Consider the following 42,351-nt stretch of genomic DNA (forward strand, 5'->3'; position numbering starts at 1 on the left):
GCTGATCAATCCCGGTCCCCATGTCGACGGTGTCGACACCATGCGGGCGGCCGCGGCGGAGTGGCCGCCGGAGCGGGTCAGTGCCGTCACGGGCATCGGTGAGGACCGCATCCGCCGGCTGGCCCGCGAGCTCGCGGGTACGGAGAGATCGGTGGTCTACGGCCGAATCGGCCTGTGCAACCAGGAGTTCGGCAGCCTCGCCAGCTGGCTGGTCGACGTCATCAACATCCTCACCGGCCATTTCGACACCCCGGGCGGGGCGATGTTCCCCGCTCCGGCGGCCTGGTCCATCACCACCGCGCCGCTGCCCGGATTGGAAGACGGCGCACCGGAATTCGGTCGCTGGCACACCCGGGTGCGCGGCGCCAAGGAGGTGCTCGGTCAGGCACCGGTGTCGTGCATGGCCGAGGAGATCGCCACACCGGGCGATGGGCAACTCAAGGCGCTGATCACGGTGGCGGGCAATCCGGTGTTGTCCACCCCCGCCGGCGACAAGTTCGACGAAGTGCTGCCGATGCTGGAAGCGATGATCTCCGTTGATCTTTGGCTGAACGAGACGACGCGGCACGCCGACGTGCTCCTGCCCGGGCTGTCCCCGCTCCAGCAGCCGCACCACGACGATCTGATCCTGCTCTTCGCCATCCACAGCATCGCGAATTATTCGGCCCCGGTGTTCGATCCGGGCGATCGCCCGCACGAGTGGGAGATTTTGATCCGGCTGACCGGCCTGTGCACCGGCACCCCGGCCGAGGACGTGGACGTCGCGGCGATCGACGACGGCTTCTTCGACTACCTGGCCTTCACCCGCGGGCTCGACGGGGCGCAGATCCGCAAGCTCTACGAGCACGGGGGACCCGAGCGAATGCTGGACCTCACCCTGCGAACGGGGCCGTTCGGCGACCAGTACGGCAAGAATCCGGGCGGACTCACGCTGGACATGCTCAAGGCCAACCCGAACGGAATCGACTTCGGACCCATGGTGCCGCAGCTGCCCGACCTGCTCGCCACCTCCGACAAGAAGATCCGTCTCGCCCCGCGATACCTGCTCGACGACCTGCCGCGGCTGGCGGCCCGCATGCAGCGGCCCGCCGAACCGCTCGTCCTGGTGAGTCGCCGCCACCTGCGATCGAACAACACCTGGCTACACAACGTGCCGGCGCTGATGAAGGGAAAAGACCGGTGCACGTTGCTGATCCATCCCGACGACGCGGCCCGGTGCGGCATCGCCGACAGCGACATCGTGACGGTGAAATCGGAGGCCGGTGAGATCACGGTGCCCGTCGAGGTCACGGACTCCATCAAGCCCGGTGTCGTCTCGATGCCGCATGGCTGGGGGCACGGCAAGCCGGGCACCCGGATGTCGGTGGCCAACAACTCACCTGGCGCGAACACCAATGTGCTCTCCCCGCCGACGTTCATCGACGAGCCCTCCGGCAACGGTGTGCTCAACGGCATCCCGGTCACGATCATCGACGGTCAAGCGCGATTCCGGCCCGCGCCAACCTGACCGTCTCCTGGTTAACGGGCGATGTCGCGCTGTGGTTCACCTCACCCCGGCACCGATCCGGTGAACCATATGCGGGGTGGGCGTCGTCCGCATAGGCATGACTACAACAACGTATTCCACTTCCGCGCATCGGGACGCGGGCCGAGGGTGCGGCGCTCCCCGGATCGCCGGTACCGCGGTGGCTTTCACGCCGCACCGCTACAACCAAGACGAGGTGGCGCGCGAACTCACCGAGTTCACCGATCCGGCATTCGTGCGCTTCGCCCAGACCGCCGGCGTCGACCAGCGCAGCCTCGCGCTGCCGCTGGCGCGGTATCCGCGCCTAAGCGGATTCACCGAGGCCAACAACGCCTACCTCGAAGTCGCCGTCAATCTCGGTGAGCGGGCGGTCAATTCGGCGCTCGAGGACGCCGGCGTGGCTGCTCACGAGGTCGACTGCATCGTGGTGGTCTCCAGCACCGGAATCGCCGTGCCCACCATCGACGCGCGACTGATGACGCGAATCGGGCTGCGGCCCGACGTCAAGCGCGTCCCGCTGTTCGGGCTCGGCTGCGTGGCCGGCGCCGCCGGCATGGCGCGTGTGCACGACTACTTGCACGGTTACCCCGGCCATGTGGCGGTGCTGCTGTCGGTCGAATTATGCTCGCTCACTTTGCAGCGCGACGACACCTCGATTCCCGCCCTCATCGGCGTCTCGCTGTTCGGCGACGGCGCCGCCGCTGTCGTCGTGGCTGGGGGAGACCGAATTCCGTTGGGGGACAGCGCTACCGGTCCGCACATTCTGGCGACCCGCAGCCGGGTCATCCCGGATTCCGTTGACGTGATGGGCTGGAACGTCGGTTCGAGCGGGTTTCAGCTGGTGATGTCGCGCGAGGTCCCGAAAATGGCCGACGACTACCTGCGCGACGAGGTCGACGCGTTCCTGGCCGGCCACGGGCTGACGGTCGCCGACATCTCGGCGTGGGTCTGTCATCCCGGGGGTCCAAAGGTCCTCGAATCGATCGAGAACGCGCTCGGCCTGCCGGCCGACGCGCTGGATCATAGCCGAAACTCCATGCGGGAGAACGGGAACGTATCGTCGGTCTCTGTGCTGGACGTGCTGCGCCGCACGGTCGCGCAGCCGCCGCGCGACGGCGCCTTCGGCGTGATGCTGGCGATGGGCCCGGGCTTCTGCTTCGAGCTGCTGCTGCTGCAGTGGTGACGGGGGGCAACGCGATGTACTACTACCTTTTCATCCTCGCAATAGCCGCCGAACGTCTGGGGGAGCTGGCGGTCGCCCGGCGAAACGCCAGGTGGTCAATGTCGCACGGCGGCAAGGAGTTCGGGCGCGATCACTACCCGGCGATGGTCAGCATGCATGCCCTGCTGCTGATTTCGTGCGTCGTCGAAACCTGGAGCCTGAGCCGGCCGTTCATCTGGTGGCTGGGCTGGCCGATGCTGGCCGTCGTCGCGTTCAGCACGGCCGTCCGCTGGCGCTGCGTCAGCGTGCTCGGCAAGCGCTGGAATCCGAGGTTGATCGTCATCGGTGATGCGCCGTTGGTTACCGTCGGGCCGTACCGCTGGATGCGTCACCCCAACTACGCCGCGGTCGCCGCCGAGGTGGCCGCGCTGCCGCTGGTGCATTCGGCGTGGCTGACCGCGATCGTGTTCAGCGCGGCCAACGCCGCGGTGCTGCGCGTGCGCATCCGCGCGGAGAACGCCGCGCTGGGCTATGCCTGATCATGGTCCTGATCATGGTCCTGATCATGGTCCTGATCATGGTCCTGATCATGGCGCGATGGGCCGATTGGTCCACTGGCGGTCGGGGCGGCGCGCCGAGCGGAACCATCCGCCGGCCGCGCCGGTGCCGCCGTCGGTGGGGATGGTGTGGCCGGTGACGAACGCCGAGAGGTCCGAGGCCAGGAACAGGATCGCCCGGGCCTGATCCTCGGGCTGGCCCATCCGCCCGACCGGCACCCAGTGTGGCCACTGCGCCTGCTCCTCGGCCGTAAGCCATTGCGAATACGGCACTTGTAGGGACTCGGTGACGTCGGGGGCGATCGCGTTAACCCGCACCCCGTCGTTGCCGACCTGGACGGCCAGGCTGCGGGTGAATGCGATGACGGCGGCCTTGAAAGCGGCATAAACCGGATCCTCGGGATAGCCACGCAGCCCCTCGACCGACGAGACGTTCACGATCGCACCCGTGTGCCGCTCAACCATGGCCGGCAGGAACGCACGGCTGACCAGGAACACGTGGTGCAGGTTGATTCGGTAGAGGTCATCCCACAGCTGCGGGTCGGTGCCGGCGAAGCTGCCGGGGTGCCGCAGCCAGTGCCCCACGTTGTTGACCAGCACATCGACCCGGCCGAACCGATCGTGGACCGCCCGGGCCAAGCGAGTTACCTGATCGGGATCACGAACGTCGGTGCCGACCGCCAGGGCCGAGCCGCCGGATTCGCTGATCGAGGCGGCCGTCGCGCCGGCCAGGTCGGCGTCGATGTCGGCGATGATCACCTGCGCACCGTTTGCGGCGAACAGTCGCGAGGTCGCCGCGCCGATACCTCCCGCGCCGCCCGTAACGACCGCGACCCGGTCGGCCAGCAACGGCTCGGGGAGCTTCGCGTGTGTCATCGGTCATATCTTCGGCCATGCGATGGGCCGGGCAACAGCCGGTCCGGCCGGATCGAGCCCGCGCGAGAACCGCGCAAGAGTTAGCGCAGTGGTACCCATCTCCTGGCACAGCAAACGTGACGTACCCGACAATTGTCGTCTGTTCTTCTGCAATTAATCTGGCGCGGCGGCGGGTACCCGCCCTCCACTTAGGAGGTTGAAACCCAATGGTGAGTACAACCGAGCCGGCCCACATACTGCCGAGCGTGGCGATCACGCGGCGCGTGCATCACCGCCACAGCCCGCAGTCGGTCGCAGTAGGGCTCGCCAGCCGCCTGATCATCAAGAACACCGTTCGCGCGTGGGCCATGACGCCCAACCTGCGCTGGCCGTTCGAGTACGTCGACGGCGTCGCGGGGCTGGTCCCGCGCATCGGGTCCGGCGCAAAGATCGACTCGGTTCGGCTGGACAACTGCGCCGCCGAATGGGTTCGCGCGCCCGGCGTATCGGGGGAGCGGGCGATCCTGTATTTGCACGGGGGCGCCTTCCTCACCTGCGGCCTCAACACGCATCGCTCGATGGTGGCCCGCCTGTCGAAGGCGGCCGATGCCGCCGTGTTGACCGTCGCCTACCGGAAGCTGCCCACCCACCAGATCACCGATGCCATCGACGACGGGATCAGCGGCCTGCGCTGGCTGCAGGATCGCGGCTTCGATGGCGACCAGATCGTGGTGGCCGGCGACTCGGCCGGCGGCTACCTGGCGTTCATGACCACCCTGCTGGCGATCAGTGACGACATCATGGAGCCGGCCGGCGTGGCGACCATCTCGCCGTTCACCGACGCGGACCCGGTGCGCAAGCTCAAGCACCGTAACGCGCGCAAGTGCTCGATGTTCACCCGCCGGGCGTTCTCGATGTTCGCTCAATACCTCAGCAAGGCACAGGTTTTGGAAGGCCGGGGTGACAACGCCGTCGCGTCGCCGGTGGACGCCGACCTGTCCTCGATGCCGCCGGTCACCATTCACGCCAGCTCGGACGAGTTGTTGCTCGCCGACGCCGAATTGATGGCGAAACGCCTGGAAGCCAGCGGAATCCACTGCGATCTGCACCTGTGGGATGGACAGATTCACGACTTCCCGATAGCGGCCGACGTCTTGCCCGAGGGCCGGCGGGCTCTCAAGTACATCGGCGATTTCGTCAAGGACGTCACCGCCGCCCGCACCAAGATTCCCAGCGTGCGCAGCCTGCGCAACGCCGCGGTAGCGGGTTGAAGGCTACGAAAGTAATTGCGCCGCAAGCGGGTTGGTCCGTCGTCTGCGATCTCTCGCTGCGGTGGGTCCGCAGGGTCGCGCTCGCCGGGAGCGGGTGCGAAACGGTGCCCGCCGGTGAACCCGGCGGATAAGCCCCGCCGCTGCCATTACAGTTGGTCTCGATGAGCCCACCAGCACCGCCCGCGCTGACCGTGCGGTACGAGGGAGCCGAGCGCACCTTCGCGCCGGGTAACGACGTCGTGATCGGGCGTGACCTGCGCGCGGACGTCCGCGTCGCCCACCCCCTGATCTCCCGCAACCACCTGATCGTGCGATACGAGCAGGGCCGCTGGATCGCCATCGACAACGGCAGCCTCAACGGCCTTTATGTGCACAACAGCCGCGTCCCGGTCGTCGACATCCAGGACGGCCTGCGGGTCAACGTCGGCAACCCGGACGGCCCGGCGCTGACCTTCGAGGTCGGCCGTCATCAGGGTTCGGCCGGGCGGCCGCCCCTGACCACGTCGATACCGATCGTCGGCAACCCCAGCGAACCGCTGGCGCGTGCTGCGCAGAGCCAGCAGCCGGCATCGGCCTCGTTCCGCCACCCCGTTCATCCGCCCACCGCCGCGCAGCCGCGATACCCGACCGGTGGCCTCCCGAGCGCGCCGCCCAGCGGATCCCAGCCCGCGCCGCAGATCTACCGGTCACCGTCGGCGCACGCGGCGCCGCCGACCACGGCGCAGTCGGCGGCGCCCGCAACGGGCCGCATCGGCGGCGACTCGTCGATCCTCGCGACGTCGATGATGAAAATCCTGCGGCCGGGCAGGGCCGGGCCGGACGTGCCGGGCGCGGTCAAGATCGGACGCGCGAACGACAACGACATCGTCATCCCCGAGGTCCTGGCCTCGCGCCACCACGCCACCCTGATCCCGACGCCTTCCGGCACCGAGATCCAGGACAACCGCAGCATCAACGGCACCTTCGTCAACGGCGTCCGGGTCGATTCGGCCGTGCTGCACGACGGCGACGTGGTCACGATCGGCAACATCGACCTGGTCTTTCACGGCGGCAACCTGGCCCGCCGCGACCAGGCCGCCACCGCGACGCGCGGCGGCGGCCTCGACGTGCGCGGCGTGACCTGGACGATCGAGAACAACAAGACGCTGCTCGACAACATCTCGCTGACCGCCCTTCCCGGCACGCTGACGGCGATCATCGGACCCTCCGGCGCCGGCAAGTCCACCTTCGCCCGCTTGGTCGCCGGATACACGCACCCGACGACCGGAACCGTGTCGTTCGAGGGCCACAACATCCACGCGGAGTACGCCTCGTTGCGCAGCAGGATCGGGATGGTGCCCCAGGACGACGTGGTGCACGGGCAGCTGACCGTGCAGCAGGCGCTGATGTACGCCGCCGAACTGCGGCTGCCGCCGGACACCACCAAGGACGACCGCGCCCAGGTGGTGGCCCGCGTGCTCGAAGAACTCGAGATGACCCAGCACCTGCACACCCGGGTGGACAGGCTGTCCGGAGGACAGCGCAAGCGCGCGTCGGTGGCGCTGGAGTTGCTCACCGGGCCCTCGCTGCTGATCCTCGACGAGCCGACCTCCGGCCTGGACCCGGCGCTGGACCGGCAGGTGATGACCATGCTGCGGCAGCTGGCCGACGCCGGGCGCGTCGTGCTGGTGGTCACCCACTCCCTGACCTACCTGGACGTCTGCGATCAGGTGCTGCTGCTGGCCCCCGGCGGCAAGACGGCGTTCTGCGGGCCGCCCAGCCAGATCGGTGCCGCCATGGGCACCACCAACTGGGCCGACATCTTCAGCACCGTCGCCAGCGACCCCGACGGCTCCCGCGCCCGTTATCTGGCCCGCACGGGCCCGCCACCGGCCCCACCGCCCGCGGAGAAACCGGCCGAACTGGGCGATCCCGCGCACACCAGCCTGGTCCGGCAGTTCTCCACCATCGCCCGGCGCCAGATGCGGCTGATCGTCTCCGACCGCGGGTATTTCGTCTTCCTCGCGCTGCTGCCGTTCATCATGGGGTCGTTGTCCATGTCGGTGCCCGGCGACGTCGGGTTCGGCATCCCGAACCCGATGGGCGCCGCCCCCAACGAGCCCGGCCAGATCCTGGTCCTGCTCAACGTCGGCGCGGTGTTCATGGGGACCGCCCTGACCATCCGCGACCTCATCGGTGAACGCGCCATCTTCCTGCGCGAACAGGCGGTCGGGCTGTCCACGTCGGCGTACCTGTTGGCCAAGGTCTGCGTGTACACCGTCTTCGCGATCGTCCAGTCGGCGATCGTCAGCGTCATCGCGGTGCTCGGCAAGGGCGCCCCGACGCAGGGCGCCGTGGCGCTGGGCAAGCCGGGCCTCGAGTTGTTCGCCGACGTCGCGCTGACGTGCGTCGCGTCGGCGATGCTCGGGCTGGCCCTGTCGGCCGTGGCCAAGTCCAACGAGCAGATCATGCCGCTGCTGGTGGTGGCGGTCATGTCGCAGCTGGTGTTCTCCGGCGGGATGATTCCGGTGACCGCACGCATCGGGCTGGATCAGATGTCGTGGGCGACGCCGGCGCGGTGGGGCTTCGCGGCGTCGGCGTCGACCGCCGACCTGACCAAACTGGTGCCCGGCCCGCTGACCCCGAAGGATTCGCATTGGCGGCACACCCCGGCGACGTGGTGGTTCGACGTCGGCATGCTGTTCGCGATCAGCGCCGTGTACCTGGGGTTCGTGCGCTGGAAGATCCGCCTCCGCGGCGGCTGAGCGCGCCTGTTCAGGCGCCCTTGCGGACCATCTGGTCGGCCGCGGCTCGCATGCGGTCGGACAGTTGCAGCAGACCGTGCTCGCCCACGCCCATTGGCAGCGTGTACGCGAGCTGCCGCAATTCGACGGCGTAGTTGCGCAGGTCTTCGCGGAGGCGCATCTCAACAGTGGGCATGACTTCTCCCTCAGGCCGGAACTGGGCGGCGTCCCTGGTCCGCGTCGACCAGCCGATCCGAGAATCTTCGCAGCCCGCCCGCGTATCCGCGAGAGCGCCGATGTGTTTTAACGGGAGTTTGACAGCGCGTTTACAGCGGGGCCGTCGACCGGCGGGGGGCCGCCCAGCGTAACGCTACGGCGAAATCCCGGGCGCATTCTCGCCGTGGCGTTACGCTGGCGCTGCTTGGTGTAAGGCTGGCAGAAGGGCACAGGCGCCGGAATGGATTTCGAACTCGACGCGGGGCAGCGCGCCTGGCTCACCGAGATTCGCGAATTCCTGCGCGAGAACGTGACCCCGCAATTGCGGGCCGAGCTCGCCGAGCACGACCTGGAATATCCCCGGGGCGAGGTCGCCCGGTTCCGGCGCAAGATCGGCGAGCGGGGCTGGTTCGGGCTGAACTGGCCGCGTGAGTACGGCGGTCTGGGGCTGGGCGCGATGCACCTGCACCTGCTGATGAGCGAATTCGAATATTGGGGAGTGCCCGGCCCGGACCTGACGGTGACGTCTGTAGCGCCGATGATCATGCGGCACGGTACGGAGCGCAACAAGACCGAGTGGCTGCCCCCGATCGCCCGCGGCGAAATGATCTGCGCCGTCGGCTATTCCGAGCCCGAGGCGGGGACCGACCTGGCGGCCCTGCGGACCAGCGCCACCCGTGACGGCGACGAATGGGTGATCAACGGCACCAAGATCTGGAACAGCGGCGCCCAGCGCGCGACACACGAATGGCTCTGTGTCCGCACCGATCCCGGCGCCGCCCGGCATCGGGGCATCTCGGTCATCATCGTGCCGATCGACAGCCCGGGCGTCGAAATCCGCCCGCTCTACGCCTGGTCGGGATACCGCACCAACGAGGTGGGGTTCCGTGACGTGCGAGTGCCGGCCACCAATCTGATCGGCGAGGTCAATCACGGCTGGACCTACATCACCGGCGCGCTCGATCTCGAACGCGGCGCGCTGACCAACGCCGGCGACTTGCGTCGCGCCGTCGAGGAGTTGCGCGAGCTGGCGGGCAGCCCGCGCCGCGACGGCACCGTGCCCGCCGACGATCCGTCGCTGCGCCGCCGCCTGGCGCAGGCGGCGGCCGACGTCGCGGTGGCCACCCTGATGGGCTACGAGGCGGCGTCCATCCTCGACAGCGGCGTCATCCCCACCGTCGAAGTGAGCGTCGAGAAGGTGTTCACCAGCGAGCTGCGCCAGCGCATCGCCGACCTGGCGCTCGACCTCCTCGGCCCGGACGGCCTGTTGGCGCATCGCAGCCAACAGGCCCCGCTGGCCGGCAAATTCGAGCGGCTTTACCGGGCCGCCCCGCTGATGCGCTTCGGCGGCGGTACCAACGAGGTGCTGCGCGACATCATCGCGCAGCGCGGGCACGCGATGCCGTCCTACGGACGCTGACTTTGGGCCTCGCGCAGCACCGATGAAGACGATCCCCACCGCCGAGCAGCGCGCGTTCGCCGCGGCGCTGCGCGCGCTGCTGGCCGCCGAAAACCCGATCACGCTGGTGCGCGCGCTCGGCGAACCCGGCGCCGAGCGCAGCACCCCGGCGCTGTGGAAGGCGCTGGCCGACGCGGGCGTCTTCGGCCTCGCCATCGGCGAGGAGTACGGCGGGGCCGGCGGCTCCCTCGACGATCTGGCCGTCTTCTCCACCGAGGCCGGCCGCGCCCTGTGCCCGACGACGGTGCACAGCAGCGTGCTCGCCGCGCTGGCCGTCGACCAACTCGGCTGCCCGGAACTCAAGGCGCGCTGGCTGCCGCCGCTGGCGTCCGGGAGCGTGCGGGGCACCACCGCGCTGCACAACGCCCGCGACGCCGCCGTCGTCACCCCGGTGCTGCGCGCCGATCCCGACGCGCACCGCTGGCGGCTCACCGGAACCGCGGACTACGTCCTCGATGCCGACGTCGCCGATGTCCTAGTGGTGTCCGCCGCGGCCGCCGCGCGCACGCTGGTCTTCGTCGTCGACGTCCGGACCGGTGGTGTCGGCGTCGAACCGCTCGACATGGCCGGCGGCGTCCGCGCATTCACCGTGCGCTTCGACGACGTGCGGGCCGACGCGGCGCTCGACGGGATCACCGCGGCATCGCTGCGCCGGCTGGCCAACACCGCCGTGGCGCTGGGATCACTCGACCTGGTGGGCGTCGGACAGGCCGTGCTGGAGCGCACCGTCGACTACACCAAGCTGCGCCACCAATTCGGCCGGCCCATCGCGTCGTTTCAGGCCGCCCAGCATCTCGTCGCCGACATGCACATCGCCCTGGCGGCCGCGCGACTGGCCGCGCACGCGGCGGTGTTCTGGCTGGGGCGCGGACGCGTCGCGAGCCGTGAGACGGCCATCGCGCGCATGCACGCGGCCACCGCGGCGCGGCTGATCACGCTGGACGCCCACCAATTGCACGGCGGCATGGGCTACGTCACCGAGACCGACCTGCATCTGTTCAGCGAGCGGGCCAGGCTGGGTTCGACATTCGGCGGCGGGGCCGACGTCGCCGCGGGCTGGCTGCAGCGCAGCATGGACGACGAAGGGGAGTGCGGTTGAGCGAGGACAGTTTGATCGATGCGGAATCGGCGGCGCGGGTGGGCACCGTCGCGGCGTCGGCGACCGGTGAGGTGAACCGGCGCGACTGGCAGCGTTGGGCGGCGGCGGTCGGCGACCACAACCCGCTGTATTTCGACCCGGATTACGCCCGGGCCAACGGATACCGCGACATCATCTGCCCTCCGTTGTTCCTGCAGTACGCCATCCTCGGCGTCTCGCCGCTGCAGTCGCTGCGTCCCGACGGGTCGTCCGGCGCGGTCTCCGGCAGCCTGGCGTTCCCGCGCGCCCCCAAGCGGATGGCCGGCGGCGAGAGCTTCACGTTCCACCTGCCCGCCTATCACCGCGACGAGATCGAAATGGTGCGCACCATCTCCTCGATCGTCGAAAAACAGGGCCGCTCCGGCAGATTCGTCCTCGTCACCTGGCACACGGTGTACCGCAACCAGGATCGCGACCTGCTGGCCGAAGCGTCGACCTCGATGATCGCCCGCCCGTAGAAAGGCCCCGGTGCGCCATGACCGATCAGCAACCGTTTTTCGACGACATCGCCGTGGGCGAACACATTCCCGCGCTGACCGTCACCGTCGACGAAACGCAGATGTTCTTCTTTTCCGCCGCCACCTACAACGGCCACCGCATTCACTACGACAAACAGTGGGCGCGCGACACCGAGGGCTACGACAACGTCCTGGTGCACGGCCCGCTGCAGGCGGCGCTGCTGGCCCGCGCCCTCGGCGACTGGATCGGCGGACGCGGCCGGCTGGTGTCCTTTTCGGTGCAGAACCGGGCGATCGCGTATCCCGGCGAATCGCTGAGCTTCGGCGGCGAGGTCACCGGTAAACGGCTGAGCGACATTGGGACTGGGCTGGTCGATCTCGTCATCGCCGGGCGCCGCGACGACACGATCCTGATGCCCGGCATGGCCACGGTCGAGTTGCCGATCCGGAGAACCGAGCCGTGACCGGGCTGCGCGGTGAGGCCGCCATCGTCGGCATCGCGGAGTTGCCGGCGCAGCGCCGCCCCACCCGGGCGCCGCTGTTCACCCTGGACCAGTACGCGGTGCTGGCCAAGCTGGCGATCGAGGACGCCGGGGTGGATCCCGGCCGTGTCAACGGCCTGCTGACCCACGGCATCGCCGAATCGGCCATGTTCGCGCCGGCCACGCTGTGCGAATACCTAGGCCTCGCACTAGATTTCGGCGAGCGAGTCGATCTGGGCGGGGCGACGTCCGCCGGGATGATCTGGCGCGCCGCGGCGGCCGTCGAACTCGGCATCTGCGAGGCGGTGCTGGCCGTGGTGCCCGGGTCGGCGGCGGTGCCGCGGTCCGAGCGGCGACCCGCGCCCGACCCGAATTGGTATGGGGCGTCGTCGAACAACTACGGCTCGCCGCAGGCCGAGTTCGAGATCCCCTACGGCAACGTGGGCCAGAACGCGCCGTACGCACAGATCGCTCAGCGCTACGCGGCCGAATTCGGCTACGACCCCGCCGCGGTCGCCAAGATCGCCGTCGACCAGCGCACCAACGCGGGCGCGCACCCCGGCGCGGTTTTTCACGGCACCCCCATCACGGTCGGCGACGTGCTGGACAGCCCGATGATCGCCGACCCCATTCACATGCTGGAGACGGTGATGCGGGTGCACGGGGGAGTGGGCGTGCTGATCGCCAACGCCGACCTCGCCCGCCGCGGCCGCCACCGCCCGGTGTGGATCAAGGGCTTCGGCGAACACATCGCCTTCAAGACCCCGACCTACGCCGAGGACCTGCTGTCCACCCCGATTGCGCGCGCCGCCGACCGGGCCTTTGCGATGGCCGGGCTCGACCGATCCGACGTCGACATCGCGTCGATCTACGACTGCTACACCATCACGGTGCTGATGAGCCTCGAGGACGCCGGATTCTGCGCGAAAGGCCAAGGCATGTCGTGGGTCAACGAGCACGACCTGACCTACCGCGGCGACTTCCCGCTCAACACCGCCGGCGGCCAGCTGTCCTTCGGGCAGGCCGGCATGGCCGGCGGCATGCACCACGTGGTCGACGGCGCGCGCCAGATCATGGGCCGGGCCGGCGACGTGCAGGTACCCGACTGCCACACCGCGTTCGTCACCGGCAACGGCGGCATCATGAGCGAACAGGTCGCGCTGCTCCTGCGGGGGGACTGAAGATGAGCCGGCCCATCCCCGAGCCCACACCCGTCTCGCAGCCCTTCTGGGACGGCCTGGCCCAGCACCGGATCCTGGTGCAGTACTCGCCGTCGGCACGGCGCTACGTGTTCTATCCGCGCACCCTGGCCCCCGGAACCCTGGCCGACGACCTGGAATGGCGCGAAATCGACGGTGCCGCAACGCTATACACGTTCACGATCGCCCGCCGGCCCACCGGCCCACCATGGGCCGACGCGCTCCCGCAGCTGCTCGCGGTGGTGCAATGGGATGCCGGACCGAAGTTCAGCACCGAGTTGGTCGACGTCGACCCGGGCGACATCCGCATCGGGATGCGGGTCCAGCCGGTGTTCTACGATCTGCCTGAAGGGGGCATCACCCTGCTGAAGTATCGGCCCGCATGACCTCGACGGTGAGGTCGGAGGTGCACATGGACGACGTCATCGTCATCGGCGCCGGGTTCGCCGGGCTCTACGCCGTGCACCGGGTCGCCTCCTCGGGCCTGTCGGTCACCGCCCTCGAGGCCGCCCCCGACGTGGGCGGCACCTGGTACTGGAACCGCTATCCGGGTGCGCGCTGCGACGTCGAAAGCGTGGACTACTCCTACTCATTCGACGAAGAACTGCAGCGGAGCTGGCAGTGGAGCGAACGCTTCGCCGCCCAGCCGGAGATCCTGGCCTACCTGCGCCACGTCGCCGACCGCTTCGATCTGCGCCGCCACTACCGATTCGGGGTCGACGTCATCGGTGCCACCTTCGACGGGGGCCGCTGGCACGTCGACACCGCGACCGGCGACAGTTACGCCGCACAGTTCCTGGTATGCGCGACCGGCTGCCTGTCGGCGCTGAATCGTCCCGATATCCCCGGCGCCGAGGACTTTTCGGGACAGGTTTACTTCACGGCCGCGTGGCCGCGCGAAGACCCGGAGCTGCGTGGCAAGCGGGTGGGCCTGATCGGCACCGGATCGTCCGGCATCCAGGTGGCCCCGATCATCGCCGCCAGCGCCGAAAACCTGGTGGTATTCCAGCGATCCGCGAATTACACCATCCCGATGCCGAACCGGCCGTGGTCGGCCGAGGAGCAGCGAGAAATCCAGGAGCGGTATCCCGAGCGCCGCCGGGCCTCGGCCTACGCGGCGGCGGGCACCCCGCACGGCACCTACCACAAGAACGCCCTCGACACCGAACCGCACGAGCGCAACGAAGCGCTGTGGCAGCGTTGGCGCGAAGGGGGCGTGCTGTTCGCCAAGACCTTCCCCGACCAGACCAGCGACCTGGCCGCCAACGACATCGCGAGGACGTTCGCCGAGCAGCGGATCCGCGAGATCGTCCACGATCCCACCGTCGCAACCGATCTCATCCCGGTCGATCACCCGATCGGAACGAAACGCATCTGCACCGACGACGGCTACTACGCCACCTTCAACCGCGACAACGTTCGGCTGGTGAACCTGCGCCGCGAGCCCATCGAGGCGATCACCGCCGAGGGCGTGCGCACCAGCGCGACGACCTACCCGTGCGACGTGCTGATCTTCGCGACCGGCTTCGACGCCATGACCGGCGCGCTGACCCGAATCGATCCGAAAGGCCCCCGGGGACAACGACTGCGCGACATCTGGGCCGACGGCCCGGTCACCTTCCTCGGCCTGATGGTGCCCGGTTTGCCCAACCTGTTCACCATCAGCGGGCCGGGCAGCCCGTCGGTGCTGGCCAACATGGTGCTGCACGCCGAGGTCCAGGTCGACTGGGTGGTCGACCTGGTGCGGGCCGCGCGGCGCCTCGGTGTGGCCGAGGTCGTGCCACGCCACGACGCGGCGATCGCCTGGACCGAACACGTGGCCCAAGCGGCCGAGCGCACGCTGTTCCCCAGGGCGGCATCGTCGTGGTACCTGGGCGCCAACATCGAGGGCAAGAAGCGGGTCTTCATGCCCTACATCGGCGGTTTCGGCACCTATCGGCGGCACTGCGACGAAGTGGCCCAAAACAACTACGCGGGGCTGGTGTTCACCAGCCGATGACGACGTCGAAGAGGAAGTGAACCCGTGGTCGAGACGGTCCAACAGCTACTGCGGCAACGTCGCCACGACGACACCCCGGCGCTGGTTCACGGCGAGCGGACCTGGACCTGGCGCGAGCACCTCGCCGAAGCCGAGGCGGAGGCCGCCGCGCTGATCGCGCTCGCCGACACCGCACGGCCGCTGCATGTCGGCGCCGTACTGGGCAATTCCCCGGCCATGTTGCGCGCGATGGCCGCGGCCGCGCTGGGCGGCTACGTGTTGTGCGGGATCAACACCACGCGGCGCGGGTCGGGATTGCTGGCCGACATCCGGCGCTCCGACTGCCAGCTACTGCTCGCCGACCCGGAGCACCTGGAACTCCTGAACGGGTTGGACCTCAACGGCATTCAGGTGATCGATGTGGCCGGCGGCCGCTACGCCGACGCCGTCGCTTCCGCGCCACCGCTGGTTGCGCATCGCGAGGTGACCGCCGCCGACACCCTGATGATGATCTTCACCTCGGGCACCAGCGGTGACCCCAAGGTGGTGCGGTTCGCCCACGGCATGGCGATCATGTGCGGTGCCAGCCTGATCTTCCAGTACGACGTCACCGCCGACGACGTCTGCTACCTGTCGATGCCGCTGTTTCACTCCAACGGCGTCGCCGCCGGCTGGGCGGTCGCCATCGGCAGCGGGGCCACCATGGTGCCGGCGCGGTTTTCGCCGTCCCGCTTCCTCGACGACGTCCGTCGCTATCGCGTCACCTACCTGAACTACGTCGGCAAGCCGCTGGCGCTGATCCTGTCCACGCCCGAGCGCCCCGACGACGCCGACAACACCCTGCGGGTGGCCTTCGGCAACGAGGCCACCGACCGCGACATCGCCGAATTCGCAAGGCGTTTCGGGTGCCGGGTCGTCGACAGCTTCGGTTCGAGTGAATTCGCGGTGATCGTGGTGCGCGAAGACGGCACCCCACCCGGCTCCATCGGCAAGCCGTACCCGGGGGTAAGCATCTACAACTCGACGACACTGCGGGAATGCGAGCCCGCGAAGTTCGACGCGCACGGGGCGCTGACCAATTTCGACGAGGCCGTCGGTGAACTCGTCAACACCCAGGGGGCGGGGCCCTTCGCCGGCTACTACAACGATCCGGGCGCCACCGCGGAGCGGATGCGGCACGGGATGTACTGGTCGGGCGACCTGGCCTATCGCGACGACGACGGCTGGATTTACCTGGCCGGGCGCACCGCCGACTGGATGCGGGTGGACGGGGAGAACCTGGCCGCCGGGCCGGTCGAGCGAATTCTGGCGCGGCTGCCCGAGGTCAGCCAGGTCGCCGTCTACGCCGTTCCCGACGACCGGGTCGGCGACCAGGTGATGGCCGCCCTGGTGCTGCGGCCCGGTGCCCAGCTCAGCCCCGACGCCTTCGCGAAATTCCTTGCCGCGCAGCCGGATCTGTCACCGAAGGCGTGGCCGCGCTACGTGCGGATCAACGATCAGCTGCCCGCGACCGCGACCAACAAGATCCTCAAGCGGGCGCTGATCGCCGCGGGCGTCACCGCACAGGACGGGTTGTTGTGGACGCGCCCCGCACGCGGCACCAGTTATGCGCCGGTGAGCGAAAACGCCGTCGGTCGTGCGGCCCCCAGCGTCTCAGGCGCATGAACCGGGCCTTAGCCCGCTTCCTCGACGGGCTCGGGCTGGGGTGCCTCCCCGAACCGCGCCAGCACCAGCGTTGCGGACACGGCGACGGCGAACCCCGCGATCACCAGCCAGCCCAACCCGGCGCGCGCGGTGTCGCCCAACCACACCACCCCGACGAACGCCGGTGCCAGCGTTTCGCCGACCACCATGCCGGCGACGGCCGTGGTCACCGATCCGCGGTGCAACGCGGAGGTGAGCAACAGGAAACCCGCGGCCCCGCCGGCGGCCGCCGCGTACAGCGCCGGGTTGGTGTAGAAAGCCCGTTTGGTGGGATCGATCGCCTCGATCAGCCGCACACCCACCTCGACGACGCCGAAGCCGCTTCCGGCGGCCAACCCCAGCGCGAGGGCTCGCGCGCGGTCGGGCAATCGCCCGGCCGCGGCGCCGCCGAGGAAGATCGCGGCCACCACCCCCAGCAGCGCCCAGCCGAGCCCGGCCGGGGCGTGCCGAAAGTGGCCCGGCCCGGCGGCCAGGGCGAGGGCGACCAGGCTGAGGCAGACCACCCCGACGGCCGTCCATTCCGCCGGCGACAGCCGCGCCGACAACACCCAGGCGGCCACCACGCCGGTGACCGCGATCGAGGCGGCCAGCGCCGCCGCGACGACATAGATGGGCACCAAACGCAGCGCGGCGACTTGGAGCGCAAACCCGGCGACGTCGAGCCCGACCCCGGCCAGATAGCGCCATTGCCGCACGGCGCGCAACAGCAGGACGGCGTCGACACCCGAGCCGCTGCCGGCTTCCACGGAGCGGGTTCCGGCCGCCTGCAGCACGGTCGCCGTCCCGTAACCGAGCGAGCAGCCCAGCGCGAGGAGGAAGCCGATCAGCACACCCACCGACATTAGGCGCCGCTGCACAGCCGAACAAACGTTTGGGCATGGCGCACCCGGGGCACCTCAGAGGTGTCTGACGCAACAGCCCTAACGCGAGTACACCGCAGCCAGTGAACGGCTATGTCTGGCCTATGCGCGCGTTGGGCACATGTTTAACCATGTGCAGCAACAGAATTCAATTCGATGTTTGGCGTCGGTGTACAACTGTGTACTCTAGGGGACATGGCTGAACGCGGCGCCGAGCCCAACGTCCCGTGGGGGCGGCGGTTGTTCCTGCGCGCGGTGCGACGGTTGTTCAGCCCGTTGCAGCCCGACGACTACCTCGAGATGATCAACCCGCTGTGGACCACCAAGGAGCTGCGCGGGAAGGTCGAAGGCATCGAGGCGCAGGGCTCGGAAGCGGCCAGCGTCCTGATCCGCCCCGGATACGAATGGCCCGGCCACAAGCCCGGTCAGTACGTGCGGCTCGGGGTGGTGATCGACGGCGTCTACCATTGGCGCGCCTACTCGCTGACCTCGGATCCCAGGCCGGAAGACGGCCTGATCAGCGTGACGCCGAAGAGGGTCGACGGCGGCGCCGTGTCGCCGTATCTCGTGCACAAGATTCAACCGGGCGACCTGGTGCGGCTGGGCGAAATCGAAGGCGTGTTCACGCTGCCCGAGCCCCTGCCGGACAAGATGCTGTTCATCAGCGCGGGCAGCGGCATCACGCCGATCATCAGCATGCTGCGCGACCTCGATCATCGCGACGAAATGCGCGACGTGCTGGTCATTCATTCCGCGCGGACCCGCGAGCAGGCGATGTTCCTACCGGCGCTGGAAGAGCTCGAGAAACGCCACGAGGGGATGCGGCTGGATCTGCGCCTCACCTCCGAGCAGGGCCGATTCACGCCCGGCGACCTGGACGAAGCGTGCCCAGACTGGCGCGAGCGCGAGGCATTCTGCTCGGGGCCCGGGGAAATGCTCGACGCTCTGATCGAACATTGGGAAGAGCACGGCGACTGCGACCGCCTGCACTTCGAGCGGTTCCAACCGAAGATCGGCGGCGACGCCAACGCCGGCGAGGGCGGCGTCGTCTGCTTCCTCGACAGCGACAAGGAAGTCGAATGTGACGGCGGCACATCGATTCTCGAGGCCGGCGAGAAGGCCGGTCTCAACCTTGCCTATGGCTGTCGCATCGGAATTTGCCATACCTGCGTCGGGACGCTGAAGTCGGGCAAGCTGCGTGACCTGCGCTCGGGTGACGTGATCGAACCGACCGGACAGGACGTCCGAATCTGCATCAACACCGCCGAGGGCGACGTCGAACTCGAACTCTGATCGAAAGGAGCGGCTCGTGACAACTGCCGTGAAGAATGCCGCTGACAATCCGCTCGGCCGCTTGAGCGAACAAGAACTGGAAAAGCTTGCTAAGGAATTCGACGCGATTCACGACGAAGTGTTCGCCGACCTCGGCGACCGCGACCGCCGCTACATCAAGAACGTCATCTCGGCGCAACGACAGATCGTGGTGGCCGGCCGGATCTTGTTGCTGGCATCCCGGTCGAAGACCGCGTGGCTGCTGGGCACCGCGTGTCTGTCCATGGCCAAGATCCTGGAGAACATGGAGATCGGCCACAACGTGATGCACGGCCAGTGGGATTGGATGAACGATCCCGACATCCACTCCTCGGTGTGGGACTGGGACACGGCGTCGACTGCGGAGTCGTGGAAGCACTCGCACAACTACATCCATCACACCTTCACGAACATCCTGGGCAAGGACAAAGATCTCGGCTACGAGATCATGCGGATCGACCCCAACCAGAAATGGGCGCCGCGGTATCTGGGCCAGCCGATCTACAACCTGCTCCTCACGCTGCTGTTCGAGTGGGGCGTGGCGGTCCACGACATGGACATCGATGCCATCCGCAAACGCGAGAAGCCGTGGTCGGAGGTGCGCAAGGACCTGAAAGGCATCGGGGTCAAAGCCCGGGCGCAGATCGTCAAGGACTACCTCGGCTGGCCGTTGATCAGCGCCGGGGCGTTCGGGCTCACCCAGTTGGCGTTGGGCGGCCGGCTCGAACAGCCGTCGCAGTCCCGCATCGCCAGGAGGCTTCGGCGGGTGTCCACGGGCGGCCGCGCCGGCGCCGCCGCGAGCTTCCTCGACAAAGTCGCACCCGGCGTCGAAAGCACCTACCTGCGCACCCTGGCCGCCGACGCGCTGGCCAATGTCATCCGCAACGTGTGGGCGCACGCCATCATCTTCTGCGGCCACTTCCCGGACCAGACCTACACCTTCACGCCGGAAGAGGTCGAGGACGAGTCGCGCGGCGGCTGGTATGTGCGTCAGCTGCTCGGCGCCGCCAACATCGACGGCAGCCCGCTGTTCCACATCATCAGCGGCAACCTCGGCTATCAGGTCGAGCACCACCTCTACCCGGACATGCCGAGCAGCCGATACTCGGAGATCGCGCCGCAGGTCAAAGAGATCTGCGAACGCTACGAGCTGCCCTACAACTCCGGCCGCTTCTCGAAGCAGTGGGCGATGGTGCACCGCAGCATCTTCCGGCTGGCTTTCCCGGGCGGAAAGCCCCGGCCGAAGCCCGGTCCGTACCACGGCAACGTGCATCGGCCCGATCCCGAGCGGCTCAGCGAGGGCACCCGGTCGCGCGACCGGGTGCCCGCCGAGCATCCCTCCGCCGGTCCCGAACACGACTCCGGTGGCGTCGAGGTGCAGCCGCCGCCGCGGGGCAAGGACTGACCCGCACCCACCGCGCGCCACCGAACTGAACCCAATTCGCTGCCCCGTCGTGGATCATCATCGATGGCACGGTAAACGCGGTCGGTGACCGCGGGTGAGGGGCGAATGAAGCCGACGCGCACGACCGGCACACCCGCCACCGATGACCTCGAAGCGACGAGAGATCCGGGCGGCCCATGCGCCCGGCTGTGGCGCAGCCCGCTGCGCGGACCCTGGCTGACCTCGGTGTTCGGTTCGGTGCTGTTGATGACGCTGCCGATCGTCATCCTGACCGGGCTACTGTCCTACATCGCCTACGGGCCGCGGCTCGGCCAGGCCATCCCCGCCGACGTCGGCTGGCTCAAGCTGCCGACCTTCGATTGGCCTACCCGTCCGTCGTGGTTGTATCGCCTGACCCAGGGGCTGCACGTCGGGCTCGGGCTGGTTCTCATCCCGGTGGTGCTGGCCAAACTGTGGTCGGTGATCCCGCGGCTGTTCGTGTGGCCGCCCGCCCGGTCCATAGCCCAACTGCTGGGACGGGTTTCGCTGCTGATGCTGGTCGGCGGCATTCTGTTCGAAATCGTCACCGGCGTGCTGAACATCCAGTACGACTACATCTTCGGATTCAGCTTCTACACCGCGCACTATTTCGGTGCCTGGGTGTTCATCACCGGCTTCGTCATGCACGTCGCGATCAAGGGCCCGCGGATGTCGGCCGGCCTGCGCTCGATCTCACCGCGTGACGTCCTGCGCACCGGACGTGCCGGCACCAGAGCCCAGGCATTTGAACCGGACGGGCTGGTCGCCCCGGAACCGCGCCCCGCGACCATGAGCCGTCGGGGCGCTCTCGCGTTGGTGGGCGGTGGCGCGCTGTTCATGGCGGTCATCACGGCGGGCCAGACGCTGGGTGGCTATGCCCGGCCGGCCGCGCTGCTGCTGCCGCGAGGGCGCACCCGCGGGTCCGAGCCCAACGGCTTCGAGGTCAACCGGACGGCGGCCGCCGCCGGCATTTCCGCCCGGGACACGGGGGATGGCTGGCGGATAACCCTGACCGGCGGCCCCCGGCCGGTGGCGCTGGATCGCGCGGCCCTGCTGGCCATGCCGCAGCACACCGCCGTGCTGCCGATCGCCTGCGTCGAAGGCTGGTCGACCACCCAAACCTGGACCGGCGTGCGACTGGCCGACCTCGCCCGACTGGCCGGCGCGCCCGCACCGGACTCCGCGCGAGTGTCCTCGCTGGAACGATCCGGCGCCTTCGCCGCCGCCACACTGCAACGCAACCAGGTGCTGCACCCGGACGCGCTGCTGGCGCTGCGGGTGAACGGCGCCGACCTGTCCCCGGATCACGGCTTTCCCGCGCGCATCGTCGTGCCCGCGCTGCCCGGCGTGCACAACACGAAATGGGTGGCTTCCATCGCTTTCGGGGCGGCCGGGCATGCGTAGCGCGTTCACCAGGATCTACGGATCGCACCCGCTGCACCTGCTGACCATGATCGCCGGCTTTGCGCTGTTGGGCTACGTCGTCGTCGTCATCAAACCGGCCACCCTGTGGAACCCGCACGTCTGGTGGCAATCGATCATCGTCTGGTTCGCCGCGGCGGTCGTCGCCCACGATCTGGTGTTGTTTCCCGTCTACGCCTGCGCCGACCGGCTGCTGTCCCGCGGCCGCGCCCAGGCGTCACCGCAGCGTGCCGACGCCGGGGTGCCGGTGCTCAACCATCTGCGGGTACCGGCGCTCGGTGCGGGCCTGACGCTGCTGGTGTTCCTGCCCGGCATCGTCGGGCAGGGCGCCTCCACGTACCGGGCCGCCACCGGTCAGACCCAAGACCCGTTTTTCGGCCGGTGGTTGCTGTTGACCGCCGCGATGTTCGCGGTCAGCGCCGGGATCTACGCCGCGCGCCTGGCGATGGGCCGCCGGCGGACGCGGCCGCGCCGCGTCTAGCCACCGAGACGATGCCCCGCCGGTTCCGCGCCGAGGTAACCGCGCGACCTGCGCGATCACCGGCCGCCAACTACTGTTCTGCCCTGTGGGCACCCCGGGCGCCAAGACGCGAGCCGCGCTGTGCGGTTGTGTGACCGCGCTCGTCGTCGCGGTGGGTTTCTCGCCCGGCGCCGCGCCGGCCGTCAGCGCCTCGTCGTCGGTCGTGACGCCCGCGCCGCCTGTTCCCGGCGGCGCCCTGCCGGTGCACCCCATCGGGGGAGGCGGCGGCTGCATCATCGGCCTCAATTGCGGCTGCGCGCGCAACGCCACCTGCCCCTCCCCACACCCGCGCCGCCCGAGCGCCGACAAGAACCAGCACGCCGCGCCCGCCCCGCCGAATCCCTAGCGCCGAACCCGCGGGTGGCTTTCCTATCATTTGGTGATGAGCGCCGGTGGGCTGAAACCCGTGGGTTCGCCGGCATTTACCGACGAGGAGTCGGCCCGCTTTCATGCCGCCGGCTGGTGGAGCGGGTCGACACTTTCGGATGCGGTGCGGCGAAACGCCGAACGGACACCGGAGCGCCACGCCTACGTCGACCATGGCGGGCCGGCGTTCACCTGGCGCGGATTCGACACTGCCGCAACCAGTTTGGCTGAGACGCTGGCCGGAATCGGCGTGGCCCGCGGCGTGCGGGCGGCGGTCTGGCACGGCGACTGCGCGGCCATCCACGCGCTGTTCGTCGCGATCGAACGATGTGGGGCGGTGGTCGTCGGCATCGGTGCGCGGGCCGGCACCCGGGAGGCGACGGCGATTCTGCGCACCGCCGGGCCGAAAATCCTCATCAGCGATCCGCCCCGCGCCGGGGTGGCCGCGGAAGTGGCGAGCGAACTGCGGGTGCCCCGGCTGGTGTTGGGCCACGAGGGCGGGACGCTTCGCCTCGACGTCGACGCAGAGCCCAGGGCGCTGGACCGAGACGCCCAACTCGGTCCCGACGACGTCTTCCTGATCAACTCGACGTCCGGCACTACCGGGCTGCCCAAGTGCGTCGTGCACACCCAGAACCGTTGGCACTACTTCCACCAGAAAGCCGTCGCCAATGGGCGACTGACGCCCGACGAGGTGTTCCTGCCCGTCATTCCCACCCCGTTCGGGTTCGGGCTGTGGACCAGCCATACCACCCCGATCCACCTCGGCGCCACCGCGGTGCTGCTGGACCGGTTCACCACCGCGGCCACCTGCGCGGCGATAGCCCGGCACCAGGTCACCGTATTGTGTTGCGTCAGTACCCAGTTGACGATGCTGATGGCCGATCCGGCCAGCCGCGGTTACGACCTCAGTTCGCTGCGTGTGGTGTACACCGGCGGGGAGGCGTTGCCGTACCGGCCCGCGGCCGAGTTCGAGGAACTCACCGGCGCCAAGATCCTGCAGTTCTACGGTTCCAACGAAACCGGGATGCTCAGCGCGACAACCCTCGACGATTCGCGCGGGCACCGGCTGCGCACCGCGGGCCGGCTCATCCCCGAAATGTCGGTCCGGTTGTTCGACGGGGACCGCGACGTCACCGCCACACGGCGCGGCCAGCCCGCCTGCCGGGGACCGGCGACGAGCCTGGGCTACCTCGGCGGCACCGACCACGACAAGCTGTTCACCCGCGACGGGTGGATGCGCATGGGGGACATCTGCGAGATCGACGCCGACGGTTACCTGCGGGTCACCGGGCGTACCTCCGATTTCATCGTGCGCGGCGGCAAGAACATCAGCGCGAGCCAGGTCGAAGACGCCGTCATGACCCATCCCGCCATCGCGATAGCGGCCGCGGTCGCCATGCCCGACCCGGTGTTCGGCGAAAAGGTCTGCCTCTACGCCGAACTCACCGACTCCGCGTCCGTCGACCTGCCGGGGCTCGTCGAACACCTGCTGGCGCTGGGGGTTTCCAAGGAACTGCTGCCCGAACGCCTGATCGTTCTGGACGAACTGCCCCGCTCATCCGGCGGAAAGATAGCCAAAGGCCGCCTGCGCGAGGATATTGGAGCCAGAATGGAGGCCGGTCATGAACGCTCCTAACGCGCGGCGCGGCGGATTGGAAGTCTGGGCGCCGTCGGTGGTGCCGCCCATCGGCGTGGACCTGTCCAGCGAGCAGGCGTTGGCCATCGCCTTCCGCCACCTGGCCGGCATCGGGTTCGCCGAGAACATGGCCGGGCACATCACCTGGCAGCTCGACGGCCAAACGGAGATGTTCGTCAATCCATGGGGGCTGTGGTGGCAGGAGATCGCCGCGTCCGACATCTGCGTCGTCGACGCCGACGCGCGCGTGATCCGCGGACGCTGGGACGTCACCCCCGCCATCCACATCCACACCGAGCTGCACCGGGTGCGCGACGACGCCCGCGTGGTGATCCACAACCACCCGTACCACGCGTGCGTGCTCGCCGCGCTGGGCCGACTGCCCGAACTGGTGCACCAGACGGGGTCGCTGTTCCTCGACGACCTGTGCCTGGTCGACACCTACGACGGCGAAATCGACAGCCCCGCGCGCGCCGCGGAACTCGCGGCGCGGATCGGCGGCGCCAACCTGACCATCCTGGCCAATCACGGCGTCATCGCGACCGGCCGCAACCTGCCCGAAGCCGTCTACCGCGCGGCATCCATCGAACGCGTCTGCAAGCTGGCCTACGACGTCATGCTCACCGGCAACGAGACGGTGGCGATGAACTGGTCGGACATGGCGGGCATGCAGCGCTCGCTGATCGAACGGGCGGCCGATGTCTACTGGGCCGGGGCCGCGCGCATGACCATCAAGGCCGACCCGAGCGTGCTCACGTGACCGTCGAGTGTGCACTCACGGCGGCGACACGCCGGCACACGCCGCCCCCACCGCACGCTGAACACCGTCAGTTCACACTCAACAACGCCGCGCCGCAGGGGGATTGACGCGTGAAATCGATCGACGAGCTGGCCACCGACCTGAACTTCACCACGGCCAAAACCGGCGCCCAGCGCTCGGTCACCTTCCTGCCGGACCCGCCGCGGGCACCCCGGCGCTACACGGTGATCTCGGTGGACGATCACATCGTCGAACCCCCGGACACCTTCACCGGCCGGCTGCCCCGCAAGTTCGCCGACCGGGCGCCGAAAGTCGTCGAGACCGACAGCGGGGGACAGACGTGGGTCTATGACGGCAAGGAACTGCCCAACGTCGGCTTCAACGCCGTGGTTGGACGGCCGGTGGCGGAGTACGGCTTCGAACCGGTCCGGTTCGACGAAATGCGGCGGGGCGCATGGGATATCCACGCCCGCATCAAGGACATGGACCTCAACGGCATCTACGCCTCGCTGAACTTCCCGTCGTTTCTGCCGGGCTTCGCCGGGCAGCGGCTGCAGCAGGTGACCGGCGACCGCGACCTGGCGCTGGCCTCGGTGCGGGCTTGGAACGACTGGCATTTCGACGTCTGGGCGGGGTCGTATCCGGACCGGATCATCCCCTGCCAACTGCCGTGGCTGCTCGATCCCGAGCTCGGCGCGAAGATGATCCGCGAGAACGCCGAGCGCGGCTTTCACGCCGTGACGTTCAGCGAGAACCCGGCGATGCTGGGGCTGCCCAGCATCCACACCGACCACTGGGATCCGCTGATGGCGGCCTGCGCCGAGACCGGCACCGTGGTGAATCTGCACATCGGGTCGTCGGGGTCGTCACCGTCCACCACCGCCGATGCGCCGCCGGACGTGCAGGGCGTGCTGTTCTTCGCCTACGCCATCTCCGCGGCGGTCGACTGGCTGTACTCCGGGCTGCCCAGCCGGTTCCCCGACCTCAAGATCTGCCTGTCCGAGGGCGGCATCGGCTGGGTGGCGGGGCTGCTCGACCGCCTCGACCACATGCTCAGCTATCACGCCATGTACGGCACCTGGCAGGCGCTCGGCGAGACCCTGACCCCCGCCGAGGTGCTGACCCGCAACTTCTGGTTCTGCGCGGTCGAGGACAAGTCCTCGTTCGTGCAGCGCGACCGGATCGGCGTCGACAACATCATGCTGGAGGCCGACTACCCGCATTGCGACTCGACCTGGCCGCACACCCAGCAGACCATTCACGAACAAATCGGTGATCTGCCACCCGACGTCATCCGAAAGTTCAGCTGGGAGAACGCCTCTCGGTTGTACCGGCACCCGGTGCCGGCTGAGGTGCAACGGGATCCCGAAGCGTTCTGACCAGTCCGCGCGGGCGCCCGAGCACAATGCGCAAAAGCCGAAAATCGCCCGTTGCGTGGGTATCGCGCACAAGCGAGCCATCGCCCGTATCGCTTTCGTAACTTCGATCGTAACGAGGTGCCGGGACCTTAATCGGCATCGCCACCGGTCGCGATCGACAGCGTGCTGGGCATGCGGGCCGCCGCGGCCCAGGGGGCGGCCAGTTGACCTCACACTGGCCGACCCGACGCCGTATAAGCTACGTTTAGTACGTACTGAACGTGGTTGGGAGTTTTGATGGCGCCGGACGAGGCCGAGTTCGTCGACCGCCTCGGGCTCTTCTTCGAGCTCCTCGGCGCCACCCGGACCATGGGCCGGGTGTACGGGTGGCTGTTGATCTGCGATCCGCCGCAGCAGTCGTTGACCCAGCTGACCGAGGCGTTATCGGTGAGCAAGGCGTCGATCAGCACCGTCGCCCGGCAACTGCTGGATGGCGGCATGGTGGAGCGGTTGCCCAGCCCCAACCGTCAGCACGTCTACCGCGTCAGGCCTGGCGGCTTCACCAGCGTCCTGGCGACTCAGCTGTCGCTGATGCGGTTGGGCATCGAACCCGCCGAGTACGCGCTGTCGATGCTGGGCGAGGACCGCGCCGAACAGCGGCAGCGCGTCGAGGATTTCCGCGATTTCTGTGAGTTCTGCACCCAGGCCTACGGCGAGCAACTCATGCGCATGTGGACCGAATACCGGGCGAAAAGGAAACAACCATGACCGCGACGGACAAAGTCGACTTCAGTTCCGTGTCCTGGGGTTCGGTGGAGTGGACGAATCTCGTCACGCTCTACCTGCGTGCCCACGAAAGCCGTTCGGAGCGGCCGATTCTGGGGGACAAGGCGGCCGCCGAAGCCGTGGACCGCATCGACTACGACTTCAAGCGAATCCATCGGATGTCGTGGCCGGCGGCCAATCAGTACCTCGTCGCGCTGCGGGCCAAGCAGCTCGACAATTGGTGCGCCGACTTCCTCGGCCGCCATCCGGACGCGGTCGTCCTGCACCTGGGCTGTGGTTTGGACGGGCGCGCGTTTCGCCTCGGTGTGCCGCCGTCGGTGACCTGGTTCGACGTCGATCAGCCGAGCGTGATCGGGCTGCGCAGCAGGCTTTACGACGACACCGAGGGCTACCGGATGATCGGCTCGTCGGTGACCGAACTGCAGTGGCTCGATCAGGTCCCGACCGGCCGTCCGACGCTGATCGTTGCCGAGGGCCTGCTGATGTACCTGCCCGAGGACGACGTCCGGCGGCTCCTGCAGCGGCTGATCGACCGATTCGCCGGCGGCGAAATGCATTTCGACACGCTGTCTGCCCTGGCGCCGCTGATGTCGAGGATCTTCACCCGGGGAATCATCAAATGGGGAATCCGCGACGCGCGCGAGATCGCGACGTGGAATCCGCGGCTGCGCTTCCTCGAGCAGACACCCGTGCTGGCCGATTACCAGCGAATCCCCTCGGCCGCGGTGCGGTTGATCTACCGGGTGACGTGGCTGACCGCCGGCCGCCACTACGACGTGCTGAACCGCTTCGAGTACTGATCGGTCACAGGTCGGAGGCCAGTCGGCGCAGGATGTCGGCGGCGGACTCCGCGGTCGCGTGCCGATATCCGGTGCCCGCCCAGAGGTGGACGAAGTCCGGCTTGCCCGCGGCCGCGGCGGCCTTGCGCAGCGGGCTGGTCAGGTAATGGATGGCGGGGTAGCCCGGTGGCGCCTCGGCTTCATGGGCCTCGATGAACGCGTTGCGCAGGCCGCGGGCGGGCCGGCCGGTGAAGGCACGGGTCAGCACCGTCTCGGTGTACGCGGGATCGATCAGGGCCGCTTGATGAGTGGCCGAGGCGCCGCTCTCGGTGGCGCGCAGCAGCACGGTGCCCACCGCCGCTGCGGTCGCGCCGGCGCGGATCACCTCGGCCACCGCGGCGGGGGTGGCCAGCCCGCCGGTGGCCAGCACGGGCAGGGGCACCCGCGCGACGACCTGCCGGACCAGGTCGACGATCGGCACCGGCGTCAACGGCCGCTGCGGCGAGAGGGTGCCGGAGTGCCCACCGGCGTCGGCGGCCTGCACGGCGAGCATGTCGACGCCGGCGTTGTACGCCTGCGCCGCCTCGTCGGCCGTGGTGACCGTCTGGACCACGACGCTGCCCGCCCGTCGCAGCGCGGCGATCACGTCGCGCGACGGTATGCCGAAAGTGAACGACACCATTGGAACGGGGTCGTCGAGCAACAGCGCGATCTTCTCGTCGAATTTGTCGTTGTCCTCGATCGGTTCGGGCGGCAGCGTCAGCCCGAACTGGTCGGCGTCGGCCTGCACGATCGCCGCGTAGGCGCGGTAGCGTTGCGGATCGACCGGCACCGGATTGGGCGCGAAGACGTTGACCCCGAACGGGATTCCTTCGGCGCGAACGGCTTTGATCTCGGCCTCGATGGCCTCGACGGTCTTGTATCCGGCCGCGAGCAAGCCCAGGGCGCCGGCGCGGGAGGCGGCCGAGACCATGGCCGGGGTGGTCGGGCCACCCGACATCGGAGCCGCCACCAGCGGGATGGACATTCCAAACTGCGTCAACATCTACTTGCCCCTTCGCTGTTCGCAGTGCGGGCGGATAGAGCCCGCCTCGACAGTATCGACGTCGAGCGGGTGCGCATCATTCCGCCATGGCGACCGACCTGGCAGGATGCTTGAGCGTGACGCGCCCCAACTTCCTCGTCATCGTTGCAGACGACCTCGGGTTCTCCGATCTCGGCGCATTCGGCGGCGAAATCGAGACGCCCAATCTCGACCGGCTGGCCCACGCCGGTGTCCGGCTCACCGATTTCCACTCGGCCCCGGCCTGCTCGCCGACCCGGGCCATGCTGTTGACCGGGACCGACCACCACATCGCCGGCATCGGCACGATGCTCGAGGTCGCTTCCCCGGACTTCCGCGGCGCACCCGGGTACGAGGGCTACCTGAACGACCGGGTCGTCGCGCTGCCCGAACTGTTGCGCGACGCGGGATATCTGACGCTGATGTCGGGCAAATGGCACCTCGGCGCCACCATCGAGACCTCGCCGTGGGCGCGCGGCTTCGAGCGCTCGTTCGCCCTGCTACCGGCCGGCGCCAGTCACTACGGCGGAGTGGGAGCGCGCGGATTCTCGCCCGTGCCAACGCTTTACACCGAGGACGACCGGTTCGTCACCGTCGGCGACGACTTCTATTCGTCGGACGCCTACACTGACACGCTGTTGCGGTATCTGGATGAGCGCGACGCAGACGACGACCGGCCGTTCTTCGCCTATCTGCCGTTCCAGGCTCCGCACTGGCCGCTGCAGGCGCCCGACGAATCCATCGCGAAATATCGGGGCCGCTACGACGCCGGGCCGGACGCGCTGCGCGAGGAGCGGCTGGCCGCACTCAAGCGGCTCGGCCTCTGTGCGCCCGACGTCGTCGCACACCCGGTGGTAGCCGACGGCGCGCCCGAGTGGGCCGACATGACCGACGAGCAGCGCGCGCGCTCGGCGCGCAGCATGGAGGTCTACGCCGGGATGGTCGACCGGATGGACCACAACGTCGGCCGGGTGATCGACTACCTCACGGCCAGCGGCGAACTCGACAACACCGTCGTCATCTTCCTGTCCGACAACGGCGCCGAGGGCGCGATCGTGGAGGCGATGCCACTGCGCGGACCCCAAATCGCCGCGCAGATCGAAAAGCATTGCGACAACAGTCTGGAGAACCTGGGCCGGCCCACGTCGTTCATCTGGTACGGCCCGCGCTGGGCGCAGGCCGCCACCGCGCCGTCGCGCCTGCACAAGGCGTTCACCACCCAGGGCGGGATCCGCGTGACCGGCTTCGTCACCTGGCCCGGCTTCGCCCGCCAGCAAGAGATCGGCACCGCGTTCAGCACGGTCATGGACATCGCGCCGACCCTGTTGGAGCTGGCCGGCACCACGCACCCGGGCACGTCGTACCGCGGCCGCGCGGTGGCCCCCATGCGCGGCCGGTCACTGGTGGATTACCTGACGGGCGCCACCGAGACCGTGCACGACGCCGACACCGGCACCGGCTGGGAGTTGTTCGGCCGCCGCGCCATCCGCCAGGGTGACTGGAAGGCGCTGTACCTGCCCGCGCCATACGGGCCGGGCGGCTGGCAGCTCTACGATCTGTCCGCCGATCCCGGTGAGATCGACGATCTGGCCGCCTCCCGGCCCGACAAGCTGGCCGAGCTGCTGGCGCTGTGGGATCGCTACGTCGAGGAAACCGGCGTGATCCTCGACCCCATCTCGGTGTACGACCTGCAACTCTGAGGACGCTGACCGTAACGTTCGCTAGCGATCACCCGCTGGGTCTTCGGGCCTCGAACAGCTCGACCGCACCGCTGTGCCGTGCCGCCAAGACTTCGAGTCCCGCGTCCGCCAGCCAGCGTTGCACGTCACCGGCCCGGGGCGTATCGCCGAAAAAGCCCGCCGCCCGCAGCGCGGTCACAAAACGATCCTGGCGCCAACCGCGACCGCGTACACAGGTGCTCCCGCGAAGAAACCCACCCGGCTTCAGCACGCGGGCGAGTTCGACGACCGCCGCTCGTGGGTCGGGAAGACAGTGCAGACCGTTGAACGTCAAGGCCAGGTCGAAGGTGTTGTCCGGGAAGGGCAGATCCGTGATATCGGCATCGGTGAACTCCATCAGGTCGGCCACGCCCAGCTGAGTTGCCCGACCGCGTGCCCGCCCGAGCATGTCCGAGGAAATGTCGGCGGCCACGTAGCGACAATCCTGCCCGGGGCGCAGGCCGCGAAAGGCAAATCCGCCACCGCACGGGACGTCCAGCACACGGGCGCCGGCGGGAGCTTCACCGACGCGCCGAACCTCTTCCAGCAGGTCATGTAACGCCAACCCCCACAACGCTTTTGCGCCCACCGCAGCGACGCTGTCATGCATTGCGGCCGTGTTGTACAACGCCGATGCCACCCGAGCCGCACGCCAGCGCTCCGTTACCTGCCCCATCCGCTGACCCTAACCGGAAACTCGGGGCTACCGCTGCGTTACCCGGCCTGAACCTCCGACAGCAAGCGGCGTGCGGCCTCGACGCACGGACGTAGGCGGTCCAGCGGGCTCACCCCCGCCAACGCCAACGATCGCCGCGGCACTTCGATTTCGAGCACCGTATCGGCGGGAAGCGCGGCAAGCAGGTCGTGCAGCGGAAGTTCGCCCTCACCGGGAACCATGCGCTCGAACATGGCCTCCTCCAGGTAGTTGTCGATGCGCGGCCGCAGCGTCGTGTCGTTGAGTTGGGCGTAGCCGATGCGATCGGCATCGATGGCGGCCAGTTCGGCGGCGCCGGAGCCCGACCGCACCAAGTGCATGGTGTCGATCAACAAGCGGAATTCGCGGCGTGCGACGTATTCCGCGGCGGCGAGGGCGGCGCTCAGGTCGCCGATCGTCAGGCCGGGCACCGGTTCGACGACCGTCTCGATATTGCGCTGCGCCGCAAGCTCGGTCAGTGCGGCGAACTGGTCAAGGGTCCGGGCAAGGTCGGGGTCCACGCTGACCACATTGATTCGGGGGACACCGAGCTCGGCCATCACGTCGAGATCACCGCGCAGGGCGCTGACGTCGGCGCCGGGCACCACCAGAAACCCGTCGCCCAGCGAGATGCTCACGCCCCCATCGCGCAGCGCCGCGAGCAGGTCGCCGCGCAGCGCGGCGTCGTCCTTCAACGAGAAACGAGGATAGCCCAGCGGTACCAGCGGCATCCCCTGCACGGCGACCGAGATGTGGCGGCATCCCAGCTTCGCGGCGAGACCCACCAATTCGATTGGTGGCAGCCCGAATACGCTGAGCATGCCGATGCCGAGGCGGTCCGCCCGCCCCGATGGTGTCATGCGGGGCGGCCCACAAGTTGCGCCAATTGCGCAGCGCCCTGGGCCGTTTGGGTGGTCAGCACGATCCGCCCCGAGGTGGCCGGTTGCTCGATGATCGGCGCCTCGAGCACCATGTTGTCCCGGATGAAGGCCATGTGGTCTTGCAGATGCTCGCCGGTGAATGCGGCCCAGGCGGCCGTCGACGGGGGATCCAGCACAAGGGTCAGTTCGTAATAGTCCGCAGTCAACGATTTCGGCGGGTCCACGTGCACGAGGCCCAGTTGCATGGTCTCGGGGCCCAACGTATAGACGGTGGTTCGCCCGATGTCACAGGTGGTCAGGGTGTCCGTCGGCTTGGTCGGGGCGTTCGGATCGGTGGCCGGGCACTTGACGGCGGGAGTCGTGGGCTGCGACTTCGTCACCGGCCGCACCGGCAATGGGGCGATCTTGACCACCGGTGGGGGTGGCGGTGGCGGGGGCGCGATGGTGCTCGGCGGCGCGGTGGTCGATGAGCTGGACGGTGCGGGCCGGTGCGCGTGCTGGCAGCCGCTCATCGCGGCGGCGAGCAGGCCGAGCGACCCGAGCCAGGCGGCGGCATTGCGCACGCGCAAACGACGGTGAATCATCCGAACTGACTCTACTCGCCGGCCATTGGTTTTCCGTCCGACGGGAAGCCTTGCACCGCAATTTCTTTGGTGTGTATCAGCGTGGAACGTCGAATTCGGACACCCCGAGTCGGCGCCGTCGTCGGGGATGAGCTGCCTTTATCCGACACCCTGGCGCGGTGGAGAATGTGCCCTTTACCGACACTATAAATATAGAGTATGGTCGCGATTCAAGCTCATGGACAGACGACGAAAACCCAATCCCGCCGAGCGCCGCCGCGACCTGTGCGACGCGGCAATTCAGCTGTTGGCCGATGACGGGGCCAAGGGATTGAGCCATTTGAAGGTCGACCGCAAGGCCGGAGTGCCGGACGGAACGACCTCGTTTTATTTCCGCACCCGATCGGCGTTGCTGCGCGCGGTGGCCGAGCGCTCCGCCGAGCTCGACCTCGCCGAGCTGCAGGCGATCGCGGACAGCTCCGATGCCGACGCCGCACGTCGCGCACCGTCGCGGTTGTCGCAGGTCGTCATCCAGGCCGGCAGCGATCCGCAGCTGTACCGAACCAGGGCCCGTTACGAGCTCACCATGCAGGCCACCCGCGACCCCGCATTGGCCGCGATCCTGCAGCAGGCCACCGACGAGTTCACCAAGCTGCACCGGGAAATCCTGGTGCAGCTCATGCCGCACGGCGCCGACCTGGATCCAGCCGTCGTCGAGGATCTGAGCAACGTCACCCTGACGTTCATCAACGGTCTGCTGCAGCGGTTCGCCCACGGCGACCGGATCATCGACAGCGCCGAACAGCTCGACGGGATCCTCTCGGCGATCGCCGCCGGGATTTTGAGGAGTTCGGACAAGGGGCGGCTCACCCAGACGGGTGGTCTGCGGCTGTTGGGCCGCGGGGCGGCCGGGTCGGGATGAGGGCGCCGACCGGACACGGCGCACCGGGCTCTGGCTCTTGCCAGGGCGTCCGCTGTATGGTTCTCTACGACAATAGAGTAAGCCCACGTTCATGCGTCGTTTTCTCCCGCGCTCGCGCAGCAGTGACAGCGACGCAATTAAGCGGAGTGTATAAATTGCCCGGACCGAATCCAGCGCTGCAACGCTGGCAGCGCTAGCCCTGGTGCAGGTAATGCGGGTACCGAAAAGTGCAGCGGTAGGAGGGTTTTCGTGACGGCGAGCACCGACAGCAGTGTTCGGTTCGATCCATACGATGTCGGGCTGATTGCCGACCCGTATCCGATGTTCGCGCGATTGCGCGAAGAGGCTCCGCTTTATTTCAACGCCGAATACGACTTTTACGCGGTGAGCCGTTACGCGGATGTCAGCAAGGCGCTCGTTGACCATGAGACGTACAGCTCCGCGCGGGGCGCCATCCTCGAGCTGATCAAGGCGAACCTCGAGATCCCGCCGGGCATGTTGATCTTCGAAGACCCGCCGATTCACGACGTGCACCGCAAGCTGCTGTCGCGGATGTTCACCCCGCGCCGGATCGCCGCGCTCGAGCCGATGATCCGCGACTTCTGCGCGCAACTGCTGGATCCGCTGGTGGGATCCGGACGCTTCGACTTCGTCACTGACTTGGGTGCGCAGATGCCGATGAAGGTGATCAGCATGTTGCTCGGCATCCCCGAAGACGACCAGGAGTACATCCGCGACCGCGGCAACGCCCAGCTACGCACCGAGGCCGGCAAGCCGATGGACGCCGCCCAGCATGGCCTGTCCGTGGGCGAGCAGTTCGAGGCCTACATCGACTGGCGCGCCGAGCATCCGTCCGACGACATCATGACCGAACTGCTCAACGTCGAATTCGTCGACGAGACCGGTACCACCCGCCGGCTGTCCCGCGAGGAGATCCTGGTCTACCTCAACGTCGTGGCCGGTGCCGGCAACGAGACGACGACACGGCTGATCGGTTGGTCCGGAAAGGTTCTCGCCGAGCACCCCGACCAGCGTCGCGATCTCGTGGTCAATCCCACTCTCATCCCGCAGGCCATCGAGGAGTTGCTGCGCTACGAGCCGCCCGCCCCACACGTGTCGCGGTATGTCACCCGCGACGTCGTGGTGCACGACGAGACGGTGCCCGAAGGCAGCGTGATGATGATGCTCATCGGGTCGGCCTGCCGCGACGAGGCCCAATTCGGGCCCGACGCATCCGAATTCAACATTCACCGCGCGGTCCGCCCGCATCTGACCTTCAGCATGGGCACGCACTTCTGCCTTGGCTCGGCGCTGGCCCGTCTGGAGGGCCGCATCGCCCTGGAGGAGATCCTGAAGCGATTCCCCGAATGGGAGGTCGACCTGAACAGTGCCACCCTCAGTCCAACCTCCACGGTGCGGGGCTGGGAGTGTATGCCGGCGCTGGTGCCGTGATGACCGGCCGGGTCGAGGGCAAGGTGGCTTTCGTCAGCGGTGCCGCCCGCGGACAGGGCCGCAGCCACGCCGTGCGGCTGGCGCAGGAGGGCGCCGACATCATCGCGGTCGACGTCTGCGGGCCGATCGAGCACCTGGCTTATCCCCACTCGACACCGGAAGACCTCGCCGAGACCGCGGATCTGGTCAAAAACCTCGACCGGCGCATCGTCACCGCCCAGGTGGACGTCCGCGACTACGACGCGCTGAAGGCCGCGGTGGACGGCGGGGTGGAACAGCTCGGTCGCCTCGACATCATCGTCGCCAATGCCGGCGTCGGGACCGACGGCAGAAAGCTGCACAAGATCCGCGAGGATGTCTGGCAGGACATGATCGACATCAACCTCAGCGGCGTCTGGCACACGGTCAAAGCCGGTGTGCCACACATCCTTTCGGGCGGACGCGGCGGGTCCATCGTGCTCACCAGTTCGGTGGGCGGCCGCAAGGCCTACCCGAACACCGGTCACTACATCGCCGCCAAGCACGGCGTCATCGGCCTGATGCGTGCCTTCGGCGTCGAGTTGGGCCCGCACCTGATCCGGGTCAACTCCGTGCTGCCCACCCAGGTCAGCACCACGATGGTGATGAACGACAACACCTATCGGCTCTTTCGTCCCGATCTGGAAAATCCCGGACCCGACGACTTCGCCCCGATCTCGCAGATGATGCACACACTGCCGGTGCCTTGGGTGGATGCCATCGACATCAGCAACGCTGTCCTGTTCCTCGCCTCTGACGAATCTCGTTATGTCACCGGCGTTTCGCTTCCCGTCGACGCGGGCAGCTTGCTCAAATAGGCGCTAACCCCCAGTGAAAGAAGAAGCCCATGCCTGAATACGACTACGAAAAGCTGAAGAAGGAAGCCGAGCAGTACATCAAGTTCGAGAAGGACAAGAAGAACCGGATCGCCTACATCACGTTCAACCGCCCGGAAGAGCTCAACTCGACCACGCTGGGCATGCGGCAGAACTACGCGGACCTGATCCACAAGTGCAACGTGGACGACGACGTCAAGGTGGTCGTGATCCGCGGCGAGGGCCAGGACTTCGGCAGCGGCGGCGACCTACCCGAGCAGCGCCCGATGCTGGAGAACCCGGGCCTGCCGCTGCACCACGAGTTGGCGATCAACGACGACGACGTCAAGTACCCGCCGGGCGGCTCGTACCGGTACCTGTCCACCGTCACCGACTTCTACGCCAAGGCCCGCGCCGGAAACCGCCCGCTGCAGGAGCTTCGCAAGATCAGCATCATCGAGGCCAAGGGCTACTGCTACGGATGGCACTTCTATCAGGCCGGCGACGCAGACCTGGTGATCTCGTCCGACGACGCGCTGTTCGGGCACCCGGCCTTCCGTTACGTCGGTTGGGGACCGCGGCTGTGGTGGTGGGCCGAGACGATGGGCCTGCGCAAGTTCTCCGAAATGCTGTTCACCGGACGGCCGTTCAGCGCGAAGGAGATGTACGACTGCGGATTCGTCAATAGTGTGGTGCCCCGCGACCAGCTGGAGGCCGAGACGGAGAAGTACGCGCTAGCATGCTCGAAGTCGCGTCCGACCGACACCGTCGCGGTGCAGAAGACGTTCCTCGAGCTCTACAAGCAGCACAAGGGCGAGTACTTCGGCAGCCTGCTGACCGGCATGGTCGAGGGCATGTTGCCGATGATCAAAAACGACGCGGAAGAGGTCGACCTGACGGGGGGCACCTTCGAAAAGGGTCTGAACAATGTGGTCAAGGACAACGACCTCAACTTCCCGCCGGAGTGGCGCCTGAGCCGCTCGGGACGCGCGAAGCCCTGACCGATTTGGCGGGGCGTACATCTCCGCGCTGACGGGTATCAGGATCGTCGAGTTAGCCGAATCCGTCGCGGGCGAGTATTGCGGAAAGCTGCTGGCCGACTTCGGCGCCGAGGTGATCAAAATCGAGGCGCCGAAGCGAGGCAGTGCGACCCGCGCCATGGCGCCCGTCGTTGGCGACGGTTGCGAAGGCAGCGCCCTGTTCGCCTACCTCAACACCAACAAACGCTCGGTCGTTCTCGATCTCGGCTCGGCGGCCGACATCGAGCGGCTGCACCGGCTCATCGACACCGCCGACGCGGTAGTCGAAGGCCGGACCGCGGGCTGGTCCGCGCAACACCCGTCGGTGGTCTGCTGCTCCATCACCCCGTACGGCGAAGGCGTGGCCGCCGAGTTCGACAATGCTCGCAGCATCAATGTCTTTCACGCCAGCGGCTGGGGATATCACACGCCGAGCCACCCCGACCCGACCAAGCCGCCGCTGCAGGGTCCCGGCCGCTTCCTGGCCGACTACGAGGCGGGGCTGGAGGCGGCGCTGTGCGTCGCGTCGTCATTGTGGGGACGTCTGCACACCGGGAACGGCGAGTTCATCGACATCTCCGAGCAGGCCGTGCTGGTGTCGCGCGCCGATTGCATCCTGGGCCGCCTCGTCACCGGCGAGGTGCCGGCCGACGGTGAGCGCGGCGATTACGATCAGGCGGGGCCGGCCTCGTTCTTTGCCTGCGCCGACGGTTTCGTCTACTTGTACATGACCAGCCGGTCCCACTGGGCCGGGGTGAAAAGCCTGATGGGACAACCGGATTGGCTCGACGGATTCGAGGACGACTGGCTGGAGTTCTCCGTCACCGCCGAGAAGGTCACGGCTTTTCAGTGCGGCTTCGCCGCATGGGTCGCCGGCCTCGCGAAGGAGGAGGCCTCGGAACGGGCGCAGCGGCTCGGTGTGCCGCTGGTGCCCGTCAACGGCGCCGCGGACCTGCACCAGTCGCCGCAGTACCGCCATCGCGGTTTCTTCCAGCGGGTCCGCCATCCGGTGCTGGGTGACGCTGCGTATCCCACGGTGCCGTATGCGTTCAGCGCATCGCCGGCCCGGATCACCGGCGCCGCACCGCGGCTCGGCGAACACACCCGCGCGGTCATGGAAAGGATCGACGCTCCGCGCGCCCGGCCGGTGGTGAGGCCGGCCCAACTCAAGCCACCCAAGAACCCGCGGGGCGGACCGCTGGAAGGGGTGCGCGTCGTCGAGCTCACCAAGGTGTGGGCCGGCCCGTACGCCGGAAAGCTGCTGGCGATGCTGGGCGCCGAAGTCATCAAGATCGAGACGGCCGACAGCCCCGAGGAGATGCGCGCCTACGGCGGCACGGACATCAACCATGCGCCCTACTTCTTGAGCATCAACCCCGAGATCCTCAGCGTGGACCTCGATATCAAATCGGCCGACGGGATGGCACGGCTGCGGGAGCTGATCGCCCGCAGCGATATCGTCCTCAACAACCTGCGCCCCGGCGCCATGGAACGCCAAGGCCTGGGGTACCGACAGCTCACCGAGATCAAGCCCGACATCATCTCGGTGTCGATCAAGATGTGGGGCAACGACGGGCCGCTGGGCCACCAAACCGGCTATGCGCCATGCTTTGCCGCGCTGGCCGGACCGGCAGCGCTGGTCGGCTACCCCGGCGGCCCGCCGCTGGGGACCAGCATGCGCTACGGCGATTCGACGGTCGGGGCGGCCGCGGCCTATGCCGCCGTGGTGGCATTGCTGCATCGCGAGTTCAGCGGCGCAGGGCAATTCGTCGATCTGTCGGCCGTGGAGACGCTCTCCTCGATGATCGGTGACTGCCTGTTGGAGCAGTCGCTGACCGGCCGGCAGCTGGGTCCGGCCGGCAACAACCATCCCGACATGTGCCCGCACGGCTGCTACCCGTGTGCCGACGGCGCTTGGGTCACGGTAGCGGTCGCGACCGACGCCGAATGGCTCCGGTTGTGCGAGGCGCTCGACGCCGCGACGCTGGCCGACGATCCCCGCTACGCGACGGGCGATTCGCGACACCGGCACGCCCGGGCGCTCGACGCGGACCTCGCCCGGCTCACCCGAGACCAGGACGCGGAGCGGCTCGCGCAGCGGCTGCGGGCCGCCAGGGTGCCGGCCGCCAAGAGCGCCACTTCGGTGGATGTGATTGGGGATCAGCGGTTGTGGGACCGGGAGCTGTACCGGTTCGTCACGGATCACCGCGAAGGTCAGCGGCCGGTGCTCGGGCCGTCCTGGCGGATGGCGCGTTCCCCCGCGCGGATCGCGCGCGGCGCGCCGGACCTCGGCGAGGACACCGACTACGTTTTACACGAGATACTCGGCACGCAACCGACGGGCGGAACATGACGACACTGGCGCGCGCAGCGGCCCTGGTCACCGGCGCCAGCAGCGGCATCGGCGCGGCGACGGCCCGAGCGCTGGCGGCGCAGGGCGCGGCGGTCGCCTTGCTGGCGCGCCGGGCCGAGCGGCTGGAGGAGCTGAAGGCCGAGATCGAATCCGTCGGTGGGACAGCGCTGGTCGTGGCGGCCGACGTCACCGATGCCGAACAGGTGGCGTCCGCGGTGCGGCGCACCGTCGCGGAGCTGGGACGCCTCGACATCCTGGTGAACAACGCGGGCCTGATGCAGTCGGCGCCCGCGACCGAGGCGTCGCTGCGTGATTGGGACCAGATGGTGTCGGTCAACGTGCAGGGCGTCCTCTACGCCACGCGCGCGGCGCTTCCGCACCTGATCGAGGCGGCCGCCGACGCACCGCGCGGGGTGGCCGATCTGGTCACCATCAGTTCGACCGCCGGCTGGGTCGCGCGGCCGAACACCGCGGTGTATTCGCTGACCAAATTCGGGGTGAACGCCTTCAGCGAGGGCCTTCGCCAAGAGGTGCTGGGTAAGCGGGTCCGGGTCGGGGTGGTGGGTCCCGGAACCGTGGACACCGAGATCTTCAGTCACCTGGCCGAATCGTCGCGGGAGGCGTTCGAACGGCAGACGGCCGGCATGGTCATGCTGCGGCCCGAGGACATCGCTGATGCCGTGTTGTTCATGGTGACGCGCGACCGCCGGGTGGCGGTCAATCACATGTTGGTGCGCTCGGCCGAACAGACCTGGTAGCGGCGTGGCTTCGGACTGGGTGATCGGTGACCACCACGGACTGCCGTTCCCGGCCGACCCCGCGTCGTTGCGCAGCGGCGGGGCGGGGTTTTTGACCGAGGCGTTTCGGGCCTCCGGGGTGCTGGATGGCAACGGCGTGGCCCGGATCGGCGACTTCCGCGAGATCAGCGGTGGCAGCACCGGACGCAAGGCGGTGCTGTCGGTCGAATATGAAAGGCCCGCAACGGGTCTGCACACCGACCTGTTCGTTAAGTTTTCCCGCGATTTCCACGACCCGGTGCGCGACCGCGGAAAGACCCAGATGCAGGCCGAGGTTCGGTTCGCCTCCTTGGCGCGAGCGCCCGGATTCCCCATCGCGGTGCCCAGCCCGCAGTTCGCGGACTACCACGGTCCGACCGGTACCGGGATATTGATCACCGAACGAATCCGCTTCGGCACTAACGGGATCGAGCCGCAATACCACAAGTGCCTCGACTACGAGATGCCCAATCCGCTGGAGCATTACCGTGCGCTGCTGACCGCGCTGGCGCGGCTTGCCGGCACGCACCGGTCCGGCCGGCTGCCCGCGGACCAGACCGCGCACTTTCCGCTGGATGTGCAGGCCGCGACGGTGGGGGAGCGGGTGTCGCTACCGGCGGGCAAACTGGAACGGCGGATCGACCGGCTGGCCGAGTTCATCCGTACCCATCCCGGGCTGGTGCCCGCCGGCACCGGCTCACCGGAATTCCTGGCGCGCATGGCCGATGAGGCGCCCCGATTGGCGCAGTATGAAAACATTGTCGCCGATCACCTGGCCGCCGACGCCGACTACGTTGCGCTGTGCCACTGGAACGCCAACATCGACAACGCGTGGTTTTGGCGAGACGCCGACGGCACGCTGCGCTGTGGATTGATGGACTGGGGATGCGTCAGCCAGATGAACCTCGGCATGGCGTTGTGGGGAGCCATGTCCGGCACCGAAAACGACATGTGGGACACCCATCTCGACGACTTGTTGGAACTATTTGTCGCGGAGTTTCAACGCTATGGCGGTCCGCACCTGGAGCCGGACAGGTTGCGCCGGCACACGCTGCTGTATGCGGCGGTGATGGGCGTGGCCTGGCTGTTGGACGTTCCGGCGTTGCTGCGCAGGCGATTCGACGCCGCGCCGAGCAGCCGCACGGACCCGCGGATCAGGGCCGACGAGAGCGTGCGGGCGCCCCTGCAGATGCTGTCGAACCTGCTGTTGCTGTGGCAGCGGTACCGCATCGGAGACCTGCTCGACGAGGCACTCGCCGAAGGTGTTCGACTGAGCTAGCGCCCGACCTCGGGCGCCGGTCGAGATCCTGCCTAATTTCGCGAATGCTGCACTTGCACAACGAGTTTCGTGTGCTACGGCTCACCGTCGTCTCCGTCGCGCAGGAGTTTTTCGGGGTGGTGGAAGGTGTTGGTGCGGGGTTGGCCGGTGTCGAGGTGTGGGGGTGGTTTCCATTGGGTGTCGCCGTGGGTGTTTGTGCGGGTGGTCCAGCCGCCGGGTCTTAGTAGGCGGTGGTGGGGGCCGCAGGCGAAGGTGAGGTTGTTGACGTCGGTGGTGTGGCACTTGCTGTAGTCGGTGACGTGGTGGACTTCGCAGTAGTAGCCGCCTACGGTGCAGCCGGGGCTGCTGCAGCCGCGGTCTTTGGCGTACAACATGATTCGTTGGCCGGGTGAGGCGAGGCGTTTGGTGTGATAGAGCGCCAGGGCCTTGCCGTTGTCGAAGATGGCCAGATAGTGGTGGGCGTGGCGGGCTAGGCGGATGACATTGCTCATCGGCAGCAGGGTGCCGCCGCCGGTCAGCCCGCGTCCGGCGGCGGCTTCGAGGTCGGCCAGTGTGGTGGTGACGATGATGGAGGCGGGTAACCCGTTGTGCTGACCCAGGTTCCCGGAGGCCAGTAATCCTCTCAACGCCGCCTTTAAGGCGTCGTGGTTGCGTTGGGTGGTGCTGCGGGAATCCCGTTCGATCACCTGTTCACTGGGACTGCCGTCCACACACGGCGTGTCGTCGTCGGGATTGCACATGCCGGGGGCGGCGAGTTTGGCTAGGACGGCTTCCAGGGTGGCGCGGGCTTCGGGGGTGAGCCAGCCGCGCAACGGCGACATGCCGTCGGGTTGTTGGTTGCCCAGGG

The 42,351-nt window shown here is 68.2% G+C and carries 39 protein-coding genes; 31 read left to right on the plus strand and 8 right to left on the minus strand.

Features of this window, described 5'->3' with window-relative positions; all coding sequences use genetic code 11:
• The 3 genes from A5659_RS00630 to A5659_RS00640 all read left to right on the plus strand — a co-directional run.
• A partial coding sequence (locus tag A5659_RS00630) for a molybdopterin dinucleotide binding domain-containing protein (RefSeq protein WP_067178810.1) occupies positions 1 to 1,507 on the plus strand: 1,507 nt, incomplete at its 5' end.
• Between the two features lie 97 nt (positions 1,508 to 1,604).
• The gene (locus tag A5659_RS00635) at positions 1,605 to 2,708 is read left to right on the plus strand and encodes a type III polyketide synthase (RefSeq protein ID WP_082975862.1); all 1,104 of its coding nucleotides are present in this window, start codon (positions 1,605 to 1,607) and stop codon (positions 2,706 to 2,708) included.
• 14 nt (positions 2,709 to 2,722) lie between these two features.
• Positions 2,723 to 3,226, plus strand: a complete 504-nt coding sequence (locus A5659_RS00640) for an isoprenylcysteine carboxyl methyltransferase family protein (RefSeq protein ID WP_066866530.1) — start codon at positions 2,723 to 2,725, stop codon at positions 3,224 to 3,226.
• Between the two features lie 48 nt (positions 3,227 to 3,274).
• On the opposite strand, the gene A5659_RS00645 is transcribed toward A5659_RS00640, so the two are convergent.
• On the minus strand, positions 3,275 to 4,120 hold the full coding sequence (locus tag A5659_RS00645) for an SDR family NAD(P)-dependent oxidoreductase (protein ID WP_067178812.1): 846 nt from the start codon (positions 4,118 to 4,120) through the stop codon (positions 3,275 to 3,277).
• Positions 4,121 to 4,326: 206 nt separating this feature from the next.
• Here A5659_RS00645 and A5659_RS00650 point away from each other — a divergent pair, with 206 nt between their 5' ends.
• Both A5659_RS00650 and A5659_RS00655 read left to right on the plus strand, forming a co-directional pair.
• Complete coding sequence (locus tag A5659_RS00650) at positions 4,327 to 5,370, plus strand: alpha/beta hydrolase (protein ID WP_082975863.1); 1,044 nt, start codon at positions 4,327 to 4,329, stop codon at positions 5,368 to 5,370.
• A 161-nt stretch (positions 5,371 to 5,531) separates the two neighbouring features.
• Complete coding sequence (locus A5659_RS00655; protein WP_197497861.1) at positions 5,532 to 8,114, plus strand: ATP-binding cassette domain-containing protein; 2,583 nt, start codon at positions 5,532 to 5,534, stop codon at positions 8,112 to 8,114.
• A 10-nt stretch (positions 8,115 to 8,124) separates the two neighbouring features.
• Here the strand turns inward: A5659_RS00655 and A5659_RS28010 are convergent, their stop codons facing one another.
• Positions 8,125 to 8,289: a hypothetical protein gene (locus A5659_RS28010; RefSeq protein ID WP_165827963.1), complete on the minus strand. Its 165-nt coding sequence runs from the start codon at positions 8,287 to 8,289 to the stop codon at positions 8,125 to 8,127.
• Positions 8,290 to 8,550: 261 nt separating this feature from the next.
• Here A5659_RS28010 and A5659_RS00660 point away from each other — a divergent pair, with 261 nt between their 5' ends.
• Genes A5659_RS00660 through fadD1 form a run of 8 tightly spaced genes read left to right on the plus strand, consistent with a single transcriptional unit; the run spans position 8,551 to position 16,688 of the window.
• The gene (locus A5659_RS00660; protein ID WP_066880042.1) at positions 8,551 to 9,729 is read left to right on the plus strand and encodes an acyl-CoA dehydrogenase family protein; all 1,179 of its coding nucleotides are present in this window, start codon (positions 8,551 to 8,553) and stop codon (positions 9,727 to 9,729) included.
• Between the two features lie 22 nt (positions 9,730 to 9,751).
• Complete coding sequence (locus tag A5659_RS00665; protein ID WP_067178816.1) at positions 9,752 to 10,867, plus strand: acyl-CoA dehydrogenase family protein; 1,116 nt, start codon at positions 9,752 to 9,754, stop codon at positions 10,865 to 10,867.
• The gene (locus A5659_RS00670; protein ID WP_066880057.1) at positions 10,864 to 11,364 is read left to right on the plus strand and encodes a MaoC family dehydratase N-terminal domain-containing protein; all 501 of its coding nucleotides are present in this window, start codon (positions 10,864 to 10,866) and stop codon (positions 11,362 to 11,364) included. The genes A5659_RS00665 and A5659_RS00670 overlap by 4 nt, the downstream gene beginning before the upstream one ends.
• A gap of 17 nt (positions 11,365 to 11,381) precedes the next feature.
• Positions 11,382 to 11,828 carry a MaoC/PaaZ C-terminal domain-containing protein gene (locus tag A5659_RS00675; RefSeq protein ID WP_067178818.1) on the plus strand — a complete coding sequence of 149 codons (447 nt, stop codon included), beginning with the start codon at positions 11,382 to 11,384 and terminating at the stop codon, positions 11,826 to 11,828.
• Positions 11,825 to 13,027, plus strand: coding sequence for a thiolase family protein (locus A5659_RS00680; protein WP_067178820.1), 1,203 nt, complete (start codon positions 11,825 to 11,827; stop codon positions 13,025 to 13,027). Before A5659_RS00675 ends, A5659_RS00680 begins: the two co-directional genes overlap by 4 nt.
• Positions 13,028 to 13,029: 2 nt before the next feature.
• Complete coding sequence (locus A5659_RS00685) at positions 13,030 to 13,431, plus strand: Zn-ribbon domain-containing OB-fold protein (protein WP_066880048.1); 402 nt, start codon at positions 13,030 to 13,032, stop codon at positions 13,429 to 13,431.
• Complete coding sequence (locus A5659_RS00690) at positions 13,428 to 15,044, plus strand: NAD(P)/FAD-dependent oxidoreductase (RefSeq protein ID WP_067023193.1); 1,617 nt, start codon at positions 13,428 to 13,430, stop codon at positions 15,042 to 15,044. The genes A5659_RS00685 and A5659_RS00690 overlap by 4 nt, the downstream gene beginning before the upstream one ends.
• Before the next feature lie 24 nt (positions 15,045 to 15,068).
• Positions 15,069 to 16,688, plus strand: a complete 1,620-nt coding sequence (gene fadD1 / locus A5659_RS00695; protein WP_067178823.1) for a fatty-acid--CoA ligase FadD1 — start codon at positions 15,069 to 15,071, stop codon at positions 16,686 to 16,688.
• Positions 16,689 to 16,696: 8 nt separating this feature from the next.
• Here the strand turns inward: fadD1 and A5659_RS00700 are convergent, their stop codons facing one another.
• Positions 16,697 to 17,569 carry a DMT family transporter gene (locus A5659_RS00700; protein WP_067178825.1) on the minus strand — a complete coding sequence of 291 codons (873 nt, stop codon included), beginning with the start codon at positions 17,567 to 17,569 and terminating at the stop codon, positions 16,697 to 16,699.
• 213 nt (positions 17,570 to 17,782) lie between these two features.
• On the opposite strand from A5659_RS00700, the gene A5659_RS00705 reads away from it, so the two are divergent.
• The 10 genes from A5659_RS00705 (at position 17,783) to A5659_RS00750 (ending at position 27,972) form a co-directional block, all read left to right on the plus strand.
• Complete coding sequence (locus A5659_RS00705; protein ID WP_066866480.1) at positions 17,783 to 18,880, plus strand: ferredoxin reductase; 1,098 nt, start codon at positions 17,783 to 17,785, stop codon at positions 18,878 to 18,880.
• A 16-nt stretch (positions 18,881 to 18,896) separates the two neighbouring features.
• A complete protein-coding gene (locus tag A5659_RS00710; protein WP_066881379.1) occupies positions 18,897 to 20,303 on the plus strand; it encodes an acyl-CoA desaturase in 1,407 nt (468 codons plus the stop codon).
• Positions 20,304 to 20,408: 105 nt separating this feature from the next.
• Positions 20,409 to 21,725: a molybdopterin-dependent oxidoreductase gene (locus tag A5659_RS00715; RefSeq protein ID WP_082975864.1), complete on the plus strand. Its 1,317-nt coding sequence runs from the start codon at positions 20,409 to 20,411 to the stop codon at positions 21,723 to 21,725.
• Positions 21,718 to 22,224 (plus strand): hypothetical protein, encoded by a 507-nt coding sequence (locus A5659_RS00720; RefSeq protein ID WP_067178827.1) that lies wholly within the window; start codon positions 21,718 to 21,720, stop codon positions 22,222 to 22,224. Before A5659_RS00715 ends, A5659_RS00720 begins: the two co-directional genes overlap by 8 nt.
• An 85-nt stretch (positions 22,225 to 22,309) precedes the next feature.
• Positions 22,310 to 22,609 carry a hypothetical protein gene (locus tag A5659_RS00725; protein WP_066881382.1) on the plus strand — a complete coding sequence of 100 codons (300 nt, stop codon included), beginning with the start codon at positions 22,310 to 22,312 and terminating at the stop codon, positions 22,607 to 22,609.
• 36 nt (positions 22,610 to 22,645) lie between these two features.
• Complete coding sequence (locus tag A5659_RS00730; protein WP_067178829.1) at positions 22,646 to 24,268, plus strand: class I adenylate-forming enzyme family protein; 1,623 nt, start codon at positions 22,646 to 22,648, stop codon at positions 24,266 to 24,268.
• Positions 24,255 to 25,028 (plus strand): class II aldolase/adducin family protein, encoded by a 774-nt coding sequence (locus tag A5659_RS00735; protein ID WP_066866490.1) that lies wholly within the window; start codon positions 24,255 to 24,257, stop codon positions 25,026 to 25,028. Before A5659_RS00730 ends, A5659_RS00735 begins: the two co-directional genes overlap by 14 nt.
• A gap of 110 nt (positions 25,029 to 25,138) precedes the next feature.
• Positions 25,139 to 26,407, plus strand: coding sequence for an amidohydrolase family protein (locus A5659_RS00740; protein ID WP_066866492.1), 1,269 nt, complete (start codon positions 25,139 to 25,141; stop codon positions 26,405 to 26,407).
• A 276-nt stretch (positions 26,408 to 26,683) separates the two neighbouring features.
• Positions 26,684 to 27,154, plus strand: a complete 471-nt coding sequence (locus A5659_RS00745) for a GbsR/MarR family transcriptional regulator (RefSeq protein WP_066866496.1) — start codon at positions 26,684 to 26,686, stop codon at positions 27,152 to 27,154.
• On the plus strand, positions 27,151 to 27,972 hold the full coding sequence (locus tag A5659_RS00750) for a class I SAM-dependent methyltransferase (protein WP_067178831.1): 822 nt from the start codon (positions 27,151 to 27,153) through the stop codon (positions 27,970 to 27,972). Before A5659_RS00745 ends, A5659_RS00750 begins: the two co-directional genes overlap by 4 nt.
• A 4-nt stretch (positions 27,973 to 27,976) precedes the next feature.
• Here the strand turns inward: A5659_RS00750 and A5659_RS00755 are convergent, their stop codons facing one another.
• On the minus strand, positions 27,977 to 28,996 hold the full coding sequence (locus A5659_RS00755) for a nitronate monooxygenase family protein (protein ID WP_067178834.1): 1,020 nt from the start codon (positions 28,994 to 28,996) through the stop codon (positions 27,977 to 27,979).
• 116 nt (positions 28,997 to 29,112) lie between these two features.
• Between A5659_RS00755 and A5659_RS00760 the strand changes: the two genes are divergently transcribed.
• Positions 29,113 to 30,714: an arylsulfatase gene (locus A5659_RS00760; protein ID WP_067178855.1), complete on the plus strand. Its 1,602-nt coding sequence runs from the start codon at positions 29,113 to 29,115 to the stop codon at positions 30,712 to 30,714.
• A gap of 28 nt (positions 30,715 to 30,742) precedes the next feature.
• Here A5659_RS00760 and A5659_RS00765 read toward each other — a convergent pair whose 3' ends face one another.
• From A5659_RS00765 to A5659_RS00775, 3 genes are read right to left on the minus strand one after another with little or no spacing between them, the layout of a single operon-like run.
• Positions 30,743 to 31,408 (minus strand): class I SAM-dependent methyltransferase, encoded by a 666-nt coding sequence (locus A5659_RS00765; protein ID WP_067178836.1) that lies wholly within the window; start codon positions 31,406 to 31,408, stop codon positions 30,743 to 30,745.
• A gap of 38 nt (positions 31,409 to 31,446) precedes the next feature.
• A complete protein-coding gene (locus tag A5659_RS00770; protein WP_067178839.1) occupies positions 31,447 to 32,286 on the minus strand; it encodes a sugar phosphate isomerase/epimerase in 840 nt (279 codons plus the stop codon).
• Positions 32,283 to 32,891 carry a preprotein translocase subunit SecD gene (locus tag A5659_RS00775; protein WP_197497863.1) on the minus strand — a complete coding sequence of 203 codons (609 nt, stop codon included), beginning with the start codon at positions 32,889 to 32,891 and terminating at the stop codon, positions 32,283 to 32,285. Before A5659_RS00775 ends, A5659_RS00770 begins: the two co-directional genes overlap by 4 nt.
• 217 nt (positions 32,892 to 33,108) lie before the next feature.
• On the opposite strand from A5659_RS00775, the gene A5659_RS00780 reads away from it, so the two are divergent.
• From A5659_RS00780 to A5659_RS00810, 7 genes are all read left to right on the plus strand, one after another.
• Positions 33,109 to 33,792, plus strand: coding sequence for a TetR/AcrR family transcriptional regulator (locus tag A5659_RS00780; protein ID WP_067178842.1), 684 nt, complete (start codon positions 33,109 to 33,111; stop codon positions 33,790 to 33,792).
• A gap of 249 nt (positions 33,793 to 34,041) precedes the next feature.
• Positions 34,042 to 35,244: a cytochrome P450 gene (locus A5659_RS00785; RefSeq protein WP_066866515.1), complete on the plus strand. Its 1,203-nt coding sequence runs from the start codon at positions 34,042 to 34,044 to the stop codon at positions 35,242 to 35,244.
• The gene (locus tag A5659_RS00790) at positions 35,244 to 36,080 is read left to right on the plus strand and encodes a mycofactocin-coupled SDR family oxidoreductase (protein WP_067025164.1); all 837 of its coding nucleotides are present in this window, start codon (positions 35,244 to 35,246) and stop codon (positions 36,078 to 36,080) included. Before A5659_RS00785 ends, A5659_RS00790 begins: the two co-directional genes overlap by 1 nt.
• 29 nt (positions 36,081 to 36,109) lie before the next feature.
• Positions 36,110 to 37,078, plus strand: a complete 969-nt coding sequence (locus tag A5659_RS00795) for an enoyl-CoA hydratase/isomerase family protein (RefSeq protein WP_066866519.1) — start codon at positions 36,110 to 36,112, stop codon at positions 37,076 to 37,078.
• A 19-nt stretch (positions 37,079 to 37,097) separates the two neighbouring features.
• On the plus strand, positions 37,098 to 39,449 hold the full coding sequence (locus A5659_RS00800) for a CaiB/BaiF CoA-transferase family protein (protein ID WP_067178847.1): 2,352 nt from the start codon (positions 37,098 to 37,100) through the stop codon (positions 39,447 to 39,449).
• A complete protein-coding gene (locus A5659_RS00805; RefSeq protein ID WP_066880469.1) occupies positions 39,446 to 40,207 on the plus strand; it encodes an SDR family NAD(P)-dependent oxidoreductase in 762 nt (253 codons plus the stop codon). The genes A5659_RS00800 and A5659_RS00805 overlap by 4 nt, the downstream gene beginning before the upstream one ends.
• Before the next feature lie 19 nt (positions 40,208 to 40,226).
• On the plus strand, positions 40,227 to 41,504 hold the full coding sequence (locus A5659_RS00810) for a hypothetical protein (RefSeq protein ID WP_082975866.1): 1,278 nt from the start codon (positions 40,227 to 40,229) through the stop codon (positions 41,502 to 41,504).
• 74 nt (positions 41,505 to 41,578) lie between these two features.
• On the opposite strand, the gene A5659_RS00815 is transcribed toward A5659_RS00810, so the two are convergent.
• On the minus strand, positions 41,579 to 42,351 hold a 773-nt coding region (locus A5659_RS00815), incomplete at its 5' end, for an HNH endonuclease signature motif containing protein (protein WP_156748728.1).

The organism is Mycobacterium sp. 1165196.3 (assembly GCF_001673415.1).
Taxonomy (GTDB): Bacteria; Actinomycetota; Actinomycetes; order Mycobacteriales; family Mycobacteriaceae; genus Mycobacterium; species Mycobacterium europaeum_A.

Excerpts from the sequence above, each read along its gene's own strand:
- A5659_RS00635 (WP_082975862.1), top strand. The coding sequence starts at position 1,605 with ATGACTACAACAACGTATTCCACTTCCGCGCATCGGGACGCGGGCCGA.
- A5659_RS00640 (WP_066866530.1), top strand. The coding sequence starts at position 2,723 with ATGTACTACTACCTTTTCATCCTCGCAATAGCCGCCGAACGTCTGGGG.
- A5659_RS00645 (WP_067178812.1), bottom strand. The coding sequence starts at position 4,120 with ATGACACACGCGAAGCTCCCCGAGCCGTTGCTGGCCGACCGGGTCGCG.
- A5659_RS00650 (WP_082975863.1), top strand. The coding sequence starts at position 4,327 with ATGGTGAGTACAACCGAGCCGGCCCACATACTGCCGAGCGTGGCGATC.
- A5659_RS00655 (WP_197497861.1), top strand. The coding sequence starts at position 5,532 with ATGAGCCCACCAGCACCGCCCGCGCTGACCGTGCGGTACGAGGGAGCC.
- A5659_RS28010 (WP_165827963.1), bottom strand. The coding sequence starts at position 8,289 with ATGCCCACTGTTGAGATGCGCCTCCGCGAAGACCTGCGCAACTACGCC.
- A5659_RS00660 (WP_066880042.1), top strand. The coding sequence starts at position 8,551 with ATGGATTTCGAACTCGACGCGGGGCAGCGCGCCTGGCTCACCGAGATT.
- A5659_RS00665 (WP_067178816.1), top strand. The coding sequence starts at position 9,752 with ATGAAGACGATCCCCACCGCCGAGCAGCGCGCGTTCGCCGCGGCGCTG.
- A5659_RS00675 (WP_067178818.1), top strand. The coding sequence starts at position 11,382 with ATGACCGATCAGCAACCGTTTTTCGACGACATCGCCGTGGGCGAACAC.
- A5659_RS00685 (WP_066880048.1), top strand. The coding sequence starts at position 13,030 with ATGAGCCGGCCCATCCCCGAGCCCACACCCGTCTCGCAGCCCTTCTGG.
- A5659_RS00690 (WP_067023193.1), top strand. The coding sequence starts at position 13,428 with ATGACCTCGACGGTGAGGTCGGAGGTGCACATGGACGACGTCATCGTC.
- A5659_RS00700 (WP_067178825.1), bottom strand. The coding sequence starts at position 17,569 with ATGTCGGTGGGTGTGCTGATCGGCTTCCTCCTCGCGCTGGGCTGCTCG.
- A5659_RS00705 (WP_066866480.1), top strand. The coding sequence starts at position 17,783 with ATGGCTGAACGCGGCGCCGAGCCCAACGTCCCGTGGGGGCGGCGGTTG.
- A5659_RS00715 (WP_082975864.1), top strand. The coding sequence starts at position 20,409 with ATGAAGCCGACGCGCACGACCGGCACACCCGCCACCGATGACCTCGAA.
- A5659_RS00720 (WP_067178827.1), top strand. The coding sequence starts at position 21,718 with ATGCGTAGCGCGTTCACCAGGATCTACGGATCGCACCCGCTGCACCTG.
- A5659_RS00730 (WP_067178829.1), top strand. The coding sequence starts at position 22,646 with ATGAGCGCCGGTGGGCTGAAACCCGTGGGTTCGCCGGCATTTACCGAC.
- A5659_RS00735 (WP_066866490.1), top strand. The coding sequence starts at position 24,255 with ATGAACGCTCCTAACGCGCGGCGCGGCGGATTGGAAGTCTGGGCGCCG.
- A5659_RS00745 (WP_066866496.1), top strand. The coding sequence starts at position 26,684 with ATGGCGCCGGACGAGGCCGAGTTCGTCGACCGCCTCGGGCTCTTCTTC.
- A5659_RS00750 (WP_067178831.1), top strand. The coding sequence starts at position 27,151 with ATGACCGCGACGGACAAAGTCGACTTCAGTTCCGTGTCCTGGGGTTCG.
- A5659_RS00755 (WP_067178834.1), bottom strand. The coding sequence starts at position 28,996 with ATGTTGACGCAGTTTGGAATGTCCATCCCGCTGGTGGCGGCTCCGATG.
- A5659_RS00765 (WP_067178836.1), bottom strand. The coding sequence starts at position 31,408 with ATGGGGCAGGTAACGGAGCGCTGGCGTGCGGCTCGGGTGGCATCGGCG.
- A5659_RS00770 (WP_067178839.1), bottom strand. The coding sequence starts at position 32,286 with ATGACACCATCGGGGCGGGCGGACCGCCTCGGCATCGGCATGCTCAGC.
- A5659_RS00775 (WP_197497863.1), bottom strand. The coding sequence starts at position 32,891 with ATGATTCACCGTCGTTTGCGCGTGCGCAATGCCGCCGCCTGGCTCGGG.
- A5659_RS00780 (WP_067178842.1), top strand. The coding sequence starts at position 33,109 with ATGGACAGACGACGAAAACCCAATCCCGCCGAGCGCCGCCGCGACCTG.
- A5659_RS00790 (WP_067025164.1), top strand. The coding sequence starts at position 35,244 with ATGACCGGCCGGGTCGAGGGCAAGGTGGCTTTCGTCAGCGGTGCCGCC.
- A5659_RS00795 (WP_066866519.1), top strand. The coding sequence starts at position 36,110 with ATGCCTGAATACGACTACGAAAAGCTGAAGAAGGAAGCCGAGCAGTAC.
- A5659_RS00805 (WP_066880469.1), top strand. The coding sequence starts at position 39,446 with ATGACGACACTGGCGCGCGCAGCGGCCCTGGTCACCGGCGCCAGCAGC.